The organism is Streptomyces sp. NPDC058145, from assembly GCF_042884245.1.
Classification (GTDB): domain Bacteria; phylum Actinomycetota; class Actinomycetes; order Streptomycetales; family Streptomycetaceae; genus Streptomyces.
The window spans coordinates 1-47,742 of record NZ_JBHVUH010000026.1; the positions used below are offsets into that span (position 1 = coordinate 1).

At 68.8% G+C, this 47,742-nt stretch carries 40 protein-coding genes and 2 pseudogenes; 18 read left to right on the forward strand and 24 right to left on the reverse strand.

What is annotated here, in order from left to right; translation table 11 throughout:
* The 3 genes from ACFVVO_RS36295 to ACFVVO_RS36305 form a co-directional block, all read right to left on the reverse strand.
* Nucleotides 1–126 (reverse strand): helix-turn-helix domain-containing protein (locus ACFVVO_RS36295; RefSeq protein WP_390060949.1); only part of this gene is annotated, 126 nt, incomplete at its 3' end.
* Between the two features lie 313 nt (nucleotides 127–439).
* A complete protein-coding gene (locus ACFVVO_RS36300) occupies nucleotides 440–931 on the reverse strand; it encodes a hemerythrin domain-containing protein (protein ID WP_390060885.1) in 492 nt (163 codons plus the stop codon).
* Between the two features lie 160 nt (nucleotides 932–1,091).
* Nucleotides 1,092–1,751: a hypothetical protein gene (locus ACFVVO_RS36305; protein WP_390060887.1), complete on the reverse strand. Its 660-nt coding sequence runs from the start codon at nucleotides 1,749–1,751 to the stop codon at nucleotides 1,092–1,094.
* 124 nt (nucleotides 1,752–1,875) lie between these two features.
* On the opposite strand from ACFVVO_RS36305, the gene ACFVVO_RS36310 reads away from it, so the two are divergent.
* Both ACFVVO_RS36310 and ACFVVO_RS36315 read left to right on the forward strand, forming a co-directional pair.
* Nucleotides 1,876–3,459, forward strand: a complete 1,584-nt coding sequence (locus tag ACFVVO_RS36310) for an FMN-binding glutamate synthase family protein (protein ID WP_390060889.1) — start codon at nucleotides 1,876–1,878, stop codon at nucleotides 3,457–3,459.
* A 14-nt stretch (nucleotides 3,460–3,473) separates the two neighbouring features.
* Nucleotides 3,474–5,237: a thiamine pyrophosphate-dependent enzyme gene (locus ACFVVO_RS36315; RefSeq protein WP_390060891.1), complete on the forward strand. Its 1,764-nt coding sequence runs from the start codon at nucleotides 3,474–3,476 to the stop codon at nucleotides 5,235–5,237.
* Nucleotides 5,238–5,516: 279 nt separating this feature from the next.
* Here the strand turns inward: ACFVVO_RS36315 and paaE are convergent, their stop codons facing one another.
* Genes paaE through paaA form a run of 5 tightly spaced genes read right to left on the reverse strand, consistent with a single transcriptional unit; the run spans nucleotide 5,517 to nucleotide 9,287 of the window.
* A complete protein-coding gene (gene paaE, locus ACFVVO_RS36320) occupies nucleotides 5,517–6,635 on the reverse strand; it encodes a 1,2-phenylacetyl-CoA epoxidase subunit PaaE (RefSeq protein ID WP_390060893.1) in 1,119 nt (372 codons plus the stop codon).
* Nucleotides 6,635–7,150: a 1,2-phenylacetyl-CoA epoxidase subunit PaaD gene (paaD, locus tag ACFVVO_RS36325; protein ID WP_390060894.1), complete on the reverse strand. Its 516-nt coding sequence runs from the start codon at nucleotides 7,148–7,150 to the stop codon at nucleotides 6,635–6,637. Before paaD ends, paaE begins: the two co-directional genes overlap by 1 nt.
* Nucleotides 7,144–7,977, reverse strand: coding sequence for a 1,2-phenylacetyl-CoA epoxidase subunit PaaC (gene paaC / locus ACFVVO_RS36330; protein WP_390060895.1), 834 nt, complete (start codon nucleotides 7,975–7,977; stop codon nucleotides 7,144–7,146). The genes paaD and paaC overlap by 7 nt, the downstream gene beginning before the upstream one ends.
* A gap of 9 nt (nucleotides 7,978–7,986) precedes the next feature.
* Nucleotides 7,987–8,289, reverse strand: coding sequence for a 1,2-phenylacetyl-CoA epoxidase subunit PaaB (gene paaB, locus ACFVVO_RS36335; RefSeq protein ID WP_390060897.1), 303 nt, complete (start codon nucleotides 8,287–8,289; stop codon nucleotides 7,987–7,989).
* Nucleotides 8,286–9,287, reverse strand: coding sequence for a 1,2-phenylacetyl-CoA epoxidase subunit PaaA (gene paaA, locus ACFVVO_RS36340; RefSeq protein WP_390060898.1), 1,002 nt, complete (start codon nucleotides 9,285–9,287; stop codon nucleotides 8,286–8,288). Before paaA ends, paaB begins: the two co-directional genes overlap by 4 nt.
* 966 nt (nucleotides 9,288–10,253) lie before the next feature.
* Here paaA and paaI point away from each other — a divergent pair.
* From paaI to ACFVVO_RS36360, 4 genes are all read left to right on the forward strand, one after another.
* On the forward strand, nucleotides 10,254–10,694 hold the full coding sequence (paaI, locus tag ACFVVO_RS36345; RefSeq protein ID WP_390060900.1) for a hydroxyphenylacetyl-CoA thioesterase PaaI: 441 nt from the start codon (nucleotides 10,254–10,256) through the stop codon (nucleotides 10,692–10,694).
* Nucleotides 10,691–12,037 carry a phenylacetate--CoA ligase PaaK gene (gene paaK / locus ACFVVO_RS36350; protein ID WP_390060902.1) on the forward strand — a complete coding sequence of 449 codons (1,347 nt, stop codon included), beginning with the start codon at nucleotides 10,691–10,693 and terminating at the stop codon, nucleotides 12,035–12,037. The genes paaI and paaK overlap by 4 nt, the downstream gene beginning before the upstream one ends.
* Nucleotides 12,038–12,194: 157 nt before the next feature.
* Nucleotides 12,195–12,509 carry a hypothetical protein gene (locus ACFVVO_RS36355; protein WP_390060903.1) on the forward strand — a complete coding sequence of 105 codons (315 nt, stop codon included), beginning with the start codon at nucleotides 12,195–12,197 and terminating at the stop codon, nucleotides 12,507–12,509.
* Between the two features lie 593 nt (nucleotides 12,510–13,102).
* Nucleotides 13,103–14,851 (forward strand): MFS transporter, encoded by a 1,749-nt coding sequence (locus ACFVVO_RS36360; protein ID WP_390060904.1) that lies wholly within the window; start codon nucleotides 13,103–13,105, stop codon nucleotides 14,849–14,851.
* A gap of 44 nt (nucleotides 14,852–14,895) precedes the next feature.
* Here ACFVVO_RS36360 and ACFVVO_RS36365 read toward each other — a convergent pair whose 3' ends face one another.
* On the reverse strand, nucleotides 14,896–15,639 hold the full coding sequence (locus tag ACFVVO_RS36365; RefSeq protein WP_390060906.1) for a hypothetical protein: 744 nt from the start codon (nucleotides 15,637–15,639) through the stop codon (nucleotides 14,896–14,898).
* A 150-nt stretch (nucleotides 15,640–15,789) separates the two neighbouring features.
* On the reverse strand, nucleotides 15,790–16,422 hold the full coding sequence (locus ACFVVO_RS36370) for an RNA polymerase sigma factor (RefSeq protein ID WP_390060907.1): 633 nt from the start codon (nucleotides 16,420–16,422) through the stop codon (nucleotides 15,790–15,792).
* A gap of 632 nt (nucleotides 16,423–17,054) precedes the next feature.
* Here ACFVVO_RS36370 and ACFVVO_RS36375 point away from each other — a divergent pair.
* The 3 genes from ACFVVO_RS36375 to ACFVVO_RS36385 all read left to right on the forward strand — a co-directional run bounded on the left by ACFVVO_RS36375 (nucleotide 17,055) and on the right by ACFVVO_RS36385 (nucleotide 20,760).
* A complete protein-coding gene (locus tag ACFVVO_RS36375; protein ID WP_390060908.1) occupies nucleotides 17,055–17,555 on the forward strand; it encodes a DUF1877 family protein in 501 nt (166 codons plus the stop codon).
* A 59-nt stretch (nucleotides 17,556–17,614) separates the two neighbouring features.
* Nucleotides 17,615–18,472: a hypothetical protein gene (locus ACFVVO_RS36380; protein WP_390060910.1), complete on the forward strand. Its 858-nt coding sequence runs from the start codon at nucleotides 17,615–17,617 to the stop codon at nucleotides 18,470–18,472.
* Between the two features lie 71 nt (nucleotides 18,473–18,543).
* Nucleotides 18,544–20,760, forward strand: a complete 2,217-nt coding sequence (locus ACFVVO_RS36385; protein ID WP_390060912.1) for a bifunctional polysaccharide deacetylase/glycosyltransferase family 2 protein — start codon at nucleotides 18,544–18,546, stop codon at nucleotides 20,758–20,760.
* 120 nt (nucleotides 20,761–20,880) lie between these two features.
* Here ACFVVO_RS36385 and ACFVVO_RS36390 read toward each other — a convergent pair.
* The 4 genes and pseudogenes from ACFVVO_RS36390 to ACFVVO_RS36405 all read right to left on the reverse strand — a co-directional run.
* A pseudogene (locus tag ACFVVO_RS36390) lies at nucleotides 20,881–21,024 on the reverse strand (alpha/beta hydrolase); the annotation flags it as partial.
* Nucleotides 21,025–21,049: 25 nt separating this feature from the next.
* Nucleotides 21,050–21,562: an ester cyclase gene (locus ACFVVO_RS36395; RefSeq protein ID WP_390060914.1), complete on the reverse strand. Its 513-nt coding sequence runs from the start codon at nucleotides 21,560–21,562 to the stop codon at nucleotides 21,050–21,052.
* Nucleotides 21,563–21,894: 332 nt separating this feature from the next.
* Nucleotides 21,895–22,548: a M15 family metallopeptidase gene (locus ACFVVO_RS36400; protein ID WP_390060950.1), complete on the reverse strand. Its 654-nt coding sequence runs from the start codon at nucleotides 22,546–22,548 to the stop codon at nucleotides 21,895–21,897.
* A gap of 160 nt (nucleotides 22,549–22,708) precedes the next feature.
* Entirely contained in the window at nucleotides 22,709–23,257 is a 549-nt protein-coding gene (locus ACFVVO_RS36405) for a putative immunity protein (RefSeq protein ID WP_390060916.1), read from the reverse strand.
* A 214-nt stretch (nucleotides 23,258–23,471) separates the two neighbouring features.
* Between ACFVVO_RS36405 and ACFVVO_RS36410 the strand changes: the two genes are divergently transcribed.
* The 4 genes and pseudogenes from ACFVVO_RS36410 to ACFVVO_RS36425 form a co-directional block, all read left to right on the forward strand.
* The gene (locus tag ACFVVO_RS36410; protein ID WP_390060918.1) at nucleotides 23,472–24,911 is read left to right on the forward strand and encodes a hypothetical protein; all 1,440 of its coding nucleotides are present in this window, start codon (nucleotides 23,472–23,474) and stop codon (nucleotides 24,909–24,911) included.
* Nucleotides 24,908–26,062: a hypothetical protein gene (locus tag ACFVVO_RS36415; RefSeq protein WP_390060920.1), complete on the forward strand. Its 1,155-nt coding sequence runs from the start codon at nucleotides 24,908–24,910 to the stop codon at nucleotides 26,060–26,062. The genes ACFVVO_RS36410 and ACFVVO_RS36415 overlap by 4 nt, the downstream gene beginning before the upstream one ends.
* Before the next feature lie 610 nt (nucleotides 26,063–26,672).
* On the forward strand, nucleotides 26,673–27,452 hold the full coding sequence (locus ACFVVO_RS36420) for a VOC family protein (RefSeq protein ID WP_390060921.1): 780 nt from the start codon (nucleotides 26,673–26,675) through the stop codon (nucleotides 27,450–27,452).
* Nucleotides 27,453–27,614: 162 nt separating this feature from the next.
* Nucleotides 27,615–28,251 (forward strand): annotated as a pseudogene (locus tag ACFVVO_RS36425) (DMT family transporter); the annotation flags it as partial.
* A gap of 753 nt (nucleotides 28,252–29,004) precedes the next feature.
* Here the strand turns inward: ACFVVO_RS36425 and ACFVVO_RS36430 are convergent.
* From ACFVVO_RS36430 to ACFVVO_RS36440, 3 genes are all read right to left on the reverse strand, one after another.
* The gene (locus ACFVVO_RS36430) at nucleotides 29,005–29,148 is read right to left on the reverse strand and encodes a hypothetical protein (protein ID WP_390060923.1); all 144 of its coding nucleotides are present in this window, start codon (nucleotides 29,146–29,148) and stop codon (nucleotides 29,005–29,007) included.
* 96 nt (nucleotides 29,149–29,244) lie between these two features.
* Nucleotides 29,245–30,351 (reverse strand): DUF2235 domain-containing protein, encoded by a 1,107-nt coding sequence (locus ACFVVO_RS36435; protein ID WP_390060924.1) that lies wholly within the window; start codon nucleotides 30,349–30,351, stop codon nucleotides 29,245–29,247.
* A gap of 38 nt (nucleotides 30,352–30,389) precedes the next feature.
* Entirely contained in the window at nucleotides 30,390–33,833 is a 3,444-nt protein-coding gene (locus ACFVVO_RS36440) for a hypothetical protein (protein WP_390060925.1), read from the reverse strand.
* A gap of 803 nt (nucleotides 33,834–34,636) precedes the next feature.
* Between ACFVVO_RS36440 and ACFVVO_RS36445 the strand changes: the two genes are divergently transcribed.
* On the forward strand, nucleotides 34,637–34,954 hold the full coding sequence (locus tag ACFVVO_RS36445) for a hypothetical protein (RefSeq protein ID WP_390060927.1): 318 nt from the start codon (nucleotides 34,637–34,639) through the stop codon (nucleotides 34,952–34,954).
* Nucleotides 34,938–35,516 carry a glycoside hydrolase family 25 protein gene (locus ACFVVO_RS36450; RefSeq protein ID WP_390060929.1) on the forward strand — a complete coding sequence of 193 codons (579 nt, stop codon included), beginning with the start codon at nucleotides 34,938–34,940 and terminating at the stop codon, nucleotides 35,514–35,516. Before ACFVVO_RS36445 ends, ACFVVO_RS36450 begins: the two co-directional genes overlap by 17 nt.
* Nucleotides 35,517–35,835: 319 nt before the next feature.
* Here the strand turns inward: ACFVVO_RS36450 and ACFVVO_RS36455 are convergent, their stop codons facing one another.
* The 4 genes from ACFVVO_RS36455 to ACFVVO_RS36470 all read right to left on the reverse strand — a co-directional run bounded on the left by ACFVVO_RS36455 (nucleotide 35,836) and on the right by ACFVVO_RS36470 (nucleotide 42,117).
* Nucleotides 35,836–37,866, reverse strand: a complete 2,031-nt coding sequence (locus ACFVVO_RS36455) for a trypsin-like serine peptidase (protein ID WP_390060931.1) — start codon at nucleotides 37,864–37,866, stop codon at nucleotides 35,836–35,838.
* A gap of 1 nt (nucleotide 37,867) precedes the next feature.
* Nucleotides 37,868–39,721, reverse strand: a complete 1,854-nt coding sequence (locus tag ACFVVO_RS36460) for a peroxidase family protein (RefSeq protein ID WP_390060933.1) — start codon at nucleotides 39,719–39,721, stop codon at nucleotides 37,868–37,870.
* A gap of 75 nt (nucleotides 39,722–39,796) precedes the next feature.
* Nucleotides 39,797–41,707 (reverse strand): GMC family oxidoreductase, encoded by a 1,911-nt coding sequence (locus tag ACFVVO_RS36465; protein WP_390060935.1) that lies wholly within the window; start codon nucleotides 41,705–41,707, stop codon nucleotides 39,797–39,799.
* A complete protein-coding gene (locus ACFVVO_RS36470) occupies nucleotides 41,704–42,117 on the reverse strand; it encodes a hypothetical protein (RefSeq protein ID WP_390060936.1) in 414 nt (137 codons plus the stop codon). The genes ACFVVO_RS36465 and ACFVVO_RS36470 overlap by 4 nt, the downstream gene beginning before the upstream one ends.
* Before the next feature lie 182 nt (nucleotides 42,118–42,299).
* On the opposite strand from ACFVVO_RS36470, the gene ACFVVO_RS36475 reads away from it, so the two are divergent.
* The 3 genes from ACFVVO_RS36475 to ACFVVO_RS36485 are packed head-to-tail and all read left to right on the forward strand — an operon-like array spanning nucleotide 42,300 to nucleotide 44,180.
* Nucleotides 42,300–42,596: a hypothetical protein gene (locus ACFVVO_RS36475; protein ID WP_390060938.1), complete on the forward strand. Its 297-nt coding sequence runs from the start codon at nucleotides 42,300–42,302 to the stop codon at nucleotides 42,594–42,596.
* On the forward strand, nucleotides 42,574–43,881 hold the full coding sequence (locus ACFVVO_RS36480) for a M4 family metallopeptidase (protein WP_390060940.1): 1,308 nt from the start codon (nucleotides 42,574–42,576) through the stop codon (nucleotides 43,879–43,881). Before ACFVVO_RS36475 ends, ACFVVO_RS36480 begins: the two co-directional genes overlap by 23 nt.
* A gap of 2 nt (nucleotides 43,882–43,883) precedes the next feature.
* Nucleotides 43,884–44,180, forward strand: coding sequence for a protealysin inhibitor emfourin (locus ACFVVO_RS36485; RefSeq protein ID WP_390060942.1), 297 nt, complete (start codon nucleotides 43,884–43,886; stop codon nucleotides 44,178–44,180).
* A 119-nt stretch (nucleotides 44,181–44,299) separates the two neighbouring features.
* Here ACFVVO_RS36485 and ACFVVO_RS36490 read toward each other — a convergent pair whose 3' ends face one another.
* From ACFVVO_RS36490 to ACFVVO_RS36500, 3 genes are all read right to left on the reverse strand, one after another.
* On the reverse strand, nucleotides 44,300–45,145 hold the full coding sequence (locus ACFVVO_RS36490) for a nuclease (protein WP_390060944.1): 846 nt from the start codon (nucleotides 45,143–45,145) through the stop codon (nucleotides 44,300–44,302).
* Between the two features lie 132 nt (nucleotides 45,146–45,277).
* Nucleotides 45,278–45,895: a VOC family protein gene (locus ACFVVO_RS36495; RefSeq protein WP_390060946.1), complete on the reverse strand. Its 618-nt coding sequence runs from the start codon at nucleotides 45,893–45,895 to the stop codon at nucleotides 45,278–45,280.
* 131 nt (nucleotides 45,896–46,026) lie between these two features.
* Nucleotides 46,027–46,743: an SDR family oxidoreductase gene (locus tag ACFVVO_RS36500; RefSeq protein WP_390060948.1), complete on the reverse strand. Its 717-nt coding sequence runs from the start codon at nucleotides 46,741–46,743 to the stop codon at nucleotides 46,027–46,029.
* Nucleotides 46,744–47,742: the final 999 nt, after the last annotated feature.

The following is a 47,742-nucleotide window of genomic DNA, read 5'->3' on the forward strand; positions in this document are numbered from 1 at the left end:
CCGCCGGTACTCGCGGCGCTGGTGAAGGCCAATGTTCCACACCGCCCGGCAGACGCTTCCGAACTCCTCACACGTCTGCGCCTGTTCGGCCGTCACATCAAGCCGGTATCTGCGGCCCGACAGCATGAATACACCCCCTCCAGTTGATGTGATCACCGTACCGGCGGCCACTGACAACGCAGCGAACTCCGCCGCTGCGCAGCTCGCGCCGAGGACGAGCCAACCCCTCCCTGAAGACAGGGGCCTGCGCTCAAGAACTCCGGTCACTCACGACCTGTAGACCGCCCTCCCACAGCCGCCCCCGTCCACCCCGCGGGGAGAGCCGCGTTCCTGGGCATCGCGTTCGCCGCGCGGCTCGAGGTGGCGCGAGCCGGGCCGGGCAGCCGGACCCGAGCCGGGGCCTGCCCCCGGCGCGGGACGACCCGCGCCGGGGGCACGGTCAGGCGTTGACGATGCGCCGCACGTTGTCGACCGAGCCGCAGTCGGCCTTCAGCTGACGCTCGCGCTCCTCCAGGAAGGCCACTCCCAATTCCTCCCGCCGCTCCATCGCCACGTTCTCGCGGGCGCCATTGAGGATGGTGCGCTCCTCCTCGTCGGCGTGGTGAGTGACGGCCTCCACCAGCTCCTCCAGCTTGGAGTCCCACTCCTCGGAGCCGACCTCCTCCACCTCCAGGAGCTCCAGGAGGGCCTTGTTGCCTTCGTCGTGCTCGTGCTCGCCGTGCTCGAGTTCCTCGTCGTCGATGTTCTTGTACCTCTTCAAGGCGGGATAGACCTTGGCCTCCTCGGCCAGTGCGTGGGCGACCAGAAGGTCCGCGAACTCCTGGAGTGCGGCGGCCCGGTCGGCTTCGACGCTGCGCATCAGGCGAAACAGATCCTCCATGCGCCGGTGGTCCTGAAGGATGAGCTCGACGACGTCCTGTGTCTCGGCCATGGCAGGGCATCACTTTCGTGCGAACGGCTGGGGTCACCAACGCCTACCCGCACCGTCCGCATTGATGGCTTCCCGGCTCCGTGACCGTCAGCAACTGGCGATGAGATCGCTCAAGAAGCCAGGCGAAAGCCGTCGTGACCGTGCCGTCCGCCCACGCGCGTCAGGCGTCGAAGAAGGCCAGCCGGTGCGCGGTCGTCTGGCTCCGCGGCTGTCGAAGGCCGTCTCGTTTACGCTCACTGCGCCGCAGTGCGCGACGCTGCTTTCCCGGCAGGGTGGCGGCCAACTCGCCCACCTGGGAGACGTCGTGGCAGTGGCCGTCCCGGCTGCCTCGGCACCACCACACCGGTGGGCCGGCCGTGTCCCCCTCGCCCTGGTACCAGTCGTCAGCGGTCCCAGCGGGACGAGGATGCATTCCGATCTTGTGTTCCCAGCAGGTCGGCCAGACCTGCCGGAACAACTCCATGATCGTCGACTGCGCCGCCTCCGCGACCACAGTCAGGACCGTCGCCGCATCGTCCGGCTCTGGTGGGTCGCCCTCCTCCAGGTCGCACGCATTCACCGAATTGCCGTGCCAACGGCCATCGGGCATCGCCACGTAGACCTGGCCCCTGCCGATTCCGCTCGGGGACCAGGGCTGCCAAGACGGCTCGGCCATCAGTATCAGCGCGTCCTGACCCGGCAGGGTCGCCATCAGGTCGCGATTGACCACAGCGAGTGCAGCCGCCAACTTCGGCCACTGACCGGGCTCGGCTCGCCTCGGCTCCGGGGGATGCCGCCGGTCATGACCGGGATCGTCGCTCGAGTAGGAGAAGTGGTTCACCAGGGCATCGTCCCAGCCAGGGCCAGCGTCTCCTGGTCACCCGCGGCATGGCCGCTCGCCGTGCTTGGAGGGTTCTTGACGTAGTCGGAGGACTGGAGAGCGATCACAGGGCAATGAGCAAGTGGTGATACGCATTGCAATCGTCGTCCTGACTCTCGTCGCAGGTGTGCTCGCGTCCTTGGCCACGGTCTGGATCTCCCCCTGGTGGTTGCTCGCCGCCGTGCCCCTGATCCTGCTGGGTCTGCTGGCCGTGTCGGATCTGGTGCAACGCCGGCACTCGGTGTTGCGCAACTATCCCGTCCTCGGCCATGCCCGCTTTCTCATGGAGCGCATACGTCCGGAGCTGCAGCAGTACTTCATCGAGCGGAACTTCGACGGGCGTCCGTTCGACCGGGACGTGCGCAGCATCGTCTACGAGCGCGCCAAGGGCACCGAGGCGGAGGAGCCGTACGGCACCGAACGGGACGTGTACCAGCCCGGTTACGAGTTCCTGGTTCCGTCGATGGCGCCGTGCGCGGTGCCGAAGTCCCCGCCGCGGGTACGGATCGGCGGCCCGGACTGCGCACGGCCGTACGACATGGCACTGCTGAACGTATCGGCGATGAGCTTCGGCTCGCTGTCGGCCAACGCGGTCCTGGCTCTCAACGGCGGAGCTGCGGCGGGGAAGTTCGCCCAGGACACCGGCGAGGGCGGGTTGTCGGAGTACCACCTGCGCCCAGGGGGCGACCTCGTGTGGGAGATAGGCACCGGGTACTTCGGCTGCCGAACCGGGGACGGCGATTTCGACGCGGCCGAGTTCGCCGACAAGGCCGCGCACGACCACGTCAAATGTGTGTCGCTGAAGCTGTCGCAGGGTGCCAAGCCCGGCATCGGCGGTGTGCTGCCCGGAGCCAAGGTGAACGCCGAGATCGCCCGGGTCCGGGACGTGCCCGAGGGACGTACGGTCGTCTCCCCGCCGTACCACCGGGTGTTCTCCACCCCGCGTGAACTCGTGCGCTTCATCGCCCGCATGCGCGAGTTGTCCGGTGGCAAGCCTGCCGGGTTCAAGCTGTGCGTGGGCTCGCGCCGGCAGTTCCTGGCCGTGTGCAAGGCCATGCTGGAGGAGGGCACGACGCCCGACTTCATCGTGGTCGACGGCGCCGAGGGCGGAACCGGAGCGGCGCCGCTGGAGTTCGCCGACCATGTGGGCACCCCGCTCACCGAGGGCCTGCTCACCGTGCACAACGCCCTGGTGGGGGCGGGACTGCGTGACCGGATCAGGATCGGCGCGAGTGGCAAGATCGCCACGGGGACCGACCTCGTCAAGCGCATGGTGCAGGGCGCCGACTACGGCAACGCCGCGCGGGCGATGATGTTCGCCGTCGGCTGCATCCAGGCGCAGAGGTGCCACACCAACACCTGCCCCACCGGCGTCACGACCCAGGACCCCCGCCGAGCCCGTGCCCTCGACGTCCGTGACAAGGCGCCGCGCGTCCAGCGCTTCCAGGAAGCGACCGTGGCCAGCGCACTGCAGATCATGGCATCCATGGGCGTCACCGACCCCGCGGAGCTGCGCCCGCACATGCTCCGCCGACGCGTCGACCCCCTGATCGAACGCTCCTACGAGGAGCTGTACGAGTGGCTCGAGCCAGGGCAGCTGCTCGCCGAGCCGCCGGCTTCCTGGGCGGCCGACTGGAAGGCCGCCGACCCCAATCGTTTCACCGTGTGACCTGGAGGACTCACGTGCCCCGTACCGTTGCCCAAGTTATCGTGGACGCGCTCAGCGAACTCGGCGTGCGCCAGGTGTTCGGCGTCGTGGGAGACGCGCTCAACCCGCTGACGGACGCCATCCGCACCACCGACGGCCTGGAATGGGTGGGTTGCCGGCACGAGGAGGCCGCCGCCTTCGCCGCGAGCGCCCAGTCGCAGCTCACCCAAACCCTCGGCGTGTGCATGGGTACCGTCGGACCCGGCTCCGTCCACCTCCTCAACGGGCTGTACGACGCCGCCAAGAGCCACGCCCCGGTCCTGGCCATCGCCGGCCAGGTGCCGCTCGCCGAACTCGGCAGCGACTACTTCCAGGAGGTCGACAACGACGCCCTCTTCAGCGACGTCGCCGTCTTCCGTGCGACCATCACCTCGGCCGACCAGCTGCCGCAGATGCTGGAGACCGCAGTGCGCCACGCACTGGGCCGCAAGGGCGTCGCCGTCCTCACCGTGCCGGGCGACCTGGGCGAGCGCGAACTGACCGCCGACCGGCCGGCCCGGTTCTCCCTGAACGCTCCGGTGAGCCGGCCGGACGAGTCCGCCGTCCAGCGCGCCGCGGAACTCCTCGACCGCTCCGAGCGCGTCACCCTGCTCGTCGGCGCGGGAGCCCGGGCTGCCCGCCAGGACGTTCTCACCCTCGCCGACCGCTTGGCCGCACCCATGGTGCTCACCCTGAAGGCCAAGGCCGGCTTCGAGGGCGACAGCAATCCCTTCCAGGTCGGCCAGACGGGCCTGATCGGCAATCCCGCCGCGGCGGCGGCCCTCCAGGAAGCGGACACCCTCCTGCTGCTCGGCACCGACTTCCCCTACCGGGACTGGTATCCCGAGGGCCGGACCGTGATCCAGGTGGACACCGAGGCGACCCACATCGGACGCCGCGTACCGGTCGACGTCGGGCTGGTGGGGGACACCGGCGCCACCGTACGCGACCTGCTGGACCATCTCACCGCCGCGCCCACCGGATCCGACAGCGCACGCGACCGCTCGCACCTGGAGAAGGCGCGTGAGCGCTTCGACCAGTGGCGCACCGGTCAGGCTCGGCTCGCCGACCCCTCGCACGACAAGGGTGTCGTGGGCCGCATCCGCTCCGCGCTGGACAACCGGGCTCATGACATCCGCCCGGAGGCCCTGGCTGCGGCCGTCGACCGGGTGGCGGCGGACGACGCCGTCTTCACCTCCGACACGGGCATGGCCACGGTGTGGCTTTCGCGCTTCGTCGAGATGCGCGACGAGCGACGCCTCATCGGCTCCTACAACCTGGGCTCGATGGCCAACGCCATGCCCCAGGCCCTGGGCGCCCAGTTCCTGGATCGCGAGCGACAGGTCGTCGCCTTCTGCGGCGACGGCGGCCTGAGCATGCTCCTCGGCGATCTCATGACCCTGAAGACGTACCAGCTCCCCGTCAAACTCGTCGTCTTCGACAACCGCCGACTGGGCATGGTGAAACTCGAACAGGAGCAGGCCGGTCTGCCCGAGTTCGGCACGGTGCTCGACAACCCCGACTTCGCCGCCGTGGCCGAGGCCATGGGCATCACCGGCATCCGCGTGACGGATCCCGCCGACGTGGAGAGCGCCGTGCGACGCGCCTTCCGCAGTCCGGGCCCGGTGCTGCTCGACGTCCTCACCAACCCCGACGAGATCGCCGTTCCGGCCAAGCCGACCGTCGAGCAGGGCTGGGGGTTCGCGCTGGCCAAGGTGAAGGAAATCGTGCGTAGCCATGGTGAGCCGGGCGGAAGCTGACGGGAGCATCGCAGGGCGCCGGTCGTCGGCCGCGGTGGCCGCCTGGCGCTCCTGTACCGACGCACCGTGATCTTGGAAGCCTCCGCGGGGGTGTCGTCCCTCCGCGACCGCCGCGGGCGAACGAGGACCAGTCGTCGGCCGCTATGTGCCGCACGACTGAGCCGGCGGGCTGCGCTCCGGCGTCTTCCGGTGCCTGGCCACGGAGATGACACGCCTTCGCGGCGTCCAGGCGGATGGCTCGGACACCTTCCGCGGCTTCGGGTCGGCGTGCGCTGCCCCTCAGCTGTCGTAGTCGACGGTCAAGGTGTCCGAGACGGGGAAGGACTGGCAGGTCAGTACGTATCCCGCCTCCACCTCGGCCGGTTCCAGCGCGTAGTTGCGGCGCATGTCCGCCTCGCCCTCGGTGATGTGGGCGCGGCAGGTGCCGCAGACGCCGCCCTTGCAGGCGAACGGCAGGTCGGGTCGTACCCGGGCGGCGGCGTCGAGAATGGTGGCCTCGCGGGAGAGCGGCGAGGTGGTGGAGCGGCCGTCCAGGACGACGGTGACCTGGCTGACCGGCCCGTCGGCGCGGGGCTCCTCATGGCGGGTCGCCGCGACCGGCTCGTCTCCGGCGAAGAAGAGCTCCTGGTGGATCCGGTCGTCCGGCACGCCCAGCCCGGCCAGCACCCGGTGGGCGTCGAGAACCATGCCGTGCGGGCCGCACAGCCACCAGTGGTCGGCCTCGGAGACGTCGACCAGGCCGTCGATGAGAGCGGCCAGCCGGTCGGCGTCCAGTCGGCCGCTCAGCAGTTCTGCCTCGCGCGGCTCGCGGGAGAGCACGTGCGCGAGCTGGAACCGGGCCGGGTAGAGGTCCTTGAGGTCGGCCAGTTCGTCGGCGAACATCACCGAGTCGGTGCGGCGGTTGCCGTAGAACAGGGTGACCTGCGAGGCCTCGTCGGCCACGAGGACCGATTCGGCGATGGAGAGCATGGGCGTGATGCCCGAGCCGGCCGCGATGAGCACATGGTGCCCGGGCGCGGTCAGGTCGGGGGTGAAGGCGCCCACCGGGCCCATCACCTCGACGGTGTCGCCGGGCTCGACCTCCTTCACCAGCCAGGAGGAGAACAGGCCGCCGGGGACCACCCGCACGCCGATCCGGGGCCGGGAGCCCACCGGAGAGCAGATCGAATAGGAGCGCCGCTCGTCGCGCCCGTCCACCTCACGACAGAGGGTGAGCGACTGGCCGGGCTCGAAGGCGAACTCCTGCGCCAGCTCGTCGGGGATGTCGAAGCTCACCGCGACCGCGTCCTCGCACAGTCGGTCGATCGCCGCGACCCGCAAGGTGTGGAATGCCGGGCGGCGACGGGTGCGCCGCACCGGGGCGGGGGCCGCGTCGGCGGGGGCCAACAGGTCCTCCATCAGATCTCCTTGACGTACTCGAACGGTTCGCGGCAGACGCGGCAGCGCCACAGCGCCTTGCAGGAGGTGGCGCCGAAACGGGAGGTCTCCTCCGTGTCCGTGGTGCCGCAACGCGGGCAGGACACCGCTTCGCGGGTGGGTGACAGCACCAGCGGCACCGGACCCGGCGCCGGGCGCGGCGCTGGTCCGGGCGGGGCGATACCGTGCTCGGCGAGCTTGCGGCGGCCCTCGGAGGTGATCCAGTCGGTGGTCCAGGGTGGGTCCAGGACCGTGCGCACCTCAACGCGCTCGTATCCGGCGCCCGTCAGCCGCGCGAACACCTCGGCCCGCATCTCGGACATGGCGGGGCAGCCGGAGTAGGTGGGCGTGAGGTCGGCGACGACCGTGCCCTCCGGCGTCACCCGTACCTCGCGCAGCACGCCGAGGTCGGCGAGGGTGAGCATGGGCAACTCGGGGTCGGGCACCTGCTCGGCGATGTGCCGGGCGCGCCGGACGTCGCCGAGGACGGTCACCATGTCGCCTCCGGGTGGGCTCGGGCCACGCTCTGCAGGTCCGCCAGCAGTGTGGCGAGGTGCTCGGTGTGCTCGCCCTCGCGCCCGGAACCGGCTGCCGCCTCCGGCACGGCCGGCAGGGACAGCGTGGCGGCCTCGGTGACCTGCCGCAGTACGGCGAGCACCGTCTCCCCGGCGTCGTACGCCGCGAACAGCTCGCTCACGTACGGCATTACTTGGTCGAGTGCGGCCTGCATGCGCCGGCGGGACTCCGCGGTTCCGTCGCCGAGCCGGACGACCCACTCGGCCGCGTACTGCCGGTGGTACGTCAGTTCCTTCACGCCCTTGGCGGCGACCGCGGCGAGCACCGGGTCTGCGGAGGCGGCCAGCCGCTCGAAGTGGGCCAGACGCCAGGCGGAGAGGACCAGCAGCCGCGCCATGGAAAACGCGAAGTCGCCATTGGGCAGTTCGGCCAGACGCACGCTGCGGAAGTCGTCCGCGTCGCGGAAGTAGGCGTAGGCGTCCTCGCCGCGTTCGGTGCCGTCGATCTGGCCGCACCGGGCGTACAGCAGACGGGCCTGACCGAGGAGGTCGAGACCGATGTTGGCGAGGGCGACCTCCTCTTCCAGCTCCGGGGCGCGCGTGGTCCACTCGGCCAGCCGCTGCGCGGTGACGAGTGCGTCGTCACCGAGCGCGAGGCAGCACGCGGCCAGTTCGGCCGGGTCTACGCCCTCGGGGACGGCCGTGCTCACGCCGTACAGCGGGTCCTCGAAGCCGGTGCCGAAGGCCCAGCGGGCGTCGCCGTCCTCGTGCCCCTCGGCCAGGGACAGGTAGACGTGATCGTCGCTCATGACCTGCTCCTAGATGTGCGGGACGTCGTCGGGGATGTCGTAGAAGGTGGGGTGCCGGTAGACCTTGTCGGCGCTCGGGTCGAAGAACGGGTCCTTCTCGTCGCGGGTGGAGGCCGCGATGTTCTCCGAGCGCACCACCCAGATGCTCACGCCCTCGTTGCGTCGCGTGTACAGGTCGCGGGCGTGGGTGAGAGCCATGCGGTCGTCGGCGGCGTGCAGGGAGCCGACGTGGACGTGGTTGAGTCCGCGCTTGCCGCGTACGAAGACCTCGTACAGCGGCCAGCCGCCCTTCTTCGCCTGCGTGTCGCTCATGCCACTGCTCCGTTCTGCTTCTTGGCGGCCTGCTTACCGGCCTGCTTGGCGGCATGCGCGACTGCCGCTTCGCGCACCCAGGCGCCTTCCTCGTGAGCAGCCCGGCGCCGCTCGATCCGCTCCGTGTTGCAGGGCCCGTCGCCCTTGATGACGCGCATCAGCTCGTCCCAGTCCGGCGTCCCGAAGTCGTGGCGCCCGCGCTCCTCGTTCCAGCGCAGCTCCGGGTCGGGCAGAGTGACACCGAGCTTCTCGGCCTGCGGCACGGTCATGTCCACGAACCGCTGTCGCAGCTCGTCGTTGCTGTGCCTCTTGATCTTCCAGGCCATCGACTGCGCCGAGTTGGGTGAGGAGTCGTCGGGCGGGCCGAACATCATCAGCGACGGCCACCACCAGCGGTTCACCGCGTCCTGGGCCATCTCGCGCTGGGCGTCGGTGCCACGCATCATCGTCATCAGCAGCTCGTAGCCCTGCCGCTGGTGGAAGGACTCTTCCTTGCAGATGCGGACCATGGCACGTGCGTACGGCCCGTAGGAGCTGCGGCACAGCGGCACCTGGTTGCAGATGGCGGCGCCGTCGACGAACCAGCCGATGACACCGACATCGGCGAAGCTCAGGGTCGGGTAGTTGAAGATCGAGGAGTACTTCTGGCGGCCTTCGAGCAGCCGCTCGGTGAGATCGGTACGGTCGGCACCCAGGGTCTCGGCCGCCGAGTACAGGTACAGCCCGTGGCCGGCCTCGTCCTGCACCTTGGCGAACAGGATCGCCTTACGGCGCAGGGACGGCGCACGGGTGATCCACTCGCCCTCCGGCTGCATGCCGATGATCTCCGAGTGCGCGTGCTGCGCCACCTGCCGGATCAGCGTCTTGCGGTAGCCGTCGGGCATCCAGTCCCGCGGCTCGATCCGCTGGTCGCGCGCGATCGTGTCGTCGAAGCGCTGCGCGAGGTCCGGTGGTGTGCCGTCCGCTGCTGTCGTCGAGTCGGTCTGCAGTGCAGCCATCTCCGCCACCTTCCCCTACCGACCATTCGTTCGGTAGATGGTATGACACGTCGCCGTCCTTTGGGAAGCGAGGAGGCGATGGTCCTCGGTCCTGCCCAGCCGCTCCTGCGTGGAGACCGCATCTGGAGGCAGGTCTGCGCCGGTCCCGGGGTCGCCGTCCGGGACCACACGGTGGACGAGTCCCCATCGCTGGGCCGCCTCGGCGTCGGACCGATCGCCCCGCGGCATCAGTGCGTCGGCCCGGGACGGGCCGGCCGTCCTCGCGAGTGTGGCCGGCCGACCGCGGTGAACTTCTTGTCCAGCACCTCCGGCTCGCCCTTGCGCGCGGCTCGATCCAGCGAGCCGTCGAGGCGTGCCGCTTCTGCTCCGACCAGGCGTACGCCACGCCTTCCGGACCGCGGTCCTGAGCGTGCGGCCCGCCGGCCTGGAAGGCCATGACGAACGCCTGCCCGGTCGGGTGCTGAACGGCGTTCGCGATCTCGAAGCTCGCGGCGTTCAGACGTCCGAAGATCTCGGCGGCGACACCGGCTCGAACATCGGGCCCCGCGCCGCGCGGCAGGAAACGGCTGCGGCCCCACGGACTTCAGTAGTGCCGTCGGAGCGGCCTGGGGATAGGCGATGTCCCATCCGAAGCCGTAGGGCGACCTCTCGGCGGGAGCGACCTGGCGGTCTTCCGGTTGGCCGGGCGATTCGGGAGCGGCACCCAACTGTTCGCGGAATGCTTCCTCGCCGAGTTCGGCGGCGTCCTCGCCGTAACGGCCTTGCTCGGTGACTCCGGGTAAGTAGTCGAGTGCTCCCGGCCCTCGACGGCCGCCATCGCTCGTTCCGGCAGTGGCGGTGCCGAGCGAGGAAATTCATGCGTTCGGGAGCCGTCTGCAGCATGCAGTCCACCTCTTGACAGGCGCCGATGTTGCTTGAATTACTAAGCCTTGCCGCACGCTAACCGAATGTTCGGTCGGGAACAAGATGGTGGATACAATGAAGCAGGCCGCCCATGCGGATGATCCGGTCGGAGTGATGTTCTCAGCGGACGAAGCGTCCCGGGGACTGGGAATCGAACTCCTGCGACACGACCTCGGGGCCGCCGTGCTGCGCATGAGCGTGACTCCCGCCATGGTCAACGGACACAAGATCGCCCACGGTGGCTACCTGTTCCTCCTCGCCGACACCGCCTTCGCCTGCGCCTGCAACAGTCACGGGCCGACAACGGTGGCGGCCGGGGCGGACATCGATTTCGTGGCCCCGGCGTACGAGGGCGATGTCCTGGTGGCCACCGCCCAGGAGCGCACCCGGTTCGGCCGCAGTGGTATCTACGACGTCACGGTGACGCGCGGTGGAGAAGTGGTCGCAGAGTTCCGCGGCCGTAGCCGCGTCCTCAGGGCCCGCACTTCCAAGGAGTCGCAATGAGCATTGAGCCGAGGACCACGTCAGTCGCCAGGGGGCGCCTCGGGGAGTCCTGTCCGGAAGATCTGCTGGACACCGCGGAGAACCTGACCCGTGACGAACTGCGAGATCTCCAGCTGCGCCGTCTTCGGTCGTCCCTGAAGCACGCCTACGACAATGTCGAGTTGTACCGGAAGAAGTTCGACGAGGCCGGCGTCGGCCCCGAGGACTGCCGGACGCTGGAGGACCTGGCCCGATTCCCGTTCACCACGAAGGCCGACCTGCGGGACACCTACCCCTTCGGCATGTTCGCCGTCCCCATGTCCGAGGTCCGCCGCATCCACGCGTCCAGCGGAACTACCGGGCGGCCCACCGTCGTGGGTTACACGGAGAACGACATCTCCACCTGGGCCGACCTGGTCGCCCGCTCGATCCGCGCCGCCGGCGGCCGCCCCGGCCACAAGGTGCACATCAGCTACGGGTACGGCCTGTTCACCGGAGGACTGGGAGCCCACTACGGCGCCGAGCGCGCCGGCTGCACCGTCATCCCGGCCTCGGGAGGCATGACGGCCCGACAGGTGCAGATCATCCAGGACTTCCAGCCCGAGATCATCATGGTCACCCCGTCCTACATGCTCACCCTGCTCGACGAGTTCGAACGCCAGGGCGTGGACCCTCGTTCCACGTCCTTGCGGATCGGCATCTTCGGTGCCGAGCCGTGGACGGAGGAAATGCGCCGGGAGATCGAGGGGCGCATGGACATCCACGCCGTCGACATCTACGGCCTGTCCGAGGTGATGGGGCCGGGCGTGGCCCAGGAGTGCGTGGAGACCAAGGACGGCCTTCACGTGTGGGAGGACCACTTCCGCCCGGAGGTCGTCGACCCGATCACGGACGAGGTCCTGCCCGACGGCGAGGCGGGCGAACTCGTCTTCACCTCGCTCACCAAGGAAGCGCTGCCCATCATCCGCTACCGCACGCGCGACCTGACCCGCCTCCTGCCCGGCACCGCACGTCCGGCCTTCCGCCGTATGGAGAAGATCACCGGCCGCTGCGACGACATGATCATCCTGCGCGGAGTGAATGTCTTCCCCAGTCAGATCGAGGAGATCGTCCTGCGCACGCCGGGCGTCGCCCCCCACTTCCAGATCCGGCTCACCCGACGCGGACGCATGGACCACATGACGGTGCGCGTGGAGGCCCGCCCCGACTGCCCGCCCGAGCAGCGCGAGGCCGCCGCGAAGCTCATCGCCAAGGGAGTCAAGGACGGCGTCGGCGTCACCGTGGAGGTGACCATCGTGGAGCCGGAGACCCTGGAACGCTCCCTCGGCAAGCTCCGTCGCGTCAAGGACCTCCGCGAGGCCTGATCGCTTACCGCGGAAAGGGCGAGGTGACCACGATGTCCGAGGGTCGCCTCGCCGGGCCGTGAAAACGCTCCCAGGTGCCTTCCGTGGCCCGATTCGTGATGGCCCGTCGAATGACTGCTGACAGCCCTGCTGAGCCTGGACACATTAGTTGGAACCGGTGAAGCTCGATGAGCGGGTGGTTTCCGGTCGGTGGGACACGCTTGTTGGAGTGTTCGTCCCGGTCGCCTACTGTCGGCTGCCGGTGAAGGCGACACCGAAGGCGTTGTGCAAGACCATCCTGGACGTTTACGGCGACCTGCATCCCAGCACGTTGGACGATCTGATCCGCTCCGTCCGGGACGCGGTCCGGGACCACAACACCACGGCTCTGCTGATCGACGATGTGACGCGTCTTCGGCTCCACCGCGGTGATGACCAGGACACCCTGGACCCGATCCGCGAACTGATGGACCTGAACGCACGCTGGTGCTGATCGGTGTCGACATCCCCCACTCCGGACTGCTGCGGGGCGCCTACATCGACCCACGCACCAAACAATGGGTTTTCCCGAACATCAAGCGAGGCAAGAGCCACAACGACGCAGCCTCGACGCAGACCGAGCGGCGCTCGTCTGGACCGACGTCACCCGAGGCGAACCCCGGTTGACTCCGCGTCCCGTCGAAGCGGAACTACCCCCAGACGTCCGCCGGGCCTGGCACCTCCGGCGCAGCAGCACCTGGTCCCAACTCTCGCGACCCGATCCGCTCGACCCTTACGCGGCACTGCGAGCCTTACGCGGCGCTGCGAGGGCTCCTCATCCAGCACGCCGAAGATCCCGCACGGAAGATCGACAAAGCAAGTGACCTCGCGCAGCCGAACCCGATCCGCCGGGACTGAGTTCTGAAGGCCATGGTGAGTGACGCAGAAATGGTGCTCGGTAAAGCGTCAGGTGAGTGCCAGTGTTCCGGCAGTCTCGGGCGGGCAGGAGCTGCGGTTCGGCGTGGGCACCGAGCTGGGGACGCAGGACGCGGTGCGACAGCTCACTGGAGGGCATGAAATCCGCTCGGTCGCAACCCTCCGGAAGCCATGAAATCCTTCAACTCGCAAATCCGCCCGAGGGCACAAAATTGTTCGGTCCGCAAATCCGCCAGGGGGCATATATTCCGTTCGGCCGCAACATTCTTTACAAGAAACTCCAAGCTTGACGGCGTCGTGGAGTTTGCTTATGGTCCAGTCGTTCAGGTTCCCGCCGATCGATATCCGAAGGTGTTCATGACCGCGCCTCCAACGTTGCCGAAGTCCAGGCAGCAGTTGATTCTTGCCGTTCTTATGTTGTGTTCGCTGCTGATTTGGCTGGACAATACCGTCCTGAGTACTGCGCTGGAGACCCTTGCAGACCCGGTCCGTGGACTGGGGGCCGATCCCGGTCAGCTGCAATGGGCGACCGGTTCGTACACTCTGGCCTTCGCCACATTGATGTTCACTGCAGGCGCCTTGGGTGATCGGTTCGGTCACCGGACTGTGTTTTCCAGTGGGTTGGTGATCTTCGCCGGGTCCTCGCTGTGGGCGGCGTACGCAAGCGATGCGGGCCAGCTGATCGCAGCTCGAGCTGCGATGGGGGTGGGCAGCGCGCTGATCACGCCCGCCAACTCGGCCATCCTCATGTGGACCTTTAATGGCCCCGCGCGGGCTGCCGCGATCGGCATTTTCTCGACGTCGGCCGGTGTCGGAATGGCTGCCGGCCCGGTGCTGGCGGGGTTCCTGCTCGATCATTTCTGGTGGGGCTCGGTCTTTCTGATCAATGTCCCGGTCGCGGTATTGGCGTTGGTCGGGCTCGCCGTGCTGGTTCCGAATTTCCGCAGCCCCACTCTGCGGCCACTGGACCCTGCTGGAATGTTGCTGTCGATCAGTGGGCTCGTGGCGTTGGCCTATGGGCTGATCAGGGCGGGGCAGGTGGCTGTGTGGAGTCGTACCGACGTCTGGGCGCCGATCGTTGTCGGTCTGGTTCTGCTGGCCGTTTTCGTACTCGTCGAACTGCGTGTCAAGGTGCCCAGCTTTGATCCGCGACTGCTCGCGCAACGCACATTCGGTGGCGGCAATCTGGCGCTCGGACTGCTGCTCTTCGCCGTGGCCGCCATTACCTTCTATAACGCGTTCTATCTGCAGGGCGCGCTCGGATTTTCGCCCATGAAGGCGGGCTTGGCCAATATCCCGACCGCATTCGGCGCGCTCGTGGGGGCGCCCCTCGCCTCGCGCCTGGTTCGCCGCCTGTCGCTACGCCCTGTCACCGTGCCGGCGCTAACCGTGGCTGCGCTGACCATGGGCGGGTACGGGTTCCTCGGACTCCAAACCCCACTCGTCTGGATCGAGATCCTGTTGTTGATACAGGGTCTCTCGATCGGCCTGGTGATCGGCCCCGTTACGGCCGCATTGATCAGCAACCTGCCGCTGGAACAGGCCGGTGCGGGATCGGCCGTCACCAACACCGTGCGACAAACCGGCAGTGTGATCGGAATCGCGGTAGGCGGCACGATCATGTCGATCATGTACCGACGTGCGATCGAACCTTCGCTGGAGGGTGCACCCGGTCCGGTGCAGGATCAGGCGCGGGTTTCCGCCGAACAGGCCCGCCACGTCGCCACCGCTATCCATCGGCCCGCTCTTGCTCAGGCTGCCGATAATGCGTTTATCCATGCTATGCACGTCGGCGCGGGCTGGATCGCGGTCATCGCACTCCTCGGAGCAACTGTGCTGCTGATTACCTTGCCTGCTGCCGGAAAGAAGAAGGGTCCGATTCCGGAGCTGGAGTATGAAGAGGCCCGTAGCTCCGTCTGAGAGTGTGATGGCAGAACCCAGGCTCAGACCCGGCAGGCGCGGGCCTACTTGTGCTTCCCACTGCCCGGGTCCGCGCTTGTCCGGCCGGTTCCGGCCCCGTTGTTCGTGCCGCCCGGGTTGTTGCCGGACGTACCGCTGTGAGAGGCGCCGGTGTTCCCGGCCGCGCCGGTGCGAGTGCCGGTGCCGCCGGGTTTCCCCGCGCCGGCCGACGTGCCCGGCGCGGTCGACGTCCGTGGCAGATGTTCGGTGCAGTACGCGGCGACCTTGTCCTTCCCACCGGCAGCCGCGACGAGTTCCTGCCAGGCTCTCGCGTCGATCGCTCTGCCGCGGTCCTCGACCTGCTCGTAGGCGCGGCAGTGCGCTTCGGTTTCCTGGGCGGAGGCGGAGCTGTCCGCTTGAGCTGGGAGGCCGGAGAGTGCCGGCGAGGCCTCATCGCCCGGCTGGTCAGCGGTGACTGCTGACGGGTGCGCGGTCCCCTGGCTCGGATGGGCACCGTCCGTGGACGAGCCGGCGGAACCGATGGCCGCGACCGCGACCCCACCTAGCGTGAGGCTGGCGAACACCACGCCGAATGTCACCCTCGCGGGGCGACGGGAGCGCCGTTCCGCGGCCGGCCGCCAGTCGTCGCGGCGCCGGGTCCGTGCATGGTGTGCCCCCGCGCCGTGGGCGGCCCGGAAGGCGGTCAGAGCCCGCTGCTCGGCCTCGGGGTCGAGAGCACCTCCGCGCAGGGCGGCGACCAGCAGTGGTTCCACCGTGGCTGCGTCACGTACCTCCCGCAGATCGGACATGGCGCCGTCAGGGTGCGCACGTCGGCGGCCCGGAACTCCGTCGCCGTTCAGCCGTTCACCCATGTCCGCTTCCGTTCCTGTTCGACCGGTTCGTTTCGCTTCCACGTACCGGTTTGGTGCCTGTCCGTCGGCCGCTGTCTCCGGCGTCGTTCATTTCGACTCCCCCAGCGTTGGGCAAGCCGCATCCGTCACACCCGGGTCCGTCTCGCTGCCGACGCCCAGCTGGCGGGCGAGGCGTTTCAGTCCCCGGTGGGCGGCCGTGCGTACAGCCCCGGGGCGCTTTCCTAGGACGCGTGCGGCGGCGGGGCCATCCAGGCCGACGACAACCCGCAGCAGCACGGCTTCGGCCTGGTCGCGCGGCAGAGTGCGGATCAGTTCGAGGGCCCGCTCGGTGGAGAGGGATTCCAGGGCCTGCTCGTGAGTGCTGTGTGTCGCGGGCAGGTCCAGTACGTCCTGTTCGGTTCCTCCCGCCCGGGGCCGTACGCGTTGGCGGCGCAGATGGTCCAGTGCCCGGTGCCGGGCGATGGTCGCGGTCCAGCCGCGGAACCCGGCACCGTCCCCCCGGAAACGCCGGAGGTCGCGGGCGATCTCCAGCCAGGCGTCGGACGCCACGTCCTCCGCGTCGTCGCCTACCAGCCCGCGCAGATAGCCGAGCAGGCCTGGCTGCACGATCCGGTAGGCGACCGCGAAAGCGGTCTCGTCACCGTCCTGGGCACGCGCGACTGCCGCCTCCAATTCCCCGTCGTACGCCTGTACGCGTCGGGGTTGTCGTACCTGGCCCAAGACCGTCCTCGTTCGCACCGGGATTCATGGCGAGTTCCTGCCGTCCGTCGTACTTCTGTCGCACCGACGGCCCCATGAATGACCAGCGTTCGTCCTCACAGAAGTGTCACAACGCAACAGCAATTCCTCACATCGCCGCGGATGTACGGCTGTCCCGTCGCCAAGGACACGAGGGTCGGCGCGGAACTCGGACAGCCGAGCCGCGCCGCCGACCCGTGTCGGCGCCGGGGCCTCTCGGATTGGGCGGCGGCTTCCTGGCGATTGGTGCTCCGGTGCTGTGTACGACGGCCCGTGACCGGTCCGGCTCCGGACCGGGTGACGTTTCGCGCCGGCTGCACGCTGGCTGAGTGCCGGGCTCGGTACTCGCAGACCGGGAGCGGCCGCCCGCAGCATGTCGGCGCGGCCCCGGGACACCCTCTCCGTGTCGCTCGTCACTCCCCCCGTGAGCGGCACGAAGAGGGACAGAGGGCCGGGACCCACCCACTGCGCGGGTTCCGGCCCTCCGCACGCCCCTGGGGCCGGATACCTGGCGCAGGGCTGCCCCACCCGCGCACGGTGGCCGAGATGGCGTGCGCGGAACGGGGCCCCTCGGTCCGTGTGATGCTTTGGCGCTCCCATGCGCTCCTTCTCGCATGAGTACGTACCTTCATCTGCGAGCGGTGCCGCCCCCGGCACTTCGCAACAGTGCCGCCTGGCTGGAACGGCTTTTCGAGGGCGACCTGGAGATCGTCCGCGACCGGGCCGGCCGACACCGCGAGGAGGTCCTGGACAAACGTTGTCTGGACCAGGAACGCATCTACGCCGGCGTTCTCCCGCATCGTGCCGAGGGCCGGCCCGAGAACCAGGTCGTGCTCGGTGGTCGGCCGGTGTTCCGCGCCGACCGGCACAAGCCGCCGTTCCTCGTGCTGACGGCGGCCCAGGCCCGCCGGGTGGCCGGTTTCCTGGCGACGGCCGACTTCGGCGAACTGTGGAATTTCGCCCGTGCCGCGTTGCTGCCGCGCTACGGCGGAGTGGGAGCGGAACCTGACGCGTGGCAGGCGTTCGAGGTGACGCACCGCGAGTTGAAGGAGTTCTACATACAGACGGCCGCGGACGGCGACGCGGTGGTGAAGTGGCTGCCGGACCGCAGCTGATTGATCGCTTTTCTTGCGAATCACCCCTTTCGGGGCGCTGCGGTGTAACACTTTCGGCCGTGTTCGCTCTTTCCATGCGGGCGACCGCGTCGGTCGGCCGGGACAAGGGAGCACGACTCGTGCAGGGGACGAACCACGGCGGCGGAGCGTACGGCGAGGATCCGTACGCCCGCGCCGGCCACGCGCATGCCGGCGGCTACGACTACGGCAGCGCCGCCGACGACACGGCCACGCTGTCTTGGCCCTCGGCGCAGCTCGCGCAGTGGACGTACCCGCCGGAACACCATCCGGCGCCGGCAGCGGACTGGCAGGTCGCCGGAATGCCCCCGCACGAGACCGGGCGCGACCACCTCGCCGCGACAGCGTGGGACGCCTCCCACGGTGACGTCCTCACCGTGCTGTCTCCGGACTTCGACCCACCCGGCGACCCCGCATGGGAAACGGGCACGCCGAAGACGGAGTCGGTGCGGCCCGTCTTCGTCGATTCCTCAGGGCGCCGCCAGCGCCGCGTGCTCCGCGCAGCCAAGCTGCTGGTACTTCCCGCAGGTGGCTACGTGGCCCTGCTGGTCAGCACGCTGCTGGGCGGCCCCAGCATCAGCTCCCCGTTCGTCCCGCAGCCGGACCCCACGCACCCGACGCCACCCCGGGCGACCGCACCCGACTCCCCGTCCGGAAACGGACCCTCCGCAAGGGGCGCGAGCCCCACCGCGGCGCGGAAGGACTCCGGCCCCGCGGAGCAGGAGACCGGCGGTTCCACCAACCGGACGGCGTCCTCCGCCACCCCCGCGGCCACGTCCGAGCCCACCGCGGCGTCCACCACAACCAGCTCCCCGGCCCCCGCCCCGACCACCGTGGCCACCCCCACCTCCGCCTCCAAGGGGCGTGCCCTCGGCTCGTCCCACCGTCCCGTGAAGTGATCCAGAGCCCTGACGTGACCGACCGCCGACGCCGCGACGCTCCTGCTCGCCGCCATGGCCACAACCGCCAGATGACACCGCGCACCCACTGGCTGCTGCTGAGCGTGCTCACGGTGACCCTGTCGATGGCCCTGCTGCTGCAGGGCTACACCCACCACATGTTCAAGATCGCACCGGATGCGGTGACCGGTGCCCGTGGCCGGAGCGATGCGGTGCCCAGCCGGGTGACCCATGGCGGCCCCGTGATCGCGGACGCCGGCACCTCCGCGCACACGGCCCGCGTACAGACCCGAACCGTCGCGCTCACCTTCGACGACGGTCCCGACCCCGTCTGGACGCCACGCATCCTGGACGTGCTGCGCCGCAACCACGTGCACGCGACCTTCTTCGTCGTCGGAACCGGGGTGGTGGCCCACCCCGAGCTGGTCCGCCGGATCGTCGCCGATGGCCATCAGCTCGGCATCCACACCTTCACCCACCCCGATCTCGCGCGCATCGCCCCGTGGCAGCGCTCCTTGGAGCTGCGCGAGACCCAGCTGGCGGTGGCCGGGGCCGCGGGGGTCACCACCGCACTGCTGCGGCCGCCGTTCTCGTCGAAGAACGACGCCCTGGACGACGCCGACTGGTCCGTTCTGCAGCAGGCGGACGCCGCAGGCTATGTCACGGTGCTCTCCACCCAGGACTCCGAGGACTGGCGGCGGCCCGGTGCGGACCGCGTGCTCGCCCACGCCACACCGCACGGCCACGCCGGGCAGATCGTGCTGATGCACGACGGTGGCGGCGACCGTTCACAGACCGTCACCGCGCTGAGGGCACTCATCCCACGGCTCAAGGCACGAGGCTTTCACTTCGCGACGGTCGGCGCCGCCGTCCGCATGGCCGGACCCGTTCAGCCCGCCGGGCTCGGCGACCAACTGCAGGGGATGGCTTTCATCAAGGTGCTGCAGGGCGGCGACTGGGTCGTCTGGCTTCTGGGCGCACTCATGTACGCGGCCGGCGCCCTGAGTGTGCTGCGCGCGGCGGTCGTGCTGATCGCGGCCCGCCGGCACCGGCGGCAGAGGACAAGGCGCCGGGGGCGGTCCTGGGGACCGCCGGTGAACGAACCGGTCAGCGTCATCGTCCCCGCGTACAACGAGAGCGCGGGGATCGAGGCGGCCGTGCGCTCACTGCTCGCCTCGGACCATCCAGTGGAGATCATCGTGGTGGACGACGGTTCCACCGACGGCACCGCCGACCTCGTGGAATCGCTCCATCTGCCGGGCGTACGGGTGATCCGGCAGCAGAACGCCGGCAAGCCCGCCGCGCTCAACACCGGACTCGCCGCCGCCGGTTGTGACCTGGTGGTCATGGTCGACGGTGACACGGTCTTCGAGAACGACACCGTCCGCACGATCGTGCAGCCCTTCGCCGACCCCAGGGTGGGCGCTGTCTCGGGCAACGCCAAGGTCATCAACCGCGGTGGCCTGCTGGGTCGCTGGCAGCACATCGAGTACGTGGTCGGCTTCAATCTCGACCGCCGCCTGTTCGACCTCGCCGAATGCATGCCGACCGTCCCGGGCGCGGTCGGCGCGTTCCGCCGTCGGGCGCTGCTCGATCTCGGTGGCGTCAGTGACATCACCCTCGCAGAGGACACCGACCTCACCATGGCCTTGTGTCGCGCGGGCTGGCGTGTGGTGTACGAGGAGCGTGCGAAGGCCTGGACCGAGGCGCCCGCCTCACTGAGCGCGCTGTGGCGGCAGCGGTACCGGTGGTGCTACGGCACCCTGCAGGCGATGTGGAAGCACCGCGGGGCGCTGGTCCAGCGGGGGCCGGCCGGGAAACTGGGCCGCCGGGGTCTGGGCTATCTGCTGCTCTTCCAGGTTCTGCTGCCGCTGCTCGCGCCCGTCGTGGACATCTTCGCGCTGTACGGGCTGCTCTTCCTCGACCCGGTGCGGATCACCGGGCTCTGGTTGGCGTTCCTGATGCTGCAACTCGGGATGGCCCTGTACGCGTTCCGCCTGGACGGCGAACGCCCTGGCCCACTGTGGAGCCTGCCGCTGCAGCAGTTCGTGTACCGGCAGCTGATGTACTTGGTGGTGATCCAGTCCGTCTTCACCGCTGTCACGGGCTCACGGCTGCGGTGGCAGCGCATGGAGCGCTACGGCAGCCTGCAGACCCCGGCACGAGTGGACGCGCCCGGTGACGACCTCGCGATGCCGGACTTTCCCGGATCGGCGCCCTACGACGGCATTCCGCGGCAGGCGTCGTACGACGGTGCCCCAGAGCTACCGGGTCTTCGCAGGCCCTGACCTCTTCCGAGGACAGGTGCTCACTGGAACCAACCGTAGTGGAGGGTGCCGTCTCCCAAATGTGCATCGCCTTACCAGACCGACACCTTCAGCTTGCCCGGTTGGTCGTGGCACGATGTGGTGCCACCGGTGTCTGACGACGATCGGCCCTTCCGGCTCACCCGCCGCCTGTGCCTTGCGCAGCTCGGCGATCTCCTGCTCGTCGTGCGCGGTGCGCGGCCGGTCGCCGTGACCGGGCGCGTCGATGACGGCGACATGGAACCCGTGGGTCTCACGTCCTCGGGCGGTGTCACGGCCAACCGCAAGCCGAAGGCCCGAGCATCATCCCGTCCGATCCTTTTCCCACCCACGTGATCACGACTCCAAACGGGCCCTGTGTGGCCGGTCGGCCCAGATCGGACAGTCCCCACAGCTCGGCGATCAGACCGTGCTGAACTCGGAAGATCTCCATCATGGTGGGTGCCGGCTCCGCGCCGTCCGGCACGGAGTTCGAAAGCCCGCGCAGCACGGAACGGACGGCGACCCGGTCGCTGTCCACGAGCATGTCCTCGACGGAGACCTGAATGCCGGGATGGGTTGCGAACATCCTGGACCAGGCATCTTCGACGGCCCCGATACCGACCGTTCTCAGCGGGTGACTCACGAAGTCCGGTGCGAGAATCGTCTCCAGGTCAGCCAAGTCCCGGGCAGTGAATACCTCGTACATGCGCAGGCCGACAGCCCTTGCTTCATTCACTTCGTCCGTCATCGACAACAGGGTCGCCGAGCGACCGGCAACCTCGCCTTCGAAGCGCTTCTCCATCGTTGCGACACCCACCGGAAGCCCAGTGGACACAGCCGGGTCCGGTTTCAGCTCAGTCGGTACGAAGGCTGGCATGACCGTATCGGCGCGGTCTGACACCGCCCTCCCTACGTCGGACTGCTCAGCTCCGTCACCGGCGTCCTGCTCGGCACATCTGTCGCGGGGGAGACGCTGAGCGGTCAGCAACTGTGCGGACTGGTCCTGGTCCTGACCGGAGTCGTCCTGGTCGACCCAAGCCCGCGAGCCGTCGCGACAGCAGTCAGGTACCTCACCATCCGGTGGCCGACGAGCGTCCCGCGCGAACGCCGTGTATGCGCGATCCCCTGTGAAGATCAGAGACGCGAGCGGAGCTCCGGGTGCGCTCGTGGGCCGTAAATGGCTGCCGGTCGATTGGTGTCGAGCGCCCAGTATCGGTCTCCGTGGCTGAAGTGCCACCATTCGGTCGGATAGTTGACGAACCCTGCCGACGACATGGCACGGCAGAGGGTTTCGCGATGCGCGCGGGCGGTCGGGCTGACCGTGTCCGCGTGGGTGTAGCAGGCGCCGGCGCTCTCCTCCGGGGAGGCGTTCATACGGGTTCCCATGTCCACCTCATTGCCGTGGTGGTCGGCGAGGGTGAGGTCGACGGCCGCTCCGGCACTGTGCGGTGCGATCTGTGGCGGGGAGACGTAACGGCTAGCTGCCTCATGGATGCGGCTGTCGGTCCAGTCGGGGTGGGCGTGACGGAGTTCTGCGGAGTACTCCTCGAAGTAGGCGTGCTGGAGGGAGGGAGGGCGGTAGCCCTCGACGATCAGGAGTCGAAATCCCGGCGGGAGGAGTCGCTGGGCGTGTTGGAGGCGGTCGACCACTCCTCGGCGCAGGTGCGCGTAGTGGCCGTTCGGGTCGTACTTGCGCTCGTCGACGAGGAACAGGCCGGCTGCGCGGGTGTCGACGAGGTCCTCGCCGCAGTCCTGGACGGGGACGGCGGCGACACGGGGGTCGGACATCAAGACGATGCTCAACTGAGGCTCCTCATCTGGTGGATCGAGGCGGTGAATTCGGCGAGCAGGACGGACGGTGTCACGCACTCGGACAATCACGAACGGCCAGGTACCTGACGGGGTCGAGATCCGTGGTCGAGGGGCCGCGTCATGTGGACGGTGAAAGTCATTCAGCGGGGGTGAATGGACGAAGGGCAGCGTCCAGCATGCGAATCAATTCTCCAACCCGACCACCGCCACTTGGTGCCGGTGGGAAACGGCCGAGTACCTCCACGACGACCGGTGTTGCACGATGCACCGCTCGCTCAACGTGTTCGGCGCCAATGCGCGGATCGTGGCCGGCGACGAGTTCCGCTGCCCTGGCCGCGTGAGCGCCTGCTCCGAGAATGTGCTTGACCTGGGTGGCCTTGGCCAGCGGATGCAAGTAGGCGGCGCCTGCGGCAGACATCGCTGCCCAGGCTGCCTCGCGCGCAGCCGTGGTGTCCGCACTCTTGGCTGCCTTGAGGGCCGCCCAGGCTGTGGCGCGCAGAGACTTCCCCCGCTCACCGCCCCGAGCGAACTCCCAAGCGGCACCGATGGCGTCCCGAGGCCGCGAGTCGTCCGGCTGATCGGCCTCGAAAACCTCGAGCACCACTTCCGCGCACGCCGCAGCGAACGCGGTGACCTCACGCAGGTCTTGCCTACTCAGCGCGATCTCGCTCTCGTCCTCTGCCACGATTCCATTCTCGACCAGGTTGTCGGCATCCCGGCATCGCGCCGTGGCACCGAGGTGAGGGAAGTCGGTGGAGGGCTTGTGGCCTGCTCTGTTACGGTCCTGTGGCCGGCCGCGGGACTCCGGTGCGACTTCCGGAACCTGCCTATGAAGCAATGATTCGCAGCTCGTGCCCCCATTCCCCGGCCGGCGTCCGCACTCTCGGGGGAAGGCTTGGATGGAGTCGTACGAGGACCTCGTCGCGGCTGACGATGTGCTGCTCTTCGTCAACGCGGCGATCACCTCCACGGGCCAGCGTGAATTCCACAGCGATGCGGGCGAGCAGCGGCTGTCCTTGGACTTCCTGCATGCGTACATGCTGGGGAACTACCGTGACCTGTACGCCGGAGTCCTTGCGCTCGACATCAACGACTACAACGCGGTCCTCATCATCCGACGGCTGCTGGAGACCAGTGGCGAGGCCTCTGCCGACCAACGGCACAGCGAGGGCCGTCTGATCGCGGCCCGTCTCGCGACGCTGCCGCCGCAGCGCGTGTACGGGTTGTTCGATGCTCTGAGTAGGGCCAGGGTCAACAATCGTCGCAGTCGTGCGATCATCCGTGACTGGTTGTCCGCCCGCAAGGACCTGGCGTTCGATGCCGTGAAGTACCGCAGCGGCCTCAAGCGAGCCCTTCGGCATGCGCACGTGGCACCCGCCGCTGAGGAGCTGGGGACGTTCATGTTCGCGCCGCTGGCCCGCCCGCACTATGCGACACCTGTTCTGGAGGCGTGGCGTCGCGCGCACTTCGAGCAGGCCGCCGTGTACGAGCTGCCCTATACGGTTGCCGAGGGCTTCGCCGCCAAGCATGGCATTCCCCGGAATGTCTTCCTGGAGCGCATCGCGCCACGGATGACCCGTCTGGAGACCTTGCGGCTGCGGGAGTCCGCGCACAAACGTGGGGACACACCCGTACCAGCGGACCTGGCGGGGATGCCGCTGACTCGATTGGCGACCTACGTGCTTTCGCTGTCGGTCGATGACCGCCGGCGCCGGCGTGCCGAGTTGACCCAGGCCCTGGAAGCGGCCGCCGACCGGGTGGCCGGCGTCCACCGGGGGAGCTGGGGCAAGGTCAGCGCAGTCCTGGACGACAGCTACTCCGCCTTCGGGTCGGTTCACAAGCGCCGTCGACCGCTGGCTGTGGCCCTGGCCTGCCATTACCTGCTCGCGGCCCTTGCGAGCGACTACACCGGGCTGTGGACGTCTGGGCGGACCGACGCGCTGCTGGCCTTTCCGCACGGGCCGACGCCGGTCGGCCGGCGGATCCTCGACGCGCTGGACACCGCCCCGTGCAGGCTGGTGATCGTCTCCGACGGATGGGACAACGCGCCTCCCGGCCTGGCCGCCGAGGTGCTGCGCATCTGGCGGACCCGCCTCGACGCCGAACGCCGCACCAGCATCGTGCATCTCAACCCCGTTTACGACGCGGCCGACTTCGATGTGCGTCGGCTGACCCCGACGGTGCCCACCGCGGGGATCCGTGATGCCGAGGACCTTCCGGCCCTGGTGGAGCTCGCCAAGTTCGCGGAAGGCCGGACGGGCCTGGCCGAATTGATCACTTACATGCACACCCGCGCGGCCCGAATGACGAGCGGACACCATCGGGGGTGGGCGCGATGACCCAACTGGATCTGACCGGCCTGGCTACCCGCCCCTCCCAGGTCTGGAACGCCGTCCGACTGGTGCCGCTCGTGCGTGACGAACCTGTCGAGGACCTCCGTCTGAGCGCGCAGCTCTACGGTGACGGCGCCGGAGTGATCGAGGTCGACCCCCGTCATGCGTACATCTCATACATCCCGCACGGATTCGTCGCCACGTGGACCGGCGACGGTACGCCGGCGGCCGCCTACGGCACACAGCTCTCCGCCGACGGCACCTCGGCTCCCGCCGCCACGATGGGCCTGCGCTTCCACCGCAGAATGGCCCGCCGTCAAGCCAAAGACCGGCTGCGGTTCCTTCCCATGCACCTGGCACTCGAGGGCTACCTGGCACTGCACTTCGGCGGTCCCACCGTCGCCTGGGAGGAGTGGTCGCAGCGGGCGATCCGCCAAGGACTTTCTCCTCGCGTCGAGGAAGCCTACGCGGGTGCCGAAGTACGCGGGCTCGCCGACGCACTGCGCATCTTCGAGATCCATCCCAACCAGTGTGGCGTCATGGTCTACGTCGCCGACGCGCTGGCTTCCGCGTTCGCCGTCCCGCATCCCGACGACTACCGTGCACTCCACCCTACGCTCCTGCGGGACCTGTACGGCGAACTGATCCACCACTACGCCACGTTGATGCCACCGGTGGCGGACTTCCAGGCCCGCATACCCGACGCGCGGATCCGCTCCCTGGCCCACCTGCGCACTGCAGTTGCCGAGCAGGAACACAACTGGACGCATTTCCACGACAAGAACATGGCCACCGGCCTGCTGGCACAGGCGTACACCTGGCAGTCGGTCCACCGGATGGGACGCTTCACGCTATCCCGCTTCATGCCGCCGTTCCGTCCCAAGCAGGAGAATCACATCGGTGAGGCCATCACCGACGACAGAGGCAGGATCGCCTACCTCAAGACGTTCCGGCTGTCCGAGAACCAGGTTCGTCGCGGTCACCTTCTCAGCAGGCTCGCTGCCAACGACTGGCACCTGGCGAGCACCGCGGTCGACCTTGGTGTCGACGAGGTTCAGCTGGGGCTGCGTCTGGAGTCCGCCGGCTTCGGCTCCCTGCTCCGCCAGGACGTCTTGGACGGATACCGCAAGCAGCAAGGACGAACCCGAGCCGGATGAGCGCGACCCGATCGGCTGTACCGGCGCCGCAGATGCCGGATCAGTCGCGGCAGTACTGGGAGGATTGCCCGCCTTTCCACCCTTAAGTCTGTTTTGGCCCTTTGGTAATGATCGCTTCGGCTTCCGCCTCTCCCGCCCCGTCGCGCTCCCGTACCCGTGCTCGGGTTCCCTGTCTGCGCCCCGGCCTGGAACAAGCTGGTGCCCCAGGGCCACTGCGGCCACACCGGCTGACCTCGCCCCCTGGCACACGGCGCCAGGGATGTTGCCGCCACCCCACACGCCCGCGCTTTCGCCGCAGGCCCGCTCGCCGACGCCCCCGCCCTGCCCGATGCTGAAGGGGCGTGCGCCAGAGCGTGCCGAGGTTCATCGGGTGCATGGCGAATCAGCGAGTGGCGGTGCTCGGGTGCGAGGTCGAAGGCGAAGTCGAGGTCGAGGTCGAGGTCGAGGTCGAGGTCGACCAGCGTCCGCACCGGCCCGGGCCATGAACGGCAGACGGGGAGCGGATTGCTCCAGGTACCTGCTCGTCGGCGACGGGCGGCGGCGTGTCGGGCGGCGCAACACCATCTCCGACGGAAGGCTTGCGGACACACTGCGCGAGAAAGGGTGAAAGATGGTGGAAGTCACCACTCCGTATCCGACCGGCACGCCGTGCTGGGTCGACTTGATGGCGAAGGACCAGCAGGCCGCGCTGGACTTCTATCGTGACCTGTTCGGCTGGCAGGGCCAGCGAGGTCCGGCCGAGTTCGGCGGGTACGCGGTCTGCGAGCTGAACGGCAGGCCGGTGGCCGGGATCGGCCCGGCGATGTCCCCCGAGGGGGCCCCGGAACCGCCCACCGTCTGGACCAGCTATCTGGCCAGCACTGACGCCCCAGCCACGCAGGACGCGATCGTCGCCGCGGGCGGTACCCTGCTCGTCCCGGTGATGGACGTCGGCACGCTCGGCCGGATGCTGGTCGCCGCCGACCCGCAGGGTGCGGTGTTCGGGGTCTGGCAGCCCGGCGAGTTCCACGGCGCCCGGGTGGTCAATGAAGTGGGCGCTCTGACCTGGAACGAGCTGCACACCAGCGATGTGCCCGCCGCCACGGCCTTCTACGGCGAGGCGTTCGGCATCGAGATCGAGCCGCTGGACGGCGCGGACTCCTACTGGGAGCTGCGGGTCGGCGGGCGCGCGGCCGGGGGCGTCACACTGCTCGCCAACGACCCGCCCGGCACCCCGGCACACTGGCTGACCTACTTCGCGGTCGACGACGTCGACTCCACCGTGGACGCCCTGGTCAAGCGCAACGGCACGGTGCTCGCCCCGCCGTTCGACATGATGGCCGGCCGCATGACGGTGGTCGCCGACCCGCAGGGCGCCCCGTTCGCCATGATCAAGCCCACTCCGCTCTAGAGCGCGTCCACGCTCCAGGTACTGCGAGCGCGCACGATCAAGCTTCGCCCTTCTGTCCGGCTTCCGGGCGGAAGGGCTGGCGGGTCAGGATCCGCCCACTGGGCGACGCCGGTGTTGGTTCCGGGCGGTTCGCGGTCTTGGCCGGTGCGCCCTGACAGTTGACGTCCGGTGCTGGCCCTCGCCCTGGTCTTCGCCGGGATGAACCTGTCCCGGTATGCGGCGATCGAGCGGATCGGGCTCGGCCTGGCCGTCACCCTGGAGTTTCTCGGCCCGCTGACCGTGGCCCTGGCCGGCTCGCGGCGGCGTACCGATCTGCTCGCCGCCGCCGCCCGGCGGGCGGGCGCGGTCGGCGTGTTCACCCGGCCCACACCGTCCACCGACCACGTGGGCGTCGGACGGGCGGTGCCGGCCGCCGTGTGCTGGGGCTGCTACATCCTTCTCAACCGGACCGTCGGCTCCCGACTGCCCGGCCTGGAGGGTTCGGCCGCCGCGGCGGCGGTCTCCGGAGCCCTCTATCTGCCGGTCGGCGCCTGGGTGTTGTGGCACTACCGACCGACTAACCCTGGCGGCCCTGGGCTGCGCACTGGCGGCCGGGGTGCTCTCCTCGGCGGTGCCCTTCCTCGCCGACCTGCTGGCCCTGCGCCGCGTTCCGACGCACTTCTTCGGTGTGTTCATGAGCGTCAACCCGGTCTTCGCGGCCTTGGTCGGCCTCGTCGTATTGGGCCAGCACCTCGACGTTCCCGCCTGGTGCGCCATCGCCGTCATCGTCGGCGCGAACACCGTGGTCGTCTCCACCGCACACCGATCCACCGGCTGGCGGAGCACATTGCGCTGGTGGCAGGCGGCACACGTCAACACGGTCGTACCGGACGACTCGGTGCTTGCGGGCGATGACGGTTTCGGTGTCGCCTACTTGCAGGCGCTCGGCCGGGTCTGGTCCGACGCGATGACGACCGCCATCGACGTGACCGCCTCGCTGCCGCCGGAGTGGCGCGACGCCCAGGAGTTCGGCGACTACGTGCTCAGGCTCACCCCCGCCGAGGCCGAAGAGCTGTCGGCGGAGATCCACCGACTGCTCCGCCGACGCAACTCCCCGCCCGAACCGGCAGGTTCGCCGCTGCCCGAGGGTGCGGCGCGGGTCGCCTTCCAGTTCCAGTTGTTCCCCACCAGTGCGGACCGGCACGTCTCCCACCCCACCGACTCGGAGTGAAAAAAATGACCTCTCGGCATGCGGCCGCCCAGCAGGCGGCGGACAGTGGTACGGGCCGGCCCCCCGTAACGGCCGCCCTGCCGGCGGCCCTGACCGTAGGTCCGACCTCGGTGCTGCGCCTCATGGCGGCGGGCCATGCCAACGCGGACATCGCACGGCTGCCGGACTGTTCCGAGCACACCGTGAAGAACGTCGTCCACGAGGTCATGGTGCGCTCCGGGCCCGCACGCTCGCCCGCGCGGTACGCCGCGGCCTGGTGTGACGCGCGGGACGACGCCGGTGCTGGGGACGGCGGACAGCGGCCGCTCGCGTCCCCTCGCGCGGTGCCCGCGGCGTACCGCGTCAGAACCGGGGCGCAGGCAGCAACCGCGGTTCGATCAGTTCCTCCACCGCCCCGGCGCCCGCGCGGCCGGCCACGTGGGCGCCCCCGCCGGGCAGTTCCGCCACGGCCTCGACCAGTGCGGCGCCCCGGGAGACCAGGCCCACCCCGTCGTCGATGCGGTGGGCCGTGCGGAAGGCGCCCTCGGGGACCAGCCGGTGGATCAGCGGGCGCCGGTCCGGGCCGGAGTCCTGGGTCGCTTCTCAGGGATCCAGGCGGACCCGCCGCCGATCGGTGAGGTACTTCTCGAGCTCGGGCGGCCGGTATTCGGTGTCCTTGCCGTAGCGCTCCATGGCCGGCAGTGCCAGGAACTCGTTTCCGTCAAGCCGGCCCTCCTTGTCCTTCGCACATCCGATGGCTCTGTACAGCGGGTCGGCCAGTCGGAACAGGCCTTTTCGTGAACGGTGCACCTCACCCAGGACATCCGGCTGTACACGGAACTCGATGCTGTCGTCCGGCTTCATCACACTCGGCCCGGCGGCGCTGAGGGCCTGCGGATCGAACGCAAGCCCGTACTTACGAGCCTGGTCGACCATCCAGAGCAGGGTGATGTCGGACAGCCCCGTCTCCCGGTAACTGCCACCGACATCGCAGTGCACTCCGGCGAACCACACCTGCTTCAGTTCCTGGCCCTGCCGTCCGGCGCCGGGCCGCTGGTGCCACAGCGTCGGCCGGAACGAAGAGCGCTGTTCGTCGATGGCCAGCGCGTGGAAGGCCGCCCTGACCCAGCTGCTCAGCTCGGTGTCGTGGAACGCCCAGTGATGGTTGCAGCGCTCCACGACCGCATCGAGGCTCCTGGACGCCGGAACCGGGATGCCGAGGGCACCGACCGTGTCCCACACCCCGATGAAGCGGATCTTCGTCTCTTGCGCGTACGAACGGCGGAACAGTGTGGAGGCCGTGCCGCTCGGCTTCTCGAGTCGGTCGCGGTAGAGGTGCCAGGCTTCCAGGATCCGGCCGGTATGCGCGCGGCGCACGATGCCGGAACTGCGCACGAGACCCGCCAGGCTTCGCACGGTGAACGCGCCGCGGCTGAAGCCGAACAGGAACAACTCGTCGCCGGGCTCGTACGTCTCGACGAGGAAGCGGTAGGCGTCGAGCACGTTCTGGGACAGGCCCACGCCGAACGCCCCACCACTGAGATGTTCCCAGCGGCTGGTTCCGACGCCACTGTGGTAGTACACACGCTGGTCCTTGCCGGCAGCGATCCCTGTGCACACCGACAGGGCGACCTTGGCGACGTTGGTCCTGCTCGGCTGGTCGGCGAAGTTCCAGGTTCCGTCGCAGCAGATGACGAGACGCTTGACCATGATGATCCCTCCGGGTGAGGGGGAGCGGTACCCGCTTTTCACCCCCCGCCCAGGCCGCGGGACGCCAGCGGCCTCGGGCGGTGCAGATGGTCGGGCAGCAGATTCAGGTGGTGCCTGGCCTGCTCGGCCGCGGGACTCCGGGGGCACTGCTCAAGGATCTGCTGCCAGATGTCCCGCGCGCGGTCCAGATGCTTCTCCCCGTGCCCCAGCAGGGATGTCGACCGCGCCTCCAGCGCGAGCGCGAGGTGGGCCCATTCCTGCGCGTCGCCGGCGGAGTGTTCCACGGCGTCCTCGAGAAGACGGACGGCCTGACGGACCCGGCCCTCACGATAGGCGACCCACCCGCGGGCGTCTTCGCACACCGCCAGATGGGCCGGGTCCAGGGAGCTCGGCGCGGTCCTCAGGGCATTCCTCGCCATGCGGTGCGCCTTCCTGAGCTTGATGCCCTGCTCTGCGTAGAACATCGCGAGCTGGGCCTTCAGGCTGACGAGCACGGCACCCAGCACCTGCTCCTCGTCGGTGCCACGACACTGCTTCAGCCGGTCACGGCAGGCCCTCTGAGCCGTGATCAGTTCCTGCTCCACCTCCAGCGGTTGCTCACCGCGGGCCATCAGGCGAGCAATGCGTTCATGGTGTTGAACAGAGTGCGCACGGTCGGGCGCGTCACCGATGGAGCGCAGGGCGGCGATGGCCTCTCTGGAACGGCCGAGGAGATTCAGTACGGTAGCCAGCTCCTCGTGGATCTCTGCCTCGAGATCCGTGCTCAGCGAGGCTTCGCGAGTGGCCTCGACCAACCCTTCCAGGGCCAGGTCAAGGAGCCGTTCGCGGTCGCCGGCCGGCGATGCCTCGGCGTGCGTGCGGTAGGTGCGCGCCAGCTCCAGGCGGCCACGATCCCGTTCCTCCCCGGCCGGCAGGAGCTCGATCAACCGAAGAAGTGTCTGCCGCGCCAGGTCGTACTGGGCCCTCTGTTCCCGGTAGAGAACCGCCAGCGTGAAACGCGGATAGGCATAGAGGGGAGCCAGTTTCAGGGCATCACGGCAGTCCTGTATGGCGTCGTTCACGCGCCCCTGACTGGCGTACACCGCCGCCCGGCCCGCCGTGGCACGCGCTCGCGGGGACAGGTCCGGCGGGTCCGCGGTCAGCTCCGTGAACCGCTCCCGGCCCTCCTGACCAGTGTGGTACCGGGGACGGACCGTCTTGGGCGACTTGTTGATCGCCTCGTTGTAGTTCCTGATGGCCTCTTCGTAGTTCTCGGCCGCGGCCTTGCGCTTGGCCGCGGTTTTGCCGCTGCGCTCCTTGCCGGACAGGGAGTCCGCGAGGGCGGCGTGCGCGTCGGCGAGTTCCACGTACCACATCGAGGGCACCTCCACCCCCGGGGGCGGCTTGAGCGCGACGGCCTGCGTGAGGTGCCGGATCGCCAGGCGGAATTGCGCTCGCTGATCACCGGAAGGATCCGTCATCAACGCCAGGGAGGTGTGCAGCAGTCCGATCTCCCGGGACACATAGGTGACTTCGGGTTGTGTCCGGCCGTGCTGGACGCAGAGGTCGGTGATGTCGCCGAGGGCCGCACGCAGATGATCCGCGTTGCCGCTCTGCTGCGCCTGACGGGCAGCGTCCCATGCCTGCGCCCAGATCCGGGTGAAGTGCTTCGGGGGGCCGGCGGTGCCGTTGGTCGGCCACTGAGTGTCGACCATCTTGCGTATCTCGTCACTGCCCGGGTCCAGGGCCAGCCCTTTGCCCGCGAGTGAGCGGGCGTTGCGGTCATCGGGTGCGAGCAACGCGAGCAGGAGCCAGGCCATGGCATCGTCCGGACGCCGGTGGGCGGCCAGCATGAACAGATCCGCGGCCAATGCGCGGTCCTCGCTCCTCCTACTGGTCATGGCGGTGAACACACCGAGGTCCCTCGGCGTGATGTGATGGTTCTGCGGGTCCCGTTGCAGGGCCTCCATGAACGCGTGCCATGCGCCGTCCCCAGGGTCGTACCGCAACAGAATGCTGCCGCGCAGGGCGTGCAGCTCCGGCATGCCAGGAGCCCAGCCGATCGCGGTACCGATACGGCTCTTCGCGTTGCTGACATGGCGCTTTCGGTCCGGTCCAACCGCTTCGTCCGCGAGCTGGGCCCAGCACTTGGCCTGCTGACCGATGACCTGGGCGATCCGCTCGGTCAATGGCCTTACCGCAGTCGTGTTCCCGTCACGCACCAGCCTTCGGGCGCGCTCGTCGATCAGATCCTGTTCCGCGCGGCGGAAGCTGGCGAGCGCCTCCCATGTCACGTCGTCCGACCGGTGCTTGCCGTGAGGCTGCTGTTGGCCACCCTGCTTCCGTAGGGCGTATCCGAGCCAGTATCGGGCGAGCGTGCTCTCCATGGAGTGGGCGCCGGAAGGCTGCTCGAGCGCACTGCGGGCGGACTGTACCGCCTGTTGCAAGAGGTCGGCTCGCTTGTCGTCCCCCACCCCCGGCGGGCGGGCCTTGTCGAGGAAGGCCCGGGCCAACTGGACGCGGGCCGGGGCCAGTGTCGGATCGAGGTCGACCGCCTTCTGCCACATGCGTATCGGTCCGTCCCCCATCGCCTCCGACACCGTGAGGCGGATTTCGGTTCGGACGCGTTGCTGTTCCCGGTAGATCAGACCGAGATTGTGGTAGGCCGCGGCGTACTCAGGACTGTGGGCAAGGGCCGCTCGGAAGTGGTCCTCCGCCTCGTCGAGGTCCCGGAGCGCGCCCTCTTGCTGGAAGCGCTGATAGTTTTCGAGCCCGTCCACCAGCCGTTGGAAGCTTTCGACGTCGGCACCCGACTCCGAGGCCCCGGGACGGTCGAGTTCGACGCGGTGCGCCAACTCCCTGGCGAGGCGCCCGTCCGGCGAGCGGGTGGTGTCGCCGTCGACCCGTATCTCTGCCGACCAGGTACGGCCGCCGCGCAGCCCCGACTGGCTCGCGACAACCCGCAGCACTCCGTCGGCCTCGACCAGTGATCCTTGCAGCGTCGTGCCGAATACTCGCTCCAGACAGGCGAGCACGGTGCCGACCTGGAGTTTCAGTGGTCCCAGAGTGATGGTGCCGACCTCGGTCGGCTTGATGTCTCCGGGCAGGCCGGTGGCTGCCACCCCGGTCTTGAACGGCACCCGTGCGGACGACCGCCGAACCATGTCACCCCGTCGGCCGGCCGGGTTGAGCACGTCCGCGGGTGTCCGGAAGGGTTCCTGCCGCACCAGGTCGACGATGCGGCGGATCTCGTCATCCAGCAGCTCGGCGAAGCCGGCGGCGACAGCGGCCGCCTGCTGGTTGCCGGCTTTGTCAGCGAGGTTCTTGAAAGGCAGGATCCGCACCGGCCGGGAACGACACAGGACAGCGACCACGAGCAGCACACCAAGGCATCCGATCGCCCAGTCGATTGGAGACAGACCGCGGAGACGATCGGCTCCTGTCGCCCTCAGCGCGACCAGCACCCCGAACACAACCGTCATGACGAGGAGGATCTTGTTCACGCTGCCCAACGCCCGACACCAGAGCAGGCAGATCCGCCGAGCCTGACGGGCGGGTGTCAAGGGCTCGGAGACCGCGATGCGGTACGTCTCTCTGGCGAGAGGTCCGAGATGTCTGAGGGAGGGCATGCCCCTGCGCCCCTCTCTTGGCGCGTGATCTCCGGCGACACCGTTCCGGCTCCGGGGCGCGCTGGGATCTTCTACGGCGCCACAGTCTTCTGGGTCGAGCAGGTGGGCGGGACGGCACCCGGCCCCCGCGTTTCGTTCTCCAGGCCACCGCTTCTCGTCGAAGACGAGGTCTGTGGGACCGGGGGTCACCTTCACGGTGACCTTCCGCATACTTTCTTGGTGCAAGCTTCTCTCTTGCGCGGGCGGGTGTCCAGCGGAGATATGTTGATTCGTCAAATAGTAGTCTGGCGGCCTTTTCCGCCGAAGCTCCGGGATTCCCGGAGGACCCGAAATCCCAAATACTCTGATAGTTGAAGAGGTGGCTTCAGCTCATGCACTCCGCGGCAGGCTGTATGGCGTCGACGTGTGCGGGGAACCGGCCGTGCGTGGCGTGAATGTTCTCGCACATGTCGCGGGCACACTCGACCTGGTCGTGGCAGATGCCCTTCGGCGAACTGGGCGCCATCCATCCCAAGTTCGCGGCCGACGGAATCCAGTGCCCTGTGCCGTCCGCATGCTCGTCTGCGGGACATGCACCGGGGAAGGTCGTTGAACTCGGTGCGGCGGCATCATCTCACCGCGGTCACCACCCGCAAGTTGCACGATTCGGCAACTCGTCAGATCGTGGAAAAGAGACCGTGGAGGACCGCACCGTGCCGGACTGGCGCGCGGACGCCTGGGATCTGGAGCGGCAGCACCACGAGCACTACGGCAAGGACGCGGTGGTGGCCGTGGAGAACACCGGCCCGAGCGGGCTCGCCGACGCGGAAGAGCAGCCCGTGGACCCAGTCCGCTCGCCAGTGACCGCAGAAGCTCCAGAGCTCGGCGTCATGGACGCCGAAGTCGTCGACGGGTCCCCCCTCGGACAAGGCGCGACGTTGTCCGCGTGGCCGCCCCACGGTGCTCCCTCCGGATCAACGCATCGGGAGGATCACCGTGATGATCAAAGGCTATGACGTATCCGCTTTCCAGAGCGCGAACTTCCCCACCGCCGGCACCAGCTTCGCGTTCATCAAGGGCACCGAGGGACGTTCTTACGTCAACCCCAAGCAGAAGGAGCAGGCCGCGCACGCCCGCGCAGCGGGTCTGGTCGTCGGCTTCTACCACTTCCTGCACCCGGGGCACATCAAGGAGCAGGCGGCTCACTTCGTGGAGGGCTGCGCGAGCATCGAGTACGACCTGATGGTCGTCGACTGGGAGACCAACCCGGACGGCACCGCGGCAACCTGCGCGGAGAAGGATTCCTTCATCGCCGAGGTCAAGCGGCTTCGCGGCTCCAGCCACAAGATCGGGCTGTACTGTAACCGGGACTTCTGGCGTCACCGGGACACCACCGGCAACGCGGGTGATTTCCTCTGGATCGCCGAGTATGGCGTGACTGCCGGCAAACCCAATGTCCAGGGCAAGTGGGTGTTCCACCAGTACACCGACAAGCCGCTGGACACCAACGTGAGCATCCTCGCCTCCAAGGCGAAGCTGGTCGCCTTCGCGGGCGGCATCAACGGCGTGAAGAACTAGAGTCCGAGACCGGGCGGAGCCCCGGGCCCCGGGCGGGGCCCGGGGCTCCGCCCGCCGACCGGCGCACCCGTACCTGACCTCCGGGACACCGTCCACTGCGTCCCGGACGGACGCGCCCCCGGCGGTGTCGCCCAGCTGCACTCGAACCGGGTGAACGAGCCGGCCGCTGCACAGGCGTCGCTCCCACCCCCTGCTCCCCACGCCGACGGTCAGTCGTGGATCAGCGCCGAGGGCCTGGCCGTAGCAGCGGTCGACGAACTCGAGGATCCCGGCCGTGGACGTCCCGTCATGGTCGCCCGCCGCGTTGCCACTCTCGCGGCTACTCCGCGGTGAGCCCGAGGTGGCTGCCTATCTCCCCGGCGACCTCCGGGTGGGAGAGGTACTCCGCGATGTTGTGGGCCCGGTCGCGGGCGTTGATGACGGCGACATCGGTCACCGTGCCCGCCCATTCGCCGGCCAGCGGGCAGCCGATGGCCACCGCGTCGGACGGTGACCACCCGTTGAGCCAGTCCGCCACCACGTCGGGGCGCTTCGGCCCGCCGATGAGCAGCCTCTTGTACACGCTGTCCAGCCCCAGCGGGCTGCCCACCGTGGTGAGGTGGATGGTGCGCAGGGCGGGAGACAGCCGTGTGGTGAGGTCCATGCCGACCACCGTGCCGAGGCTGTGGCTGACGAGGATCACCTCGCCCTCCTCGGGCAGCGTGTCCAGCACGCTGTCCAGGACCGCGTCCCGGACGGGCCGGTCGTCGAGATACGCGGCGACGTCGTGCAGGACCAGGGCGATCGTCCATGCGTCGAGGTCGCTCCTCGCGGCCAGCCAGCCCAGTTGCCGATGAAGACCTGCGACGACGTCGCCCGGGGCGATCCGCTCGAGGTCAGGCTGCTTCTTCTGGGGGAGGTCCCACCTGCGGGCGGCCTCGCCGATCATCTCCTCGTACACCGCTCGGGCGGTGGGCGAGACGGGAGCGACCGCCTCGGCCGGGGACAGAGACGAGGCCTCGGTGACCCGTGGAACGGACTCGTGCGCTGCGAGCACCTGCACCAGCCGATCGCCGTAGTACGGGAACCAGGCGTCGGCCGGGTCGACCGGCGGGAGTCCGGCACGGACGAGTCCCTGATTGAGACCGGCTGTCCACTCGCGGCGCAGGTCCTGCGGGTCCTTGTGCTCCTGGGAGCGACCGTGCAGGAACACGAGATGGCGCTCGCCGCCGAACGCGCCGTCCCGGGCGCGCAGGCCCGTGTGCGTGACTGCCGCCGCGGCGGCCGGCCCGGGTACGGCGGCTGCGGGCGCCGGAGCGGGAACCATGGACTCCGCCACCCCCAGACCCGACTCGGCGCCCATCTCCGCAAGCGGACCCGACCGTGTGCCGGCCGGCAGCCGCGCGAGGTGCCGCAGGATGGAGCTGACGCGTACACCCTCGTTGGACACCCAGTCGACCGCGTCCTCGCCGTCCCCCGGCTGCCACACCTGCCCGTCCGTGCGCAGGACGTGCCCCTGCTCGTCGGTCTTCGGAACCCCGCTGTGGTGGAGTGCCACGACCTCCCACTGGTCGTTGAAGACCGGGGAACCCGAATTGCCGGGCTCGGTGTCCGTCAAGTACTGGAGGAAGTCGTCGAGCCGGACCTGCAGCATGTTGTCGCGTACGGCGATCTCCTTGAGCCGCCCCATCGGGTGACCGATCACGTTGACCGGCTCGCCGATGACCAGCTTGCCCGGCTGGACGCTGAGCCGGTTCCAGCCGAACGTCTCGCCCGGCGGCCGTCCGTCCGGCCCGGGGGCCACCTGCAGCAGGGCGTAGTCCAGGCGCTGGTCGGCCACGAAGAACGCGTCCGGGGCGAACTCCAGCCGCGTCGCGGGCTGCGGGGTGTTGTCGACGGTGACCTGGGCGTCGAACTCGACGAAGCACTGCCGGGCCGACTCCGCGTCGGAGAGCACGTGATGGTTCGTCATCAGCAGGCTCGGCGATACCAGGAAGCCGGTGCCGAGCGGCAGTTCGCGTCCGTTCTCCCGGGTCGAGATCCGGGCGACGGTACGCGCCGCCCGGGCGCCGCGCGGCAGGAAGCTCCACGCCTGCAGTTCCTTGGACACTCCGAGGATGCGTTCGTAGGCGTCGGGCGCGGCCAGCGGTTCCGCGCGCACGGCCTCCACGGCCATGGCGGCGGGCACGGCGTGTCGGTCCAGCAGGCGCGTGGCGCGCGCCGCGAGGGCCTGCCGCGAGTCCGGGAAGGGGACGCCGGCGTCCTGCTGCCGTTCCACGGCCCGGCGTTCCTCGCTGGTGGCGCGGTACCGCTGGGCGGCCGCGGCGAGTTGGTGTGCGCGCTCCTGCCGGAGCCTTTCCACGGCCGCCATCTCAGGTGTCCTTCTGTACGGCGTTGTGCCACGGCACGAAGGCGTTGGTCAGCCCGGACAAGGCCGTACGCAGCTCGGGGTGGTGGCGCAGCAGGACGGTGACCATGCTGTTGTCGTCGATCCAGGCCATGCCGGCCTTGGAGTAGACCTCGGGGGTGTAGTACGTGGTGAAGAAGCGGTCGCTGTTCAGCCGGCGTGAGGCCATGAGGATGAAGATGCGGAACGCCGTGTCGCTGAAGGCGAATCCGGCGGGAAGCTTCTCCGCGTACAGCCCGACCATCAGGTCGACCTTCTCGATGTCGCCGTCGTAGAGCCGCTCGATCTGCTCGGCCCACGCCGGGTCGTGTGCCAGCTCCGTGAAGCTCTTGGCGGGCTTGAGCCGCAGCAGCCGCCGGAACTCGTTGTAGCGGGGCACCCCCAGCTCCCGGGAGCGCAGGATGTCCGTCGCGGCGAGGTCCTGCAGATGACCGTCGGGCCGCTCGAACTCCTGCAGGAAATTGGGGAAGTTGTGCAGTGTGACCAGTCCGGGATGGAGCGTGCCGAAGCTGTACAGCAGGTCGGCCATCTCCGTGGTCTCCAGGAACTTCAGCGCTCCCGGCCCCGAGATGTCGCGCAGGGTGCACTGGCGCAGGGTCGTGTCGTCGGCGACGGAGCGCAGGTGCCAGTCGTCGCGGATCAACGGGTGCATCCGGTAGACCGCCACGAACTCCTCGGTGAGGGCGTACGGGACGCCGTAGTGGTCGGTCTCGCCCCCGGGAATGCCGCTGATGACCTCGCTGTTGCCGATCCGGCCGAACAGGTTGTGGACGCGTTCGCCCGCGACGCCCCACCAGTTGGCCCGCAAAGCCTTGACGGTGGTGGGGTGGCTGATCACGGCCGGTGTCCACTCCACGGTGTGGATTTTGGCGAGGAGCGCGGCGTTGACGAGCCGGGCCCGCTGGAAGAGCTCCTCGTCGCTCCAGGAGGGGTAGGCGCCGTGCAGGTGGTCGCAGATCGCGTTGTGCTCCCTGGTGAACAGGTCCTGCATCATCGCGAGGCCCAGCCAGAAGCCGGGAGCGCGCGTGGGGTCCTGGGAGGGATCCGCGGGGACGGGGGCCCGCTCGTCGTCCCACAGGTGCAGCTTGCCCAGTTGCCCGGTGCGCAACTGGTGCTGCTCGGTCTCGTTCTTGCCGTAGATCTGGGAGGCGTCCCACCAGTGGGAGGAGACGTTGACGCGGGTGTCGGGCGTACCGGGAGGCGCCTGCGGATCACGGGTCGGGTCGTCCGGGGTCCGGAAGATGTTCATGGGGTGTTCCGGCCACGGGTCGTCGTCGAGGAGGGGGACCTCCCAGGGGCGGTCCGTAGGGCTCGTACCGTGACTGAACCAGTCACGGATCATGAACTGGAGCCAGGCGGAGACCAGGGAGTTCACGGATTCGGCCGCGATGAGCTCGTGGCGGGTGAGCAGGGCGCGGCTGACCTCGCGCGGACTGGGCGTGGACAGCACGTCCTCGGGTGCGGCCGGGGCGATGTTCCCCAGCGGGATGTTCCGGCCGAAGCGGGTGCCCGCCATGCCCATGCGCGGGTCACCGAGGTCGTTGTGGCTGCCGTCGGCGGTCCGGTTGACCCGGTTGCCCGCGGACGGCGGCGCGGGCTTGGGCCCGTTGACCGAGGGCAGCCCACTGGTGTCGTACAGGTTCTTCTGCCGAAGCCTGACACGCAGTCCGAAGAGCGTCAGCAGGCCCGCGACGACGGGGAGTCTGTCCCAGCCGAAACGGCGGTCGATGTACTGGGCGGCGCCGGTGACGATCCGCCAGGGAAGTGACGTGCGGTATCCGGACGGGGAACGTCGTGCGGCGCGTCGGTGCATGCTCATCGCAATACTCCTTGGGTGGCTCCTGTTCGCTCGCGCGGGAAGCGCGCGCTCGTTCGAGGGCAGGTCCGTATGGGGTCAGGCGTGGGCCGCGTCCCTGAGGATCACGTCGCTCGCCTTTTCGCTGATCATGTAGATGGGCGCGGCGACGAAGAACCCGGGAATGCGGGGGAAGACCGAGGCGTCGACGATCCGCAGACGGTCCACCCCGCGGACCCGGAAGGCGCTGTCGACCACCGCCGAGGGATCGTCGGAGCGTCCCATCCGGCAGGTGCACGACGCGTGGTGGCCCCAGGCCTCGTCCTGGACGAACCCGCGCACGGCGTTGCGATCGCCGACGTCCTCGCCGGGCCACAACTCCTTGAGGATCACGGAGCCGGCCCTGTGGTTCATCCCGCGCACGAACTCCACGGCGTCGGCCATCGCCTCGAGGTCCAGGCCCTCCTTGTCCGTGCCCTCGGTGAAGTAGTGGAAGTTGACCAGTGGCGTGTCACGGGGATCGGGGGAGCGCAGCCGGACGCGGCCCCCCGTGTTGTGGGTGCGGCTCTTGAGGATGGCCCAGGTGAATCGGTCCTTGTGGTGGGTCAGGTCGAGTGAGTAGCCGGGGCGATATCCGCGGAAGTCGAAGGGGCCGCCGAAGATGAACAGGTCGGGGGCGTCCAGGTCCGGGCGTGACTTGCGGGTGATGCCGAGGACGGCGCCGTTGGTGGTGTAGAGGCCCTTGCCCTGCTGCCAGGCCCGATAGCAGCGGTCCGGTTCGCTCCCGGGCCGCGGAGCGTGGAAGGAGCAGTCCTTGATGACCGGGAACTCGCGGTCCATCTGGCTGACCACGCCGACTTCGTACCGGTCCTGGAGATTGGCGCCCACTCCGTGCAGACCGACACGCACCGGGATGCCGTGTTGCCGCAGCTCCTCGGGTGGTCCGATGCCCGAAAGCATCAACAGCTGAGGCGTGTTGAACGCCCCCGCGGCCAGGATCACCTCGCGTGAGGCGACGACCCGACGCAGCACGGGGGGAGCGGACGCCGGCCGGGTACCGGGATCGGCCCGGTAGGCGTGCGCCGCGTCCAGATAGTCCACGCCGGTCGCCGCGTTGCCCTCGTCCAGCACGATCCGTGCGGCCAACGCGTGAGTACGGACCACCAGTTGACCCGGATGGTCTCGCTGCACGGCCTGGACGCGTTCGCGTACGGCGCTGCGGCGGCCGCCGGCGGTGGAGACGGGGATCTGCCACAGCCCTTGCAGCGCTTGGGTCTGCACCCGCCAGTCGTTGGGGTCGACGAGGGAGCCGAAGCCCTCGAGCGGGGACAGCGGCCGGTCGAGGAAACCGGAGAGCGAATCCTCCGCGGCGGAGAGGATGACCTTCAGCAACTGTTCGTCCTGCACGGCCAGTCGGGGGTCGGCCAGCGCGGTGGGCAGCCAGCCGTCGAACCCGTGCCGGGCGTGGTTGCGGTACCGGTCCGACACGAGGGGCAGCGCCCGGATCAGTGCGGCCAGCAGCGGGTTGCCGGGCGGTTCCTTGGGCCGGGGCCGGTAGGTGCAGCGCTCCAGCCGCTCGAAGTACCGGCGCATGGCCGTGCTGTGCCAGGTCGCGTCACCGGTCTCCTCCGCGATGGCGTCCCAGTCGCGGTTGTAGGGGTAAACGGTGATCAGCGCATGGTGCGCGGTGCACCCGCCGACTGTCCCGGCGCGCGGGTAGAGGACCCCCCTGTCCGGTACGAACTTGCTGTCGCGCCGTTGCTGCTGCTCGTCGGCGTAATGCCGCACGAAGTAGTTCCAGCACTGGACGGGGTCCTCGGAGGCGTCGGCGTGGAAGGCGGGCACCAGGTAGCTGTCGTTCTCCTCCGCACCGCCGGCGTCGAGGAGGAGGGTGCGCATCCCCGCGTCGGCGAGGTTGGCCGCGAGCGGCCCGCCACCGGCGCCGGCGCCGACGACGACGTAGTCGAAGCCGGTCTCGGTGGGGGGAGTGGTCCCGGACTGCGTGTTCACTTCCGCCTGTCCTTGCGGGAGTTGGCCAGCGAGACGCTGGCGCTGATGGCCAGGGCGGTGTTGACGGCCGAGATGAAGGTGGTCAGGAACGCCGTGCGCGGCGAGACCTGCCCGCGGAGGCCGAGCGTGGCCGCTGTCACGGTGTCGCTGCCGTGGATCAGGATGCCCTCGCTCACATCGTCGCGCAGCCGGGCTCCGCCGTGGGTCAGCAGGTCGAGGCCCAGGAGGATCGTCCGGATGCCGAAGAGGCGGAAGGCATAGATGGCGGCCGGGCTGGGGGGATCGCGGTCGGGGTCGAACCGCCGAATGAGCATCTCCGGTGCCAGCAGACCGGCGGCGCCGTTGAACAGTCTGATGCCGGCGAGGGCATAGACCGGGACAGGGCGGGTTGAGGCGGGAACCGTGGCCATGACGTCTCCTGGGGATGTGGTGATCATCGCGCTGACGGGACCGTCGGCCGAACCCCACGACGAGGGAAAGGAACACCCTGGACGCACTCTTACCGACCACGCTATGGGACGGGCTGCTCAACTGCATCTCCAGGAAGGCACAGTTATTTACGTCGCGTTCAACCAAATCTCTCGCGGCTGACATGAGCGGAGATTTTGATCTCCAACTGAAGGATTGGTTTGAGCGGGCTGAAGCCTTCTCATTTTTCGCTGTCTCGGAGCCGGCTCCCGGTCCTCGTCTTGCGTTTGCCAGTCACTACGGGCGGCAGGAGACTGGTGATATCAGCGTGTCAGCGCCGCTGGAGACGGGGATGGTCGATGCCGACGCCTCCCCTTTGGCTGCCCCATCAGCGGGCGTCTGCGGTTTGCCTGCGACTGGCTATGTTGAATTTCGAAAGAACCGTCCTCTCGCATTGGTTGTCGAAGGCGACGACCGGTGATTCGAGAACAGTCGAGCGCGCAGTCGAAACGATGAATGACCAGCCGTCGGCCCTCTCACTCAGGAGGTGTCCCATGAGCAGGGCTCGCCCGATCAACTGCATCATCCCCCCGTACATTCTCGACAGGCTCCTGGACAGCGAAGACAGTGAGGTGCGCCAGGCCGCCCTGGACACCCTGCTGGTCACTGCTCGCCTACGGGGCGAGCGAGCGGTCCGAGCGTCCTTCGCCGGGGCGGCCGCCCCCGGTAACGGCCGGCGCACCGTCTTCGACTGCGAGCAGGTGGAGTCCCTCCCCAACGCTGTCCTGGCCAGGCCGGAGGACGGCCCGGAGGTCGCGGACCCGTCCGTCAACCGGGCGTTCGACGCACTCGGCCTCACACGCGATTTCTACAAGGAGGTGCTCCAGCGCAATTCGGTCGACGGCAGGGGGATGCGCCTGGACGGATACGTACACTTCGGCTTTCAGGTCAACAATGCCTTCTGGGACGGGCGGCAGATGCTCTTCGGCGACGGGGACGGGAGGAAGTTCAAAAACCTCACCGGTTCCCTCGAAGTGATCGCCCACGAGCTGACGCACGGAGTCACGGATCACACGTCGGAATTCGAGTATCACAATCAGTCCGGGGCCCTGAACGAGTCGATGTCGGACGTCTTCGGGTCGCTGGTCAAGCAGTGGTCCCTGAAGCAGACGGCCGAGGAGGCGGACTGGCTGATCGGGGCTGACGTGTGGACTCCGGGAGTCGGTGGAGACGCCCTGCGATCGATGAAGGACCCGGGGCACGCTTTCGACAACCCGCAGTTCGGAAAGGACCCCCAGCCCGACCGGATGAGTAAATTCATCCACCTGCCCGACACCAAGCGAGGAGACTTTGGCGGAGTGCACTTCAACTCCGGCATTCCGAACAAGGCGTTCTTCCTGACGGCCGCGCGCATCGGCGGATTCGCATGGGAGGCTGCCGGAACCATCTGGTATGAGTCGCTCAAGGCGTCCAGCGCCGAGGACGAGTTCCAGGACTTCGCGGGCACCACCTTCCAGAAGGCCGGGGAACTGTTCGGCGTCAGCAGTCCCGAGCAGTCGGCCGTGCTGTCGGCGTGGCAGGAGGTGGAAGTCCCGGTCAGGGGCGTTCCGACCGGAGTCGCCCGGGTACGGAGCATTGCGTCCAGCGGGAACGGTGGCGCGGGCCGGGAGGACGGTCTGGCGGCCGTCGCCAGGCAGATCGGGGCACTGAACGACAAGGTCACGGGGCTGGTCAAGGACATGGCCGCGCTCAAGGGCACAAGGTGAAGATGACTCTGGAGACCTACGGCGGGCTGGCGGCAGTGACCAACCTCCGCCGCCCGCCCAAGGTGCTGGACACAGACGCCCTGTCCGAGACCGCTACGGCTGAACTGGCCCAACTGCTGACAGAAGCCGCCGCGGTGCCCAAGGAGGACCAGGCCGGCCACGCCAGGGATGCGATGAGCTACACGATCACGGCAACGGCCGGCGACCGCGTGACGGTCCTTGAACAGTCGGACGCCGCCATGACCCCTGAGTTCGCGGCCTTGCTCACGTGGCTCAAAAAGCACTTCGCACAGCAATGATGCCCAATGGGCCAGGCTGTCGGCCTTACTTGCTCGACCTCAGGTGGATGAACGGCGAGCCGTGCCGTTCATCCACCTACTCGAAGGTGCCGAGCTGAGGCTCACCGGTAGCCACGCCTTCAGCCCTCGTCGAAGAGCAAGTCTTCGACCGGGTGCGTCATGCGGATGGAGTGGCCGTTGGTGACGGTGACGACGTGGTGCAGGCCCACGAGCCGCTCACCGGTGGACAGGACCGTGAGCGTGTCCTCCTTGCCGGCGAGGTACGCGGGAAAGCAGGAGACCGACATACCCAGGCCGAAGTAGTCCACCAGCCGCCGGAACAGCTTCGGCAGGATCACGACGTCGTCGGTGATGGTGGACAGCGCGGTGACCTTGAATCCGGAGGTGGTCACGTCGTGCGGCCACAAGCCCTGACCGGCGGTTCGGGCGTTCTGCGCGACCTTGGTGAGTTCCTCCCGCAAGTCGCGGAACAGGCTGGTGTAGAAGGTCGGGTAGACCAGGCCCAATGAGGCAAGGTGGTGGTTGGCGGTCTGCCGCAGCAGCGGCACGTCGACCGTGACCGCTGTACCGCCGGCAGCAGGAGGCGCGCCCCGGCCGACGAGGGCCACGGCGCGGTTGTGGATGTCGCCGCCCCCGGTGAGGATGTAGCCGGGCGTGGTCTCGGGCGTCGAGGCGGTGACCTTCTCTCCTGAGTTGCGCTGCACGGTGTTGAAGCCGAGCCAGGTGAGGAGTTCAGCCGCGGCGGCGTGGCCGAACTGTAGTGGCTGGTGTTCTCCGCCGTAGTGGGTTTCCAGCGCATCGATGCCCTCCAGGCGGAGGGGGGCGTCACCCTCGGTGGCATGCACCGGGTGCTTGCCACCGACGAGCGTCCAGTCGTTGGGATTGTCGGCGACGAAGTGGACGGTGTCTCCGTCCGGCTCGGTGCCCTTCAGGCGGAACTTGCCCTGGATGAGCAGCATGGGCATGGCGACTCCTGTAGCGGGATGGGTGCGGAGCGGGCAGAGAGCACTGCCGCGGCTCATGTTTCCTGCGGGGGCGGCTCGGAAGGCGCTGACGGTGGTGAGGCGGGGACTTGTGTCCGGAATCATTGGATCGGCTTACAACGGTGGTTCCGCTCCGGCCTGTTCGCTCACCATGTACCGCGCGTACCAGTCCGGCCAGTTGGGGTCCTCCGCACCGGTACGTGCCTCGTGTTCGCCGTGGGCCGCCGCGGCGCGGCGGAGGGCGCTTGCCAGGTCCTCGCCCGAGGCGAACGCTGTGGTGGCGGGGTCCAGCCGTCCCGGGAGCCGGGTGGTGATCTCCTGCAGGAGCCAGCCGTTGCCGTCCGGGTCGGTGAACGACAGGAAGGAGCCGTAGCTGCTGCGTTTCGGGTCGAGTCCCGGTACCCGGGCGTCGGTGCCGGCGTGATGGAACACGCCGCCGGCATCGTGGAACACCTCGCTCGGGTCGGCACCGCGCCGGGTCAACTCGTCGTGAGCGGCCGCGATGTCGTCGACCACCAGGTGTAGGCCCTGCGCCGAGCCCGGCGCCTGCTCCGTGACGGACGTGCCGAAGATGACCGATGCCGGTGAACCCGGAGGGGTTACCTGAACCACCCGGAACTTGGCGTCGGGGGCGATGTCCGCGTCGAGTCGCCAGCCCAGCGCCGTGTAGAACTCTTTGGCTCGGTCGACGTCGGATACCGGCACTACGACGATCTCTAGTTTCATATCCATGATGTGTGTCTCCGTCTTGGAGGGCAAAGCCAACGCCGCTGAGCTCCCCCTGTGGGCGGGCCTGGAGGACGAACGCGCAAGGCGCTGGAAAGCCCGTGTCGAGATCGCTCCCTGGGCTGCTGTTCGGACGGTCAGAGCGCGACGAGCTGCTGGCCGCCGTCGATGTCGTAGGTGCCGCCGGTGAGGGCGCCGTTGGCCATGATGTGCAGCGCCAGGGCGGCGACATCCGCCGGGCCGACCACCCGGCCGATGGGCAGTGTCCTCCGCAACTGTTCCCGGCGTGCTTCGAGTTGCTCACCGAGGAGCGAGGCCGACAGCGGTGTGTCCACGAACCCGGCCGCGATGAGGTTGACCCGGACCGGGGCCACTTCCAACGCCAGGTTGGCGGTGAGCGCCGGCAGCGCCGCGGTGAGCGCGCCCGTCACGGCCATCCCGGCCGCGGGCCGTCGGCCGCCGGTTCCGCCGATGAACAGCAGCGTTCCTCCGGCCCTGACCTTCTCCCGGCTCGCCCGCCCCGCCGCCAGCATCATCGCGATTCGCCCACCGAAGTCACGTCCGGCGTTGGCCAGGTCGAGCACGTCGAGGGGCGTGTACGACGGGCTGCCCGCCGTGACCAGCACATGGTCGACCAACCCCGGCAGATCATGCAGAAACCGCTCCAGACGGTCGGTGTCCAGGGCGTCGAACGCGGCCGTTCTCAGGGGACTCAACTCGTCCGCCGCCCGCTTGAGACGATCGGCGTTTCGCGCCGCGAGCACCACCTCGCCGCCGGCCGCACGCACCTGCCGCGCGGTCTCCAGACCGATTCCCGCGCTGCCTCCCACCACCACGACCGTCTGTCCGGCCAATCCTTCATCTACCGGACGGGCTCCTCCGGTCCCACTCACGGCAGGTCACCGCCGTAAGACCGCGATTCCCAGACGTCCCTCCGCACGCCACACATGCTCATCCTCGTGTCTCCCGGGCTTCTACGAGCCGACCCTCGGGAGAGCCGTCTCGTCCGGCGGATCCTGCATTTCACAGGCCATGGGAAGTTCCCGACGGGTCAGCGAACGGATCGCTCACTGGAAAAGCACCACAGCTGAGGATGGGGAGTGGGCGGTCATGGGGCCTCCGCCACAGACGGCCGACCCCGCTGGTTCAAGTCTGTCACTCGTCCGGCCAAGGCGCATCCGGGCTGTGGCACCCAAAGGGGCGGGCAGAAGCGGTTGGTGGAGGGAAACAGTCGCACACCCGGGTGGCCGCCGCGTTGGTGCTCCGGAAACGGATGCTCCAGGCGACCGGGTGCGTTGAGGTGCGCCAAGAGCCGCCGCACCGTGAACTCGGCGCGTCCGTCCGGCGTCATGACGCCGTGCGGTGAGGTGGAGACGGTGACGACCCCGTCGTTCTCCGGCAGCCCGTGTTCTTCGCGGACCACGCAGGCGACGGCGACCTCCACCGGACGGGTCGACTGGGGGTCGAGCTCGGCGCTGTCCCGCCGCATCCATGCACTGAACCTCCACCACCCCGGGGAAAGGCTCATCGTCCACCCAGCGGACTGCTTCACAACGCAGCTTCTGACGAGGTTCCGTGAGACCACGGCCGCTGGCATACGGGACAACCTTTGGACGTCTGGCGTCCACGGACAGCAAGCACCGCGAGCCGTCCCACTTCGGCTCCGCGGCCCACCTGCCCTGTGACCGGAGTTCTTGAGCGCAGGCCCCTGTCTTCAGGGAGGGGTTGGCTCGTCCTCGGCGCGAGCCGCGCAGCGGCGGAGTTCGCTGCGTTGTCAGTGGCCGCCGGTACAGTGATCACATCAACTGGAGGGGGTGTATTCATGCTGTCGGGCCGCAGATACCGGCTTGATT

Bases quoted from the DNA above. Each gene is read 5' to 3' on its own strand.
- ACFVVO_RS36300 (WP_390060885.1), bottom strand. From the start codon at position 931: ATGGCCGAGACACAGGACGTCGTCGAGCTCATCCTTCAGGACCACCGG.
- paaE (WP_390060893.1), bottom strand. From the start codon at position 6,635: ATGGAGGACCTGTTGGCCCCCGCCGACGCGGCCCCCGCCCCGGTGCGG.
- paaD (WP_390060894.1), bottom strand. From the start codon at position 7,150: ATGGTGACCGTCCTCGGCGACGTCCGGCGCGCCCGGCACATCGCCGAG.
- paaC (WP_390060895.1), bottom strand. From the start codon at position 7,977: ATGAGCGACGATCACGTCTACCTGTCCCTGGCCGAGGGGCACGAGGAC.
- paaB (WP_390060897.1), bottom strand. From the start codon at position 8,289: ATGAGCGACACGCAGGCGAAGAAGGGCGGCTGGCCGCTGTACGAGGTC.
- paaA (WP_390060898.1), bottom strand. From the start codon at position 9,287: ATGGCTGCACTGCAGACCGACTCGACGACAGCAGCGGACGGCACACCA.
- paaI (WP_390060900.1), top strand. From the start codon at position 10,254: ATGGTGGATACAATGAAGCAGGCCGCCCATGCGGATGATCCGGTCGGA.
- paaK (WP_390060902.1), top strand. From the start codon at position 10,691: ATGAGCATTGAGCCGAGGACCACGTCAGTCGCCAGGGGGCGCCTCGGG.
- ACFVVO_RS36360 (WP_390060904.1), top strand. From the start codon at position 13,103: ATGAAATCCTTCAACTCGCAAATCCGCCCGAGGGCACAAAATTGTTCG.
- ACFVVO_RS36365 (WP_390060906.1), bottom strand. From the start codon at position 15,639: ATGTCCGATCTGCGGGAGGTACGTGACGCAGCCACGGTGGAACCACTG.
- ACFVVO_RS36375 (WP_390060908.1), top strand. From the start codon at position 17,055: ATGAGTACGTACCTTCATCTGCGAGCGGTGCCGCCCCCGGCACTTCGC.
- ACFVVO_RS36385 (WP_390060912.1), top strand. From the start codon at position 18,544: ATGACACCGCGCACCCACTGGCTGCTGCTGAGCGTGCTCACGGTGACC.
- ACFVVO_RS36395 (WP_390060914.1), bottom strand. From the start codon at position 21,562: ATGGAGAAGCGCTTCGAAGGCGAGGTTGCCGGTCGCTCGGCGACCCTG.
- ACFVVO_RS36400 (WP_390060950.1), bottom strand. From the start codon at position 22,548: ATGTCCGACCCCCGTGTCGCCGCCGTCCCCGTCCAGGACTGCGGCGAG.
- ACFVVO_RS36410 (WP_390060918.1), top strand. From the start codon at position 23,472: ATGGAGTCGTACGAGGACCTCGTCGCGGCTGACGATGTGCTGCTCTTC.
- ACFVVO_RS36415 (WP_390060920.1), top strand. From the start codon at position 24,908: ATGACCCAACTGGATCTGACCGGCCTGGCTACCCGCCCCTCCCAGGTC.
- ACFVVO_RS36420 (WP_390060921.1), top strand. From the start codon at position 26,673: ATGGTGGAAGTCACCACTCCGTATCCGACCGGCACGCCGTGCTGGGTC.
- ACFVVO_RS36435 (WP_390060924.1), bottom strand. From the start codon at position 30,351: ATGGTCAAGCGTCTCGTCATCTGCTGCGACGGAACCTGGAACTTCGCC.
- ACFVVO_RS36450 (WP_390060929.1), top strand. From the start codon at position 34,938: ATGATCAAAGGCTATGACGTATCCGCTTTCCAGAGCGCGAACTTCCCC.
- ACFVVO_RS36455 (WP_390060931.1), bottom strand. From the start codon at position 37,866: ATGGCGGCCGTGGAAAGGCTCCGGCAGGAGCGCGCACACCAACTCGCC.
- ACFVVO_RS36460 (WP_390060933.1), bottom strand. From the start codon at position 39,721: ATGAGCATGCACCGACGCGCCGCACGACGTTCCCCGTCCGGATACCGC.
- ACFVVO_RS36470 (WP_390060936.1), bottom strand. From the start codon at position 42,117: ATGGCCACGGTTCCCGCCTCAACCCGCCCTGTCCCGGTCTATGCCCTC.
- ACFVVO_RS36475 (WP_390060938.1), top strand. From the start codon at position 42,300: ATGAGCGGAGATTTTGATCTCCAACTGAAGGATTGGTTTGAGCGGGCT.
- ACFVVO_RS36485 (WP_390060942.1), top strand. From the start codon at position 43,884: ATGACTCTGGAGACCTACGGCGGGCTGGCGGCAGTGACCAACCTCCGC.
- ACFVVO_RS36490 (WP_390060944.1), bottom strand. From the start codon at position 45,145: ATGCCCATGCTGCTCATCCAGGGCAAGTTCCGCCTGAAGGGCACCGAG.
- ACFVVO_RS36495 (WP_390060946.1), bottom strand. From the start codon at position 45,895: ATGGATATGAAACTAGAGATCGTCGTAGTGCCGGTATCCGACGTCGAC.